A 57,671-nucleotide genomic window follows, 5' to 3' on the forward strand; every position below is an offset into this window, starting at 1 on the left:
CGGTAGTTGGTACGCTTTCGGCAGTAGATCCTGATCAAGGAGACACCGTTACGTTCAGTATTCAAAACACTACGGTGCCATTTACTGTTGACGGAAATCAACTGAAGGCGACAGAAACGTTTGATTTTGAAACGAAATCGACTTACGCTGTACCGATCACCGCAACAGACTCGGCTGGCAATATATTCACCAAGGCGATGACCATCCAGGTGACGGATGTAGATGAACCACCAACGACAGCAACGGTTACCATCAATGGCGGTGCTGCGTTTACGAATTCACCAAATGTGACGCTCACCATGGCCCATGATGATCCTGACGCAGCCAAGCCCGAATATCGTTTGACGAACGTGGAAGGCGGTCCTTGGAGCGAATGGAAGATGTTTGAGACGCCTGTTACCTGGAGCCTCCAAGCAGGAGAAGGGACCAAAACGGTCTTCATGGAGCTGCGTGACGGAACAGGAACTGTCCTGAAAGCGCAGGATAGCATTGTGCTGGATATAACACCACCGACAGGAACCATCGAGATCAATAATGGGAACGTAGCCACTACATCAGAAAAGGTAGAGCTTACCATTCAGGGAAGTGATGCAAACGGCCCGGTAGAAGTGATGTTGTCGAATGATAACAGCTTTACAGGCAGCTGGATACCTGTTCCTGTCAACAACAAGCTGGAATGGAACTTGGCTAGTGGAGACGGACAAAAAACAGTCTACGCGAAGTTCCGTGATGGTGCAGGGAATATGTATTATACATCTGGTACCATCGTGTTGGACAAAACGCCACCTGTTGTGACAGGGGTAGCGAATGGCAGCTTCTACACGGCAGATGTCACACCTGTCTTCGACGACGGCACAGCAACATTGAATGGTACTCCTTTTGTCAGTGGCACAAAGGTGAGTGTGGAGGGCAAGTACACGCTGGTAGTGACGGATACAGCGGGGAATACGACAACGGTAACCTTTACCCTGGATAAAACCGCGCCGACTGGAACACTTGCGATCAATAGCGGAGCCACTCATACGAATAACCAAGATGTCATTTTGCAAATCGATGCCACTGACGTTTCCAGCAAGGTGAAAATGAAGCTGTCCAACGATAACATCAGCTGGAGTGCGCTAGAGGATGTGGCCACCGCCAAGTCTTGGAAGCTAACAAATGGGGATGGACAGAAAACGGTCTATCTACAGTTGATCGATGAAGCTGGCAACACTCATGATTTACAGACAACAATTACACTCGATACGGTTGCGCCTGTAGTCACAGGGGTAGAGAACAACAAGCTGTACAATCAGAGTGTGACGATCAGCTTCAACGAAGGAAAGGGGACCTTGAACGGAAAGACGATAGCTGACGGAGAAATCGTCAATGACGATGGCGCTTATACGCTGATTGTCACGGATGAAGCGGGCAATACAGCAATGCTTGCATTTTCGATTGATCAAACGAAGCCGTCGGGCAGTCTCAAGATCAATGGTGACGCCGATTATACCAATACACTAGCAACCACATTACAAATTGCCGTTACCGATTTCAGCAATGAATTACAGATGCGCTTTTCCCATGATACGAGCGATCCAGCCAATTGGACTTCTTGGGAAACGCTGACCACAACAAAGGCATGGACCTTGCTGACTGGAGACGGAACCAAGTCGGTTTCCATGGAAGTAAAGGACAAAGCGGGGAATATTGCCAGCTTTACCGATGAGATCACACTCGATATGACCAACCCTACGGGGGCTTTTGAGATCAATCAAGGTCAGTCGTATACCAACACGAGCAAGGTTACGTTGAATGTGGAGTCGGCTGATGCTCATGGTGTGGAAATGCGCTTGTCGAATGACAACCTGACGTGGAGCGATTGGAAAACAGCGCCGACAAAAGGCGACGTTCCATGGGAGCTGAGCGGTGGAGATGGAACCAAAACAGTCTATCTGGAGTTAAGAGATCGGGCTGGAAACCGCTTGGCCCTTCAAAAGCAAATCACGCTGGATTCCGCTGGACCAGTTGTCACAGGAGTCACCCAGGATGGTGTCTATGCGAGCGACGTAACGATTACCTTCAATGAGGGAACAGCATTACTAAACGGCAATCCGTTTACGAGCGGTTCTGTCGTCACTGCGGAAGGATCGTATGAGCTGGTCGTCACGGATGATGCGCAAAATCGTACGACGATCCGTTTCACGCTGGATAAAACACCACCGGCAGGAACGCTCAGCATCGATAACGGAGCCGAATTTGCGAAAACAGAAGACGTTACACTGCAACTTACTGCGTCAGGCAATACCAACGACATTGAAATGGCGATCTCTAACGCCGATGACAATTCGGGTACGTGGGAGCGTTTTGCGGAGTCAAAAGCATGGAAGCTGGCTGATGGCAGCACAAACGGTACCAAAACGGTTTATGTCAAGCTGCGGGACAAAGCGGGGAACGTTACAAAGCTAAGTGATACGATTGTACTGGATGTGTTGGCGCCGACTGGATCTATCACGATCAATAACGGAGACAATTCCACCAAGTCTCGTGATGTTACGCTCGCTATCACAGCGAACGACAGTACCAGTGATGTACAAATTCGCTTCGCAAATGGTGACAACGACTGGAGCGATTGGGAGGCAGTAACTGCGACCAAAGCATGGCAGTTGAAGTCCGGTGATGGAACCAAGACTGTCGAGATGCAGATCACAGACCGGGCAGGGCACATTACAACCGTTTCCGATACGATCGAGCTGGATGCAGATGCGCCTGTTGTTACTGGAGTCGAGGACAAAGGCATTTACAAAGATGACGTAACAATCACATTCAACGAAGGAACCGCGACGTTGAACGGTGCTCCGTTTGCAAGTGGCGACCGGGTAACAAGTGAAGGTAAGCATGAACTACGGGTTGTAGATGCTTCCGGTAACGAAATCAAGATCACGTTTACTTTGGATAAAACAGCACCAACAGGAACGTTCGTCATCAACAATGATGATCGTCTAACCAGCTCCACCAGCGTGAGACTGCATGTTACTGCTTCGGACAATTTGGGAGATGTCGAGATGCGTATCTCCAATGACCAAGGCAAGTGGAGCAACTGGGAAAAAGTGACGGGAACAGTAGCGTGGAACTTGCCGTATGGCAATGGAATGAAAAAGGTTCTGATCCAGCTTCGCGACCAGGCAGGAAACACCGTTGAACTGGATGATTCCATTGAGCTATACGTGCCAAATGTGCCGAATCCACCAACAGGAGAGCCGGTGACCGGGGTTGAGCTGGAGGAAGAGCAGTTAACATTGCATGTTGGCGATACAGAAAGCCTTCGAGCCACAGTAAAACCAACGAATGCCACCAACAAACGGGTCAAGTGGGAAAGCAGCGACTCTGAGATCGTCGAGGTAGATGAGGATGGTAAGATCAAGGCAGCAGCTCCTGGAACTGCGACGATTACAGTGACGACCGTAGACGGGAACAAAACCGCTTCGGTGGAAGTAACCGTTAAGGAAATACCCACCTTCCAGTTGGAAACAAACGAACCGTCCTTCTGGATTAAGCCGAGAGTAACCACAACCTTACGAGTTTATAAGGTAGAAGGCAAAAAACGCAAAGACATCACGCGAGACAAAAATGTTGAGTACGACACGGAAAACGGGTTGGTTACCGTCAAGCAGGGTCGCATTACGGCAGGCAAAGAAGAAGGAGAAGACATCGTTATCGTTCGCTATATGGGCGAGGAACTGGAGATTCCGGTGACGGTTTCTACGAAAACGATTCGTTCGTTGACGACCTCCTTCAAGGATTTGGTGCTGGAGATCGATGAGGAGAAGCAGCTAACGCTGACAGCCGTCTTCAATGACAAGAACACCGAAGAGGTGACAGGGAAAGCAACTTGGTCCTCTAGCAATGAAGAGGTCATCGAAGTAACAAAAGAGGGAAAAGTGACAGCGCTGGCTTCCGGGAAGGCTGTCATTACTGCGAAATACGGCGGTAAAAAGGTAACTAATCGTGTGCTCGTCGTAGAGGAAAAGAAAGTGAAAGATTTGCGAGTATCGCGCTCTTCGCTGCGCTTGGAGGCAGACAATACTGGAGAGATCGTCCTGTACGCGGTCTATGAAAATAGATACGAGGAGATCGTTACCAAGGATGCCGAATGGACAGTGGAAGATCCTGAGATTGCGACTGTAGAAAATGGTGTCGTGACCGCACTGGAATCTGGTAAAACAACCATTACAGTGGAATACGGCGGCGAGACTATTACGATTAACATTACGGTCTGGTAAATGAAAAGGGGCTGTTCGATCTACTGTGGAGGGCAGCCTCTTTTCCATTCTGTTTAAAAGGTGAAGAAAAAATATGGAAAATGCACTCCTTGCTTTTGCAACTAGCATCTTGATTGGCGCCATTTTTTTGGGGATCTTATGGTGGGAAGGCTCGTGGTTTAGTCTTCGGTTTACGAAGTGGTACTTTGGTATTTTGTTGGCTGTGTCGTTGGGCGTAGGTGTGTATAACTTTTCCTAGAAATGTCTGAGACATTTTTCCTTTCTTGGCGTTAGGTAAGCTGTGAAACGAACCTAGCACAAGGGAGAAGAAATGTCTTATATTTTTTATGTGCAAAAATTTCCTAATGATAGTTTCCGGTTGAGCAAAGACGACTCAATATGATCCTATTTGACATAAAATTCTGACATGATATAATATCTATAAATGTAAAAAGATTACAATTCATACTTGATATGGTTAATTTTCTGCGATTCTTTCCTAACAACTCCTTTGCATTTCAACAAGCTTCCCTCCTTTCATAGAGTCAGTAGCTAGTTTAGCAACTCTGATTCGAAAGAACCATTTCTCATGATCAAGTGCAGTGTCCTGCATTGGTTTGATTACACATAACAACATCCTCACTCTACACTCCATCTCCCATCATAGCAATCCAATCAACTAGTGTATAAAGCGCTAATCATTCAACTCCCACATGAAATCTAAACTCCAATTCACCTAAAAAGAAGAGTCACCCCGCGGCGAGATTACAGTCGTGGGCTAGAATTGTCGATTCATCAAACTGTCATTCTTGGTATTCTTCCAATTGCATACTCCACAAGCGTGTCAGCACTGACAAAGACCGATTATCAGACGCTGGCCTGATTATTTCATATGCTGTGCGATGAAGCCACTCATTGATTCCTTTGCAGACATTGCTAAGAGGAGGGGAGGTGTCGTGTTGATTAATCAGAACAGGTGAGGATCTTCGCTCGTTTTGGAGATTCCCATCATTACCAAACGCGAAAAGGGAGGATGACCATGTCCATGGAAGAGCAAAAGAACCATTGGCTGTCAGAATTAGCTGGAGAAGCTCCATTGCTACAGCTTCCGCTAGATATCTCCAGGCATCACCATACTGGATATGCGGGCGAGACTCAAACGATTGATCTTTCAGATACGGTGAGCAAGCAAGCCATACAGGTGGGGATACAAGAAAAGGCCGATCTGTTTACTGTACTGTTAGCTGCCTATCACAGTTATCTTTACAGGTATACGGGTCAAAAGGATATTCGGATTGGTGCGGTGAGAGACTCTGCGTTTTGGATAAATCGAGTCCTTGTTGATGGAGCTATGAATTTTAAACAGCTACTAACCGAGGGCAAGGATAAAGCAGAGAAGGGACAGATGTTCGCAAGTCTTTCAGCAGCCACGCCATTATTTCATACCTTATTGAGAGTCGGAAAAGCCGGAAATGTAGTCACGATAGACAAGCTTTCTATCGAGTACGACGAGTCAACTGTAGATTTGCGTGTGGATGTTGAAGAGGCAGACGTCTTGCGCATATCTTTCACCTACAATGCCAGATTGTTTACACAAGAAACCATCCGAAGAATGCTGGAGAACTTTTGTAACTGGATGGAACAGGTTGTAACGAATAGGGAAACACCTGTCGATCAATTGCGATTGATCTCCAAAAGTCAGGAAAGAGAATTGCTAGACGAGTGGTGCAGGAGTGACGAGGCTTTTGAGCTTCCTGATACCATTTTAGCTGCCTTTAATTGCCAAGCTAATCGTCATCCAGATGCCATCGCACTCGTTTTCCGGCAAGAGGAAGTTACCTACAAGGAATTGGATATACGCTCGAATCAATTGGCCCATCATCTTAGAAAGATAGGTGTTACGAGTGAGACGCTCGTTGGCATATGCCTGGAGCGCTCCATTGAAATGATCGTGAGCATCTTGAGCGTGTTGAAAGCAGGAGGCGCTTACGTCCCGATGGACCCTGCTTATCCTGTTCAAAGACTCCGCTATATGATAGAAGATGCAGAATTTCCAATCGTCATCGCGGATGAAGCATCTGCCGCGAGAATACCTGACGGAATAAAAACTATTAATTTATCTGATGATTCTGAAACAATCTCGAGTGAAAGCATGGAAAAGCCTGAAAACCAAGTGAATGGTAACGATCTGGCCTATGTAATCTATACTTCGGGCTCGACTGGCAATCCGAAAGGGGTCATGATCGAACATCGCTCCATCATGAATTTTCTTCAAACACTGGAGAAGCGTAGTGAACTGACGAATACAGACAGAATCTTGCAGAAAACGTCTATTTCTTTTGATGCGTCTGTCTGGGAGCTCTATTGGTGGATGGTGAAAGGTGCGAGCTTGTACATCCTCCCTAACGGCGAAGAGAAAGACCCTGCCCTGCTGGTAAAAGCAGTGGAGAGATATAACATTACCCATCTTGAGTTTGTGCCATCCATGTTAAAAGTAGTCTTGGATTATATCGAGAATGATTGTATGTCCCCTGCCCTATCCTCTCTGAAATATGTCACTGCCGGTGGGGAAGTGCTTCCACCTCAAGTTGCCCAGAAATTTACGCATCTACTGACTATTCCTCATGGGACAATCTTATATAACACCTATGGTCCAACGGAAACTACCGTCGAAGTTGCCAGCTACAAATGTATGCCTGAGGATCATCGCTCTTTGATCCCCATTGGAAAGCCAAACTGTCAGACACAATTGTACGTATTCAATGAGCATTTACAAATCCAACCCGTCGGAGTGGCTGGCGAGCTCTATATTGGTGGAGCAGGTGTAGCAAGGGGGTATTTAAACCGTCCTGAATTAACCGAAGAGCGTTTCATTGCCAATCCTTATCGTCCAGAGGCAGATTCGCGATTGTATCGAACGGGAGATTTGGCTCGGTATGCAGCCGACGGTAATCTGGAGTATCTTGGTCGCAATGACAATCAGGTCAAGGTGAGAGGATACCGGATTGAGCTTGAGGAAATTCAAACGATTTTAAGCACTCATCCATCTATTGAGCAAACCATTATAGTGGCCCAAAAGGATTCCTATGAAAATAACAAGCTTATCGCCTATGTGATAGGGTCTGGAAGCATAACGGAATGGCGTGATTATTTGAAGGCTCAGCTTCCGGAGTATATGGTTCCAGCGTATTTTGTGAAAATGGATGTTTTCCCGCTTATGCCCAGCGGAAAAATTGATATAAAGTCACTGCCAGAGGTAGGAAATAGCAGACCGCATATTTCAGCAGAATTTAAAAAACCGGAAACAGAACTGGAAATGCAGCTCTTGGACATTTGGAAGGATTTGTTTGGATATGAGGAGATTGGTGTAGAGGATAATTTCTTTGAATTAGGCGGACATTCACTGTTAGGGACGCAGGTTATAGCAAGAATCCGCGCAGTCTTCAAAAAAGAACTCCCGTTGTCTACCCTGTTTCAATATCCGACAATCCGAAGCATCATGCCAGTCATCAATGCCGCAGAGGATACATACTCGATGGATGCGTTTCCTGCCATAAGCAGGGCATCACGAGACAGAGATTTGCCGCTTTCTTATTCGCAGGAGAGAGTGTGGTTTTTAGAACAGTTAAGCTCCAATAATTTGGCTTATATCTTTCAGGCAACCATGAAAGTGCGAGGGATGCTAGATATCCCCATTTTGAATCAATGTTTTACCGAGATTGTACGTAGACATGAAATATTTCGAACCGTTTTTCTTGAGAAAAATGGGCGGCCGTATCAGGTCATTTATGAACCATTCGATGTGAAATTGCCCGTTATTGATGTTTCTCATGTACCTGAGAGTGATCGTGCACGTGAAGTGCAGAGATTGATTCGAGCAGAGATCAAGAAGCCGATCGATATTTCGCAGCTGCCGTTGGCTAGATGGCTGGTTTACAAGATCTCTGATAGGGAATCGGTCATTCTGTTTGTAGAGCATCATCTGATTCATGATGGATGGTCGTTCCGAAAATTCCTGAAAGAACTTTTTACGCTGTACAGTGCGTATCTGGAGAATAAACCATCTCCACTCGCGGAATTGCAGATTCAATTCGCAGATTATTGCGTGTGGCAGAACGAGATGTTTAAACGAGGCAAGGAGAATAAGCAGTTAACATACTGGAAGAATCTGTTGAACGGAGCCAACGGGATTCTGGAACTGCCAACCGACAGACCACGCCCGGTCAATCAAACATTTAACGGGAACATGTTCACCCATTTAATACCGGAAGAGTTGTATCTTCAATTGCGTGATTACTGCATGAAAACAAATACGACCTTATTTATGGTCATGATGGCTGCCTTTCAGACATTGCTGCATCGGTATTCGAATCAGGAAGATATTATCGTAGGTTCGGGTATCGCGAATCGGCGCTGGAAAGACACCGAAGACTTGATCGGGATGTTTGTAAACAATATTGTGATTCGGACGCAGTTTACCGATCAGATGACGTTTCAGGATGTTTTGCAAGCAGTCAAAATGTCAGCATTGGAAGCCTATGAGAATCAAGAAATTCCATTCGATCAGGTAGTCGATGCGTTAAAACTGAAGCGCGATCAAAGCCGGAACCCTGTATTCCAGGTCATGTTTAGCTTTCAAGACACGAAAGTTACCCATTTACCTGTATCCGATTTGAATATTCAACTCACCGAAGGCATTAGCAACGGATCGGCAAAATTTGATATTAACGTGGTAGTGACGAACCACTCCGAGCTCTCCGATTCTCTATTAACGAAGGAGGAATACGGGAGTATCAGCTTGGATTGGGAATACAATACGGATTTGTATGACGAATCTACCATGCGCCGCATGATTGAGCACTATATAGAATTGCTGAAAAGTGTTCTTACCCACAGTGACCAGACGCTCCATTCTATGCCAATGTTGACCGTGTCTGAGCAGAATCAAATACTTCAGAAGTGGAATGACACTTCTGTTGCGTTTGCGGATCAGAAAACCATTCATCAAATTTTCGAGGAGCAAGCTGAACGGACACCAGAGCAAATCGCGGTCATATTTGAAAACGAGCAGTGGACTTATCGGCAGATCAACCAGCGTGCCAACTTCCTGGCAATAAGATTGCGAAACTTGGGAGTGAAACCGGATACATTAGTCGGGTTAATGATGGAACGTTCACCTGACATGATGATTGGTATCCTTGGCATTTTAAAAGCTGGTGGCGCTTATATGCCGATGGACACGATGGCACCGAAAGAAAGACTGTCCTATATTCTTCAGGATAGTGATACGAAAGTAGTCGTCATGCAAGAGAAATTCAGGACAGCGATCGATTTCAATGGTCCGGTTCTGTACTTTGGTGAGAATATGCCTGAGCAAGAAGTAGAATGCGACAATCTTGAACCAGTTGCTCACTCGACAAATTTGGCTTACGTCATCTACACCTCAGGCTCGACGGGAGCACCAAAAGGCGTCATGATTGAACATCGCTCTGTCGTCAATCGCATGAACTGGATGGTTCATCGCTATCCTATGGGCGAACACGACACGATCATGCAAAAAACTCCCTATTGTTTTGATGTTTCGGTAACCGAATTAGTTTTATGGTTTTTCACCGGAAGCAAGCTATGTTTTCTCGCTCCTTATGCTGAAAAAGACCCGGAGCTGATTGTAAAAACGGTCGCCAAACACCAGATCACGTATATTCACTTTGTTCCATCAATGCTCAGCATCTTTTTAGACCATCTGGAAAGCAACGATTGTGCGGAAGAAATCAAAAGCTTACAGCGCGTGTACACGACTGGGGAGGCTTTGACTACGGAGCAGGTTCAACGTTTTCATCAATTGATTCAACAGCGGAATCAAACGACTCTCCACAATCTGTATGGTCCGACGGAAACGACCATTGAAGTGACCTACTATGATTGTCACGCGGACAGTACGGTCATTCCCATTGGGAAACCGATTGATAATACGCAGGCTTATATCATGAACAAAGAATGTCACTTGCAGCCCGTTGGCGTCATGGGAGAGTTGGTGATTGGGGGCGTAGGGCTTGCTCGAGGGTATGTAGGAAAGCCCGAGCTGACAGCAGAGCGTTTTATCCCAAATCCATATGGTCGTTTATCGGCAGAAAAAATGTACAGGACAGGAGATTATGCGCGGTGGATGCCAGACGGCAATATTGAGTATATTGGCCGATTGGACAACCAAGTGAAGATTCGCGGGTATCGAATTGAATTGGGAGAGATTGAAGCGCTCATGAGGAAGCAGCCAGGCGCAGGGGAAGTCGCTGTGATAGCCCAAGAATTTGAGCCGGGAGATAAACGGTTAATTGCCTATTACAGTGGTACCACATCGGTCGAAGAGTATAAGCTCCTTCTGCAGAAACAGCTGCCACCTTACATGCTTCCTTCGTATTTTGTACAGGTGGAGAAAATGCCGCTCACATCAAGTGGCAAATTGGATCGCAAAGCTTTGCCACTACCTGACAGCCATACGGTAAGCCATCACTATTCAGCCCCTCGCAACACAACAGAGGAATTACTATCACTCATATGGAGCGACATTTTGCACATCGACCAAATTGGCGTATCTGATTCGTTCTTTGATTTGGGAGGCCATTCTCTATTAGCGACGCAGGTCGCCTCGCGCATACGAGAAGTGTTCGGTCAGCATCTCCCTCTGCGAGATATTTTCGAATGCCCGACCATCGAGAGCCTGGCCAAGCGGATATCCGAATTGCGCTTAGGCGGAAAAGCGGCTCAATTGCCCGCATTGCACCAAGTGGATAGGACGAAACCGATTCCGCTATCCTTTGGGCAGCAGCGGCTATGGTTTTTTGACCAACTGGAGCCTGGGAGCAACGTCTACAACATTCCGTATGTCTGGCGTTTAAGCGGTGCTTGGGACGTTAGCGGATTGGAAAAAGGCTTTAACCGATTGATTGAACGTCATGAAATGCTTCGTACGGTATTCGCAAAACAAAATGATACCGCTGTACAGCTCGTCAAGCCTTATCAACCGATATCGTTGCCTGTCATTGATCTCAGCCATCTCTCTATGGAAGAAGGGGAAAGGAACGTCACTCATCATATTCAACGGAATGCTGAGCGCGTATTTGACTTGAGTCAAGGGCCGCTGATTGAAGCGGAGCTGATTAAAAAGAAAGAGTCTGAGTATGTTCTTTTGTGTGCCGTTCATCACATTGTTTTCGATGGTTGGTCAGAGGATATTTTGCTGGACGAGTGGATGGCTTTCTATGAAGAAGCAGTCAGTGGCACGCCAGCCGATCTACCGCCATTGGCTATTCAATACGGGGATTATGCAGTATGGCTGAGGGATTGGTTAACGGATGAGACAGTAAACGAGCAGCTGGTGTATTGGAAAAATGAGCTGGCGGGTGACCTTCCCGTGTTACAGTTGCCATTCGATCATCCACGGCCAGTCATTCAAAGCTATAGAGGGGATATGCAGCATATACAAGTGGAGCCTGCCTTATTAGCGAAAGTAAAAGCATTCAGCAGACAGGAAGGGACAACCCTGTTCATGACCTTACTGGCAGCTTACCAAGGCTTCCTCTCCCGCTATACCGGACAAACAGACATTTTGGTCGGTAGTCCGGTCGCCAATCGCAATCGCAAAGAAATGGAAGGATTGATCGGGTTCTTTGTAAACACGCTTGTTTACCGGGTGAATGTAGAAGAAGGGCCGAGCTTCAGGCAATTGGTCACCCAAGTCAAGGAAAAAGCATTGCGTGGACAAGAGAATCAGGACGTACCGTTCGAAAAAATAGTAGAAGCCCTTCAACCAGAACGAAATACAAGCTACTCACCTGTTTTTCAAACGATTTTTACAATGAATACTCATCTGCGAAATGTAAAGGAATGGCCGAATCGAAAAGTTGAGCCTGTGACGCTTGCCATCAAAGTTGCCAAATTTGACTTGTCTATTTCAATCGAAGTGATGAATGAGCACTCTGTATTGTTTTCGTTTGGATACAATGTGGATTTGTTTGAGTATGCCACCATAAAACGAATGATCGGGCATTTTGTGAATTGGCTAGAACAAGTGACGACATATCCTGACGAGAGCATAGAAAACTTGCGGCTCATTACCGAGGATGAAGAAAAACAATTGCTAGAACTATGGAGGAGCAATTAGGAGGGGCTGTATGAACAATTCCATCACTGCATTCTTTGAGGAGCAGGTTGAACTTCATCCTGACAACATCGCTTTGCTATGGAAGGATGCCTCACTCACTTATCAAGAGCTGAATAGCAGGGCCAACAAGCTGGCAAATTATTTGAAAAAGTGTGGGGTAGGGACGGAAAGCAAAGTCGGCTTGTATATGGATCGTTCGTTCGAAATGATCATCAGTATGGTAGCGATTTTAAAGGCTGGCGGGGCTTATGTCCCGCTTGATCCTGCCTACCCTGAGCAGCGAATCCATTATATGCTGCAAGACGCAGGCATTACGATAGTACTCGCACAAGAAAGCTTGGTATCGCGGCTGCCAGAAGGCTTGAAGGTCGTATGCCCTGAGTGTGACCAACTAGCGATTAGCATGGAATCAGATGCGAATTTGGAGCAGCATGCCGCTCCAGAAAGCCTTGCGTATTTGATGTATACTTCCGGCTCGACAGGAAATCCGAAAGGGGTACTCATTCCTCATCGCGGCGTGATCCGGCTCGTTAAACATGTATCTTATGTATCGCTTACGGCAGAAGAAACTATGCTGCATATGGCGTCGATTTCATTTGATGCATCCACCTTCGAGGTATGGGGCAGCTTGCTAAATGGAGCGAAGCTCGTTGTTTTTCCATACAAGGAGCTTGATCTTGGCGAGATGGGGCAGGTATTGCGTGATTATCGAGTCAGTACATTATTGTTAACAGCAGGAGTCTTTCATCAACTGATTGATTTCCATCTCGAGGATGTAAAAGGGTTACGTCAATTGCTGGTGGGTGGGGATATTATGTCCCCCAAGCACGCTCAAAAGGTAGTAGACAACTTGTCTGATACGTTATTGATCAATTGCTATGGTCCTACGGAAACCACGACATTTGCCACCTTTTATCCAGTAACAGATAGAAGCGCCATCCAACACTCCGTTTCGATCGGTCGCCCTATCAATGACACAGAAGTGTATATCTTAAACGACAAGCAAAAGCTTGTGCCTGTTGGTCTTGTAGGGGAAATGTACGTGGGGGGCAAGGGACTGGCTCTGGGATATTGGAATCGACCCGAGATTAATCAAGAGAAATTTATTAAACATCCCTTTGATCCAGACCCGGAAGCTATCTTATACAAGACGGGTGACATGGTGAAATATGTGCCTGATCGAGGACTTGAATTTATCGGACGAAAAGACAACCAAGTAAAAATAAGAGGGTACCGTATCGAACTGGGCGAGATTGAGACCGTCTTGAATCAGCCGGAAGACGTCAGGGAAGCCATCGTCATTGCACAGGAATATGGAGCTGACGATAAAAGGCTCATCGCCTATATGGCTGGAGATGGAGAAGTCGAACAGTGGAAAAAGTATGCAAGTACGCAATTGCCTCCTTTCATGGTTCCGTCCTATTTTGTGAAAATGGAAGCATTTCCACTTACCACGCAAGGAAAAGTGGACCGAAAGGCGTTGCCATTGCCAGAAACCGTCATGATGGAGGAGGAATTTGTTGCACCACGTACCGCGACAGAGAGTCGGATAGCATCCATTTGGAGTGAGACTTTAAAAGTGGAACGAGTTAGTATCCACTCCTCCTTTTTTGATTTAGGCGGTCACTCTCTGCTTGCGACACAGCTCATATCCCGCATGGAGGACGCTTTCCAGCTGTCTATACCGTTGCGAATCTTGTTTGAATGTCCGACGATCGCGAGTTTACATACAAGAATAATGGAGCTCAGTCAGAATGGAAAAAGAGAGCGGATACCAACGATTACGAAAGCGCCGCATACAGAAAAGTTCCCATTATCTCATGCACAGCAGCGTTTATGGTTTTTGCATCAATTGGAACCGGATAGTACAGCTTACAACGTTCCTCATATTTGGCGTTTGACTGGACCGTGGAATGCAAGTGCGCTGGAAAAAGGATGGAATGCGCTGCTTTCTCGCCATGAAATATTGCGTACAGTTTTTCCGAATGAAAATGGTCAACCTTTCCAGGCTGTCCAACCATATCAGTTTACACCCTTGCCTGTCATCGATCTGAGAGAACGAACCAAGGCCTCGCAAGAAGACCAACTCAACGACTGTATTGAGCAGGAAGCAAGCATCAGGTTTGATTTGCATCGAGGCCCCTTGATTCAGGCAAAATTGATTGCATTAGGGGAAGAAGAGTCCGTTCTGCTGTGTACCATGCACCATATCATTACGGACGGATGGTCTGAGGAAATTTTATTGAAAGAATGGCTGGCCTTCTATGAGGAGGCACAGGGTGGAAGTCGTGCGGAGTTTGCTGCCCTACCGATTCAATATGCCGATTTCTCTGTATGGCAGCGTGAATGGCTGTCGGACGATGCGATAGATCTACAGCTAGATTATTGGAAAGCGGAACTGTCTGGAGAGCTTCCCGTCTTGCAATTGCCAATTGATCGGCCTAGACCTGCGATTCAAGGTTATGCAGGAAGTATGCATAAAACCGTGCTGCCATCGACGTTGCTTGAGAAATTGAAAACCGTAAGCCGGCAAGAGAATGCGACTTTATTTATGACCCTGTTGGCAGCATATCAAAGCTTTTTGTCCAGATATACCGGACAGTCGGATATTTTGGTGGGGAGCCCTGTAGCGAATCGAAATGTAAAAGAAATTGAGGGATTAATTGGATTCTTCGTAAACACGCTCGTATATCGGGCAAGTTTTCAAGACGGTCCTACCTTCAGACAACTGCTTGCTCGCGTAAAAGAAAAAGCCCTTCTGGCACAGGAAAACCAAGAAGTCCCATTTGAAAAAATCGTAGAGACGCTTCAGCTTGAACGCAATACAAGCTACTCCCCGGTTTTTCAGACCATGTTCACGTGGGCTGAATTGTCATCGAATGTTTACCAATCGTCTGCCGGAGCGTTGGAAATCATGCCCGTTCGTCATAACGTTTCAAAATTTGATATCGAGTTGTCCATGGGTGAGTCTGAAGCTGGTCTGATCATGAACATGATCTATAACACGGATTTATTTGACCAAGCAACCATAGGAAGAATGGCTGTTCATTTCGAAAATTGGCTGCAAGAACTGGTGAATGCACCGGACGCTCCGATTGCATCGCTCGAATTGTTACCCAAGGATGAGCGTCACAAAATCGTAGGGGATTGGAATCGGACAGAAGCAACTGTTCCGGAGAATACATGCTTGCATGATTTGTTCATCGAACAGGCAAAAAAGACTCCGGATCGAATCGCTGCCGAAATGGGCAGTGAAGCGATAACCTATCGGGAACTGGACAGGCGTTCTAACCAGCTGGCGCATTATTTGATTACGCTCGGGGTTCTATCCAATACACCTGTCGGGCTATGCATGAATCGCTCCCTTGAACTTGTCATATCGATTCTCGGCATCGTAAAGGCAGGCGGAGCATTTATTCCCTTAGATACCGAGCTGCCGGAAGCAAGGATGGCTCATTTGCTGGAAAGCTCAAAAACGAATATTTGCATAACAGAACAGGAATTCAGGCATCTGTTCGAGCAAGCGACGCATGTTCAATGCATAGAGCTAGAGGTAGACAAGGAAAAGATAGCAAGCATGCCTGAGGGATTGCCGGAGCAAACCGTAAAACCGACGGATTTGGTTTCAATTTATTACACATCAGGATCGACGGGCATTCCGAAAGGGGTGGAAAACCTCCATGTCGGATGGGTTAATCGAATGCTATGGATGCAGCGCCAACATGGCTTGGAGCAAGGGGAGTCCGTCCTGCAAAAAACAACACTAACATTCGATGATGCAGCTGTTGAGTTTTTCTGGCCGTTGTCTGTAGGCGGTCGGATCTCACTGATGGAGCCGTGGTTGCATCGAGATCCAGAGGCAATTATTCAGGCAGCTATTCAGTATCAGGTGGCATGCATTCAATTTGTGCCGAGCATGCTCAGCATGTTTGTCGATGCCCTTACACCTGATGATGCAGCAAAATTGGGGACATTAAAAAATGTTATCTCCAGTGGAGAAGCGCTATTACCGGAAACAGTAGGCAAGTTCTATCGGAAATTGAACGCCAAGCTCCATAATACTTGGGGGGCAACAGAGGTCTCAATTGACTCTACCATTTATACCTGCTCACCCGAAGACGCGTTTGGGAAGGACTGTGTCAGTGTAGGAAAGCCGATTGACAACAACAGAATATACATTCTGGACAAAAATTTAAACCCGGTTCCGATTGGTGTCATAGGCGACCTTTATATCGGTGGTCTGGGACTAGCAAGAGGTTATTTATACAATCCCGAAAAAACCAAGGAAGCTTTCATAGAGAATCCATTTGTAGTAGGGGAAAGAATGTATCGAACCGGAGACAAAGGATATTACTTGCCTTCCGGAAATATCAAATTTGTTGGCAGACAAGATAATCAAATCAAGATAAGAGGAATCAGGGTTGAACTAGGGGAGATTGAGTCGACATTAAGCAGATTTCCGTCCATTCGTGAAGCAGCCGTAATTTCCGTTCAAAACGACAGGGGTTCTACAGAGCTGGCTGCGTATATCGTGGGCGAAGGGGATATAAACGATTGGCGCACCTTCCTGAAGGGGCAATTACCTGCTTATATGATTCCGACCTATTTCACAAAGCTGGACAGCATCCCGAAAACAACAAGCGGAAAAATTAATCGCAACGCACTGGAATTACCCGTGATGAAACCATCCGACTCCTCCATCGCTGCACCACGTACGATTCCTGAGGAGCTTATCCACTCCATCTGGTGCAATATCTTGCAGATGAATCAGATTAGTATCAAGGACTCCTTCTTTGATATAGGTGGGCATTCCTTATTGGCAACCCAAGTGATATCCCGTATGAGAGCGGTTCTGGGAATGGACATCCCCTTGCGAACCATATTTGAGTTTACGACGATCGAAGCTCTAGCAGCCCGGATAGCTGAGATCAAGCAAGGCAGCGAGTCGAACACCCGTATTCATGAAGTTTCACGAGTAGAGGATCAGCCGGGTCAGTCATTATTTGAAGTATCCCACGGCCAAAGAAGACAATGGTTCCATGCAAAATTCAGTGACCAGGAAGCAGTGGGAGGGGTGTACCTCTTTGAAGTTGAGGGCCCTGTTGATAGTCAGGTTCTGTACAAATCTATGGGTCTCATGTTTGAACGGCACAGAATTATGCGTACGACGATCATAGAAAAGGAAGGGCAATTGTATCAAAAAGTGCATGATGACCTGAAGGCGGATAACGAGTATGCGGACTTGTCTTCCTTATCTGTTACGGAAGGCGAGCAACGTATCAAAATGGATTTGGAATCTGACTTGTACAAGCCATTTGATTTTTCCCGAGAGTCTTTCTTTCGGATGAGGTTATATCGAGTCGCACCAACGAAGCACTTTTTCCTCTTGGGCACTCATCATATTGGATTTGATGGCTGGTCGTTAGATGTGTTTATGAATGATTTGGCGGACGTGTATCAACAAGAAAATAGCGGGGGGCATCGTCCGTTTTCCAAACCGCTGGATTATATTGATTACACCTTGTGGCAGCAGGCGCGGTTACAAAAGGGAGAATTGAATCGGCAGCGGGACTATTGGTTAAAACAACTGCAACAAAATGTCGCTGCACCGCTCATACCGAGAGATGCACATCCATTCACTCACGACAACCAGATTTCAAATGTAACGTCGCTTCCCATTGAACCAACGACAGTGCAGTCGCTATCAGAATTGACTCGAATGGCCGGCGGTACCGTGTATACGACCATGCTTACGGCGTTAAATATTTGGCTTTCGCTCATTACGGACCAAACGATCATTACTGTCGGATCTACTTTATCTGGCCGTACCCAGACGGACCTCGAAGGAATTATTGGTCCTCTTATCAATCCCGTTGCCATGCGCACAGATTTGTCCGGCAACCCAACCGTTTTGGAAATGTTGAAGAGAACGAGAGAAACGGCGTATGCGGCGTATGAGAATCAAGAGTATCCGTACAATATGGTCGTAGAGGATCAACTAGCCGCGAAGGGCCTGAAGAAGAATTTGTATTCCGTTGTTTTTATTGGACAACAAGCCTCGAATAGTTTAATTGAATTAAACGGCATTATCTACAGGTATTGTCCGTTAAATCGTTTCCTGGATGAAACGATGGTCAAATCATATGAAGGAAGCCATTTTATAAAAGATGATCAATTGGATATGATGTTATTTTTGTCCACGAATCATGACCAGCTCACATTTACTGCACAGTATAATGCGGATGTATTTAGCAGGAATGCCATGGATACGTTTATGAGTCAAATCGAGTACATCCTATGCCAAATGACTGAAAATCCAATGCAGCGTTTATCTCAATTGAAATTGGCGGAAGAATACGATTTCAATGAACTGTTCAGCTAACGGCTTGATTGCTTGTTCGGGCATGCTGGTGAAAGCCGCATGCCCAACCATTACGCAGTAAAGTATCGGGGTGATCATGAATGGATCAGAGAACCTTTATCAAAACAATCGCTCTGTCTGAAACACAAAAAGATTACTTTATTCACTATTTGGTACACCCGACAAGTGCTTTTTATCATGAGCAGTTTCTTTTCAGATTCGAGCAGCGACTAGATGTAACGATGACGATACGTACGCTTACCGAGATCGTGAAGCGTCATGAAATCAATCGGTCCATTTTTGTGTTAGAAGACGAGCCCATCCAAAAAGTCTACAGCGAGCCTATATTGGATTTTGAGCATGTGGCTTCTGAGGACTGGGACGACAAGACGATTCGAGCATTTCTGAATCAGGAACTGAGCAAGTCGTTTCAGTTGGACGAGGGGCCGTTATTCAGTTGCAGATTGCTGGATTATAAAGAGATGGGCAGCATTCTAAGCTTTAAGTACCACCACATCTGCTCAGATGGGTGGAGTGTTTCGCTCATGCTCGATGAATTTACGATGATCTATCAACAGTTGATAGCAGATCAAGAGCTTGTGATACAACCGTCCACACATCATTATGCGGATTTTGTTGAGTGGGAACTGAATTATTTAGCTAGCCAAGAAGGAGAGGAAGCGAGAGCTTTTTGGAAAAAGAAGCTGGGCGGACCTCTTAAGAGGCTAGAGTTGCCGATGGATAAAACTCGTCCCAGTACTCCGTCGTTTAAAGGCGGGATTTCTTTCTTTACGTGCAAACACGAGCTTCGCGATGAGATGATAGCTTACCGTAAAAATCATCACTATCAAACGGATGTTATTTATTTGTCTCTCTTCCTTGCTTTTCTTTCTCGTATTTCAGGCCAAGATGACATTACTATCGGTGTACCTAGATTTGGCAGGCCCCAAAAGGAGTTTTATTCCATCATGGGACCATGTCTTGTAATGCTGCCACTCCGAATCAAAATCCCGAAGAATTGTTCATTTAAAGAGTTAGCCCGACTTGTTCAAGAAGAGTTGTCATTATGCTCCCAGTATCAAAACTACCCATTTTCTCTGATAGCAGGAGAGCTGGATTATGATCGCGATAAAAAATATTCGTCATTTTTTTCAACCGCTTTTGTCCATCAAAAAGCGATTAAGCAAGATGGGGCCTATTTTGTGGGCAATGCCCAAAATACGTTTCAAAGCAATGACTTAACAATCAGTTCTTATCCTATTCATAAAAATATATCCCAGTATGATTTATGTTTTGTGGTTGAAAAGGACAACCAACAGGACATATTGGCAGGATTTGAATACAATACGGATATTTTGAATGAAGAAACGGTCGTCCAATGGATTGCCGATTTTGAAGCCACCAGTCTATTTCTTTTGAAAAATGATAGCGAAAATATCCTGATGCTAAAAAGCCAAGCGAAAAAAGACTACTGGACGAAGAACTTTGTCAATTTGCCATCCTTTAAAATATTGCCTGAGGATGGAAGCAGTCTTTCTAGCGATTCCACTGTGTTCGAACGGGAGAAGTTTGAAATAACAGGGTTGCTGTCGACTCAAATATCCCGTCTGGCCCAATCTTGGGACAGCTCATCGTTTGAGATTTTCATGAGTACATTTTTGGTACTTTTGCATGCTGAAAGCGAGAAGGAGGATATAGCCCTAGCATTTCGGGCGGATTGTGATCAGCAACAAGGAATTTCCTTCCTATTGCTACGAACGGATTTATCAGGAAATCCACTTTTTTCTGAGCTAGTTCTGCAAGTACAGCGCCAGGTAAAAGAAGCCTATCAATATAAAGACGGCTTGGAATTGTTGCTACATGGACAACCTGAGCCGCAAATTTTGTTTGAAATGAACGAGGAAGAACCACAATCCACGATTGATTTTCAATTCCGCATCCACGAGTCACAAGGTCAACTGCATGGAACCATTACCTATCATGCAAATGTACTCAAGGGGGAGACCGCACAAAGAATGTTATCCCAATATGAATACGTATTGCAAAGTGTGATAGCCCAGCCGCATCAACGAATCCGTGAACTAGTCAGTCATCTAAACAGCCAATTTCTTTCCAATGATGATTATGAGCAACTATTCCTTTAGTGAAAGAGGTGCACGGGCTTGCAACATTTAACAAAAGAAAATGTAGGGGAAGTAATTGAGCTTTCGAAGGTGCAGAAGCAATTCTTACGCCAAGACATGATAACAACGGTGCGCTATCTGATCAAACAGCCTATCGAAAGGGAAAGAGCTCAAGAAGCGTGGAATGAATTAGTCAGTGAGACGCCGCTAATGCGAACGGTTTTTCGTAAACTAAAAAATAAACATGTACAAGTGGTTTTAAAGCAATTCCCGATTTCTATTGACTGGCACGACCTGCGAGGATTATCTCCTGAACAACAGGAGCAAAGGTATCTTCTTGAGAGGGCGTCCCATCAGGAGCCTATTACCTTTGAGGAAGGTCCATTGATCCGACTATCTGTAATGCAGATGGAGGAAAATCAAACGGTTATCATTTGGACCAATCATACATTGTGTATGGACGATGTCAGTCGCGGGCTTCTTCTGGAGGAATGGCTAAAGAGAGCAAAGGGCAATTATTCATCTAATAAGCATCGAACATCATTCAAAGACTATTTTATCTGGGAGTCAAGTCAAGATGGCTCCAGAACGAAAAGCTATTGGATAGATAAAATCAATCACAATGATAACGAGTCAGTTTTTTATCCAGTACAGGGTCAGGGTGCACAAAAGGAAGCGAATCAGCAGACCAGCTGCCATGCTGTACTTTCCGAACCATTATCCCAAACAATCAAGAGCATGGCATTCAAACAAGGCGTCTCGATTGAAGCTGTCTTTCAGGCTGCTTGGCTGCTGTTATTAAATATGTATAGCGGGGATGAAAAGGTAGCGATTGGTGTTACCGTCTCTGGGAGACCTGAGTCACTGGAAGGGGCAGATACCATTATTGGGCCATTGGCTCACAGTTTGCCAGTCTTCATGACATTACATGCGAATCAAAACGTGTGTGATTTTGTAAAAATCGTTCAGATAAGCTGGGAAGAATTGCAGCAAAATCAGTTCATTACACAAGAGATGATTCGTAACTATGCTGGAGTCCCGGAAGATCATCCTTTAATCGGAACAACAGTGACGGTAGTGAGTGGTGTAGGAGATGATTATGAATCGGTCGTCCTTTATCGAGGTGGCCTTCCCTCGCTCGAAATAATGGTGAAGGTTGGCCAGTCCATACAAATTCAATTCATTCATCCCCATACTTCTGCCAAGCGCGATCTGGAAAGGCTACAGTCCCATTACATCCGTATACTTGAGCAGGTTTGCTCGGATTTCGAAATGAAAATCAGCGATCTAAATGCCATGACGGATGAAGAGCAAAACATGATGACGAACGTGATGGGCAATTTTACGAAGTCACATCGAAACATGGATCAACTGGCTCAGCAAATAATAGAAGAACAGGTTAAGCGCAATCCTGATGCTATCGCTGCTGTCTATATGAACCACTCTATTACCTACAGAGAATTGAATGAGACTTCCAATCGTTTGGCTCATTGGCTCCGCAGAGAAGGATTTGGTAGAAATGATCTGGCTGCCATTTTATTAGAGAGAAGCATCGATATGTTGGTTGGCATTCTGGCCGTTCTAAAAGCAGGGGGATGCTATGTTCCGCTAGATACCGCCCACCCTGATCAACGATTGGTTACGATTCTGGAAAATAGCAAGGCGAAAGTTATACTAACCGAGGCGAGTTATCAGTCACGCAGCATGACATTGGCATCGGAAGTAGCGCAAAAACCTATCGTGTTTTGCTTGAACGAGGGAAACGGCGTAAGTCCGGATAAGACTTCTTTACAAACATCGGATACGAATGATCCTGAGATCATTAATGCCTATGATGATTTGGCAAATGTCTTTTTTACTTCGGGTTCTACCGGTATACCAAAAGGAGCAATGATTGAGCACAGAGGAATGTTGAATCACCTTTTTGCAAAAATCGATGTGCTCGTCCTGAGCCAAGACAGCATTGTTGTACAGAATGCTTCCCATTGCTTCGATATATCGGTGTGGCAATTCCTGGCTCCCCTGATGGTAGGGGGCAAAGTGGTGATTTATGACAACGAGACAGCAACAGACCCGGAATTATTGTTTCATTCCATAAGCCGTGACAAGGTAACGGTGATTCAAATGGTTCCTGCAATGATTGAAGCCGTGCACAACACTGCGCTGGCTCACTCTCAGGAACAACAAGCCTTGCCACACTTGCAATATATGATCTCTACTGGTGAGGGACTACCGGTAACACTGTGTAAAAAGTGGCAGACCTTGTATCCTGAAGGCATTGTAGTGAACACATATGGAGCCACAGAATGCTCGGATGATACGATGCATGAAATCATTGATCGTTCTTATCAGCATGATGATTATCCGTATGTTGCGTTGGGCAATTCCATCGGCCATATGAAGCACTATTTGCTGGACAAATGGATGCGTCCGGTTCCCACTGGTTGTGTGGGAGAAATCTACATTTCCGGGATGGGAGTAGGGCGGGGATACGTAAATGATCCCGAACGTACCGAGCACGCATTTTCAGAGAATCCCTTTTTGAAAGAGAAAAAAGAAAGACTTTATAAAACAGGCGATTTGGGACGTTATTTGCCTAGTGGAAGACTTGTATTCGTGACGCGTGCCGATTTCCAGGTGAAAGTACGCGGACATCGGATTGAGCTTGGCGAGATAGAAAGTGCCCTTTTACGTCATGAGAGCGTTAGACAATGTGTCGCGGTCGTAAGCAAAGATAGGAATGGAGACAATCGAATCGTCTCTTATGTTGTCCTGCATGAAAAACAGGATGATCAGGAGTTCCAGCAATATCTCAAAACGATTCTGCCGGAATATATGATTCCAGAGTGTATCATGATCCTCGATGCGATGCCTCTTAATCGAAACGGAAAAGTAGATAAAAAAGCATTGCCAACAGTGGATACGGTTCAAACCAAGAATGAAGCATATGTCGAACCTCGTAACGATTTGGAGCGAAGGTTAGCAGCGATCTGGAGTACAGTGCTCAGTATAGATGATATGGGGATCGATGATGATTTTTTTCAACTTGGCGGACATTCCATGAAAACCATTCAAGTTCGCTTGCGAATGAAAAAAGAGTTGGGCATTGAAGTTACGATCAAGGATTTGTTCGAGCATCGAACGATTCGAGAGTTATCCTCCTTACTGGCTCACAGGGAAGAGTCAGCAAGTGGTCAGCTCCATACTAGTCAGGAGAGAACGACAATTCACAAGGCAGAGGAGAAGGATTACTACCCGGTTTCACATGCGCAACGGAGATTATTTTTTATTCAGCAGCTGGAGCCTCAAAGTACGGCATATAATATGCCGACGATTTACCATATAACGGGACCCTTGAAGGAGCGTATTTTGCATAAGGCATTTTCGCTCTTGGTTCAAAGGCATGAGGTACTGCGAACGAAATTCCTGGTAAAAGACGGACATCCGGTGCAACAGGTGCTGCGGAATCATGATTTTACCTATTCATTTGTTGACGTTTCCAAGCAGTCAGAAGCCGCGAAGCAAAAAGCCATTCAACTGATCATGCAACAAGAGTCGGAGACGTACTTTGACTTAGAGAGCGATGCACTGTTTCGCGTGAAGTTATGTAAGGTGACCGAAGAAAAATATACATTGTTGCTGAACATGCACCACATGATCAGCGATCAGTGGTCATGGGGGATCTTACTGAAGGATTTCTGTCAGATTTACGAATCCTTGCAGCAAGGGATCGATCCCGTATTACCTGCCCTGCACATTCAGTATAAAGATTATGCAGTCTGGCAAAATCATGCTATCAATCACGGAGAGCTGGCAGAATCAGAAGCGTACTGGTTGAAGACGTTCCAAAAAGAAATTCCTGTATTGGACTTGCCTACAGACTATCAGCGTCAGCCCGTCCAAACATTTTTCTCGGCAGTGGAATCTTATCATCTTCCAGAAAATATCTTCGGTCGTATGCGGGAGATTGCTCAGCAGTATGATGCATCCATGTTTATGGTGACTTTATCCGTTGTCGGCATTTGGCTGTCCAAGCTGACCAATCAACAGGATATTATCATCGGTACTCCGGAAGCGGGAAGAAACAACATGGATATCGAAGAAGTCATCGGATTTTTTGTGAACACCCTTCCTTTAAGGCTTGAAGTGAATATGAAACATACTTTTGTTGAAGCGCTTCAGGCTTGCAGACAACTGGCGCTGGAGTCATACGCGCATAATGAATACCCATTCGATAAAATGGTGGAGAAAATTAACCCTGAACGAGATGTGAGCCGCAACCCTATTTTTTCTTTTATGTTCCAGTATATTGAAAAATTAGAGGAAGACAGAAAAATAAGCGGCTTGGAAATGAAGGCAGTTGAATCCTATAATTCCATGACGAACTTTGACTTGTCGCTTGTATGCCTGGATCAAGAAGATGGGGCGAGTCTTAGCATTGAATATCGGACAGATTTATTTCAGCCAGAAACTGTTCAACGGATGCTTGGATATTTGCATAACATCATCGAACAAGTAGCGAATCAGCCAACTATTTTTCTCAAACAGATAGAGTTATTGTCCGTGGAAGAAAAACAGGCTGCGGTAAGCAGATTTATAGACGTTCATTTTACCAACGGGGATGAAAACAAAACGATCATTGAACTGTTCGAAGAGCAAAGTGCGAGAACGCCAAATCACATTGCTGTCGTTTTTGAAGAGCAAGAGCTGTCCTATTCCGCACTGAATAAACGGGCGAATCAACTGGCGCGAACATTGGTAGCGGAGGGTGTCTGCGCCAATCAATTGGTTGGCATCATGGCTGAGAGATCGATTGAGATGATTGTCGGTGTATTGGCGATTTTAAAAGCAGGTGGAGCCTACATTCCGATTGATCCTGATTATCCGGAAGAACGGATTCGGTATATGCTAGAGCATTCGGGAGCGGAAGTTTTCCTACTGCATCAAGCATTAAGAGAGAAAGTCGATTTTGACAAAAAAATAATTGTACTCGATGACCATGAATCCTATCATCATGAGCATACAAATTTGGGATTATCCATACAGTTCGACCAGCTAGCCTATGTCATTTATACATCAGGTACAACGGGAAAGCCGAAGGGAGTCATGATCGAGCACCAACAGCTTCAAGCGCTTGCACAGGCATGGAAGCAAGAATACAAGCTGGACGAATTCCCGGTCCGATGTTTGCAATGGGCGAGTTTTGCTTTTGATGTTTTTACTGGAGATTATATAAGGAGTCTGTTATACGGCGGAAAGCTGGTCATTTGCCCAGCGGACGCAAGAATTGATTTGGAACGGATTTATCAGCTAATGGAAAAGCACGAAATCAACCTGTTTGAATCCACACCGGTCCTTCTGATCCCTCTCATGAACGATATTTATGAGAAGGGCCTCAACATGGATTTTATGAAAATACTCATCCTTGGATCGGATCAATGTCCGCTACATGTATTCCACACCCTTGTAGACAGGTACGGCCACACTATGCGCATCATTAACAGCTATGGCGTGACGGAGGCAACCATTGATGCTTCCTATTACGAGAAAGAGACTCAGCAAGATTACAAGTTTTTACCGATCGGCAAGCCGTTGCCAGGAGTGAACATGTATATTTTGGATGCGAACGGCAATGTAGTGCCTGTGGGGATTCCTGGCGAACTGTATATCGGTGGACGGGGAGTAGGAAGGGGATATTTCAAGCAACCAGATTTGACGAATGAAAAATTTGTTCAGAGTCCGTTTTGTTCGGGTGAAAAATTGTATAAGACAGGAGATATGGCTCGATGGCTCCCCAGCGGAAATATCGAATTTTTAGGGCGATTCGATAATCAAGTCAAGATACGTGGCAATCGCATCGAATTGGAAGAAATCGAAGCGGAATTGTTAAAAACGAGCGATATTCAAGAAGCTGTCGTTATCCCAAAAGAGGATGAATCAGGTCAAAAGAGGCTGGTTGCTTTTTATGTGGCGGCGCAAGAGGTGGAAGCGAGCATGGTGAGAGAGGCGCTACGAAAAACGTTGCCGGCGTACATGGTACCTTCTTATTTTGTTCAGTTAGATGAAATACCAGTGACCCCAAATGGAAAGATTGATCGAAAAGCGTTAACAGAACTCAACATAACGCTGCGTAGTGATAGGGAATTCGTTGAACCGAAAACAGAGATCGAAAAGATATTGGTATCAGTATGGCAAGACGTTTTGCATGAGAAGCAGATTGGGATTTTGGATAATTTCTTTGAGCTTGGCGGGGACTCTATTAAGTCCATACAAGTTGCTTCTCAATTGTCAGGCTTGGGATACAAGATGGAGATCAGAGATCTGTTTAAATCTCTAACCATTGCAGAACTGGGTACAAGACTGAAACCGATAAAACAAAAAATTGATCAGCGAGATATCGAAGGTGCTGTACAGTTGACCCCGATTCAGCATTGGTTTTTTCAGGAGCACAATCAGCATCCCCATCACTATAACCAATCTTTTATGCTCTATCGAAAAGACCGGTTTGATGAGAGGCTGGTTCGCAAAGGAATTGAAAAGCTCCTGCAACACCATGATGCTCTACGCATGGTATTCCGCGAAACGGAGACGGGCTATCAAGCCTATAACCGAGGGGTCAGCGAAAGCGACGACATGTACAGTCTGGAAGTGTGGGACTACCGAAATATAACCGATGCAAATATACAGCAAGTGATGGATGCACAATGCACCGCTATACAATCCCGTCTTCATATTTTTGATGGTCCACTTATTCGGTTAGGGCTATTCCAATGCGAGAATGGCGATCATCTGCTGATGGCAGTTCACCATTTACTCGTAGATGGGGTATCGTGGCGAATACTAATCGAGGATTTCAATCGAGCGTATCTACAGCTCCTTCAAGACAAGGAGATGACGCTGCCTCTTAAGAGCGATTCTTACCAATTGTGGGCACAAAAGCTGAACGAATATGCCCATAGCGATAGAATCGAGGTCGAACGTGCTTATTGGAATCGTATCGAGGGGATAGAACTTCAATCGTTGCCAACCGATTACGTTGAATGGAAACCTCTTCGGAAGCAAACCAGGACAAAAACAATCGTGATGGATGAGCAACAGACCAGGGAATTGTTGAAACAGGCCAATCGCGCTTATCACACGGAAATTGATGAGTTGTTGTTGTCTGCAATCGGGGTGGCCTTTAAAAAATGGGCGAATATCGATCGATTCGCCATCAATATGGAAGGGCACGGCAGGGAATCGATTCTACCTGATGTGGAGATAAACCGAACAGTGGGATGGTTTACAAGTGAATATCCCGTGATTGTAGACGTTGGCAACGAACAGGATCTGTCTGCTATCATCCATAAAATGAAAAAGGATGTGCGCCAAATTCCTCACAAAGGGATTCACTACGGGATATTGAAATATTTGGCGGCAAATCCCCGAAAGAACAACATAAAGCCTGAGGTCAGCTTTAATTATTTGGGGCAGTTTGATCTGGATCGAAAAGAGGAGGATGGCGACATCCAATTGTCGACATTTTCTGGTGGCGAATCAATGAGTCTGGATCAGTCCCGAGAATGCAAGATCGATATTGAGTGCGTTGTATTACATGGTCGTTTTCATTTTATGGTAGCTTACAGTGAGAATCAGTATAAAAATGAAACCATAGACGAATTAATGGCATGCCTTCAGGAGAGCTTATGTGAAATCATTCAACATTGCTTGACGAAAATACACAACAGTACTGACCGCGGAATCCCCGGGGAATCGGTAGATTTCGAGGGAGTGGTAGACCGATTTTTTGATGCTTCTAGGATGAATGATATTCCTGGTGCCGTCGTAGTTGTCGTCCATCATGGTCAAGTGCAGCTAAAGAAAGCATATGGATATGCGAATCGAAACGAAAGAGTGCGGATGAGTGCGGATGAAACGGTAATGAAGGTAGGCTCGATATCCAAAATTGTCACAGTCGCAGCCATCTTCCAACTCGTGGAGCAGGGACTTATTGGATGGAACGATGATATTCAGCCGTATCTAGATGATATGGAAATACCGAGAAAGGTTGAAGGACCACTGACGGTTGAGCATTTACTCAGCTACACAGCAGGATTTGACGAGCCGTTTACGGGAAATGACCAAAGCTACCATTACGGCGAGCGTGAGTCCGTAACCTTGCAGGAATACATTCAACGCTATATGCCAACAGTTATTTATCAACCTGGGGAACAATACTGCAATGAGAATTTCTCTTTTATGCTGGCAGGGTATTTAGTAGAAAGAGTGACTGGAGTTCCCTTCCATCGCTATGTCAGTGATAAATTATTTAAGCCTCTCGAAATGAGAAGGAGCAGTTTTCTTTTGCAGCCAGAGCTGGAGGCAAAGTTGGCAACAGGCTATGATCTGGAAAATGATCCGATTCAAAGGTACGATTTTAGCCCTGCGGACTCTCCTGATGGCAGTCTGCTCTCAACTGGGGACGATATGGCAAAATGGATGCTGACGCTATTAAACAAAGGCGCTTATGGGACTGAAAGGGTACTAAATGAAGATTCGATTAGCAAAATGTTCGCAAGTAAAGCGGTGCCTCACCCACAAGGGGCTTATACAGGGTATGGCTTCACTGCGAAATTCCATCCTGATTATGTCCATGAAAATATTTTAGCGAAAGCAGGCGAGGTAATCGGGTATAACTCCTTCATGTGGTTGCTGCCAGAAAAGAATCTGGGAGTGTTTATTAGTACGAATAAAAATCAATTTAACAAAATAGAATTTTTTGATTATTTTATGAAGAACTATCAACCTGCAGAAACGATATCCATTTAATTGGGGGGCCTCTATGAGCATGATAAAGACGAGTTCCATTCGTAATTTTCCTCAAACAACAGACGTAGGCATCGGAGCAGCTAACGGTACTTTTGGGGAGCTTCTGCAGGGGATTCTAGGGGAAAATAATCGGGATTTTCTAGTGACTTTGCCTATAAAAAATGCGTCCTATGCTACTTTTTATTCTATTCCATCCTTACAAGAGATCGTCATTGTACCTCGTTCCAAGCAAAAATCGAAAAAACTCGTAGAAAAAATACTCAAGCATTATAGCTTTCCGGCTGGCGGAATTTTGGAGATCAATTCGGAACTCCCAGTAGGAAAAGGCATGGCAAGTTCATCGGCAGATCTGGTGGCTGCCTCCAGAGCAGTAGAAAATTGTTTTCATATAAAAATGGAGCCTGCTTTACTGGAGTTGTTTTTATCGACAATAGAGCCGACTGACGGAGTGATGTATGAAGGAGCTGTTGCTTACTACCATAAGGAGGTCAAGCTCCGAGAATATCTTGGGGAGCTCCCCCCCTTGTGTATTGTAAGCATTGATGAAGGGGGAACAATTGATACGGTAGAGTTTAACAAGCAATCAAAACCGTTTACCAATGAGGAAAAGATGGAATACAGTCTCTTGCTGCAAAAAATCACGAAAGCGATCAGAGAAAGAGATGTCCACACGATAGGCGCCGTGTCGTCCAGAAGTGCGATCTTGAATCAAAAAATTCTGCCTAAGAAGCTATTGCCTGAAGTCATGGAGATCAACGAAAAAATTGGAGGGTTAGGAACGGTTGTGGCACACAGCGGGACCAGCCTCGGTATTTTATTGTTGAAAGAAGAACCTGACTTCTATCAAAAGCTCGAACTGGGGTATAGATGGTTAAGCGAATTGAATAAAGAAGTGCATGTGTACCACACGTAGCGTTCGTATTGGGAGTGGATGATCGAGATGGAACAGCCAGTAAGCGTTAATGAAAAGGTATCTTTTCGGGCGTTGCTGAGCTTGAAAAGTTATCGCTATTTAATCTTTTCGCAATTTGTCTCGAATATGGGAGATGGAGTGTATCGATTAGCGCTTATTTGGCTAATGAAGGTTTTGACGGAAAGTCCTTTGTTAATGTCGATTTTATTGGCAGCGGAGACCATTCCATTGATCATATTCGGATTGTTTGCGGGCGTTATTGTTGACCGAGGAAATAAAAAGAGGATCATGGTCGTTTCGCATTTATTGAGAGCAGCGCTCATTTTGTGCATCGTTCTGTTGTTTTTGTTTAATAGGCTACATCCTGCTGCACTGATCATCATTGCCGTTTTGCTGACCACAGTCAGTGCCTTCTTTCGGCCAGCACTCACGGTAGCGATTCGGACACTGGTTCCCGAACAACATATGACGCAAGCCCAAAGTTTATCGCAGATGATTCAAACGATTGTCAGTCTGGCGGCTCCGGCAATGGCAGCGGGGTTGATCGCGTTTGGAATGGAATACGCTTTTATTTTGAATGTCGTCACCTATTTGTTAGGTGCACTGATTATTTTATGGATTAACGTGAAAGAGCTTGTCATTTCTACTGTCAGTGAGTTTACAGCCAAGATGATCATGACGGATTTGAAGGATGGAATCCATGCGATTACGAAGCATGATTTTTTGCGAAATTGCATGATTTATTTTACCATCCTCAATTTTTTGACGGCTCCAGAAGCGATTTTGCTGCCACTGGTCGTTACCAATGTTACCGAATTGGCCATGCTCGAGATCAGCTTTTTTATCGGGATTTTGCTTGGGTCCCTCTGTATTAATTATTTGAATCGATACGATGCGATTATTTACATTTGCTGCGGCATTAGTCTGTTCAGCATCGGAATCGGGATGTTTGCGTTTGGCATTCCGCTTGTTTGGCAAGTCATTTGTGTATTTGTGAATGGAATAGGCTCCGCATTTGTGAATATCAAAATGGGTACGCTGATCACCTTGATGGTGCCGAAAGAAGTCTTGGGAAGAGCATCGAGCTTAATTAGTGTAATGGTTCTGTGCGCTATGCCTGTTTCGGTCTTCCTGGTAGGTTTGACTACTGGTCTTGTTTCCATATTTACCATCTTTGGAATCATTGGCGGAGCGGGACTTCTCATTGTGGTTCTCATGCTGATGAATCCACACTTGAGAATGAAAAAAGAACAAAGCTACGAGTATGTGGAACAAAAATCAGGAGGTATCCCTCTTTAGGGCAACTCCTGATTAGATCGTTACTCAGTCGGAAGCGAGGTGTACTTTTGCATGAGTGTAAAATTAACGGGCCGTATAGCTTCGACACCAAGCCGCCTCTTGCATGATGAAGTATTGGAGCCACAGTTCAAATATGAAGTCGATCATTTGCTGCCTGGGTATATTCAGATTGAATTCGCCATGCTGTTGGAATATGTCAGGATGGGCTTGATTACACGACAAGACGCTTTGTCTATCGCACAGGCACTTCAGACCGCTACACCAGAAACAATCGCTCCTGACCCCGGACGGAACATGTCTGATATCTCTTTTGCCCTCGAGCGCTATATCGAAGGTTTGCTCCCGAGACCGGTACCATGCTGGCATATGGATCGCAGCCGCAATGATGTCCAAGCGTGCGCCCAGGTGATGTTTGGTCGTAGGCAATGGCTGGAGACGATAGAAGAATTGGGACAGCTGATTCAATCGATGCATACACTGGCTGTTCAATATCGTTCGGTTCCCATGCCGGGATATACACACTACCAATCCGCACAATTAATTACCCCCGGATTCTATCTTTCCTCTATGAACAGTGAATTTTTGCAAGCCATGAATCGATGGATACAAATTTATGACGAAATAAATCAGTGCCCGCTTGGGGCAGGGGCCATGGCAGGAGTGGAACTGCCGTGGGACCGTCAACGATTGTCCAAGCTGCTAGGGTTTCGACAGCCTCGGATGAGTGCGTTGTCGGCGGTTGCGTCTCGGGAGTGGGTCTTGAGGATGGCAGGAGAGCTGTCGACCTTCTCCGTATTGATCTCCCGGTTTACAACAGATTTGATTCAATGGGGCAGCAGCGAAATGAACTTCCTCCAATTGCCGGATGAGCTATCCGGAATCTCTTCTGCCATGCCACAGAAAAGAAATTTCCCGATCCTGGAGCGTATCCGGGGGAAGAGTGCGCATCTAACGGGATTTTATATGGATATGGTGCTCGGTCAGCGCAATACAGCTTTCACGAATCTGGTAGAGACGTCCAAAGAGGCGGGTACTCATCTTCTGAGGTTGTTTCAACAAACCAAAACGCTCTTGCGCCTGTTAAAGGCGGTGATCGATCATTTGCAATTCAATGAGGATCGTTTGCTCCATATATGTAAACGGGACTTCTTTGGAGGATTTACTCTTGCGAATTTGCTGACGCTGGAGCATGGGATTCCGTATCGCACAGCACAGGTAATCGCAGGCAGATACATCGTGGGCGCGCTGGAACACGGTGTATCGCCGGAGCCGGGAGATCCACGGCTACTCGATGAAGCTTGCGCGGAAGCAGGCTTTCAAATACCAGATACGGCCGCACTCCTCGCTGCTTCCTTCGATGTGCAGGGCGGCTTGTATGCGAAGAAATCAGCGGGCTCCACGAACCCGGAGGAAGTACAGCAGATGCTGACAGCACAGAGGGAGCATGCGGAGGAGCTGCAACGGGAATGGCAAGATCGACAAGGGCAATTGCAGGCGATCGAAGAAAGGCCGGGAGAGGGTAATGAAGAGGCTTCTTTCTGGCAAGCAAGGGAAGGATGTGAGCGTAGATGCGGTATGAACAGTTGGCAGATACGATCGGGGATACCCCTCTGGTCAAGTTGAGACTTGATGAAAGAGCAGTGGGCTCCGTATTTGCAAAGCTCGAATTAATGAATCCGTTCGGTATGAAGGATCGTGTAGCCAAGCAGTCGATCCTGGCAGCGATACAGTCGGGAGAACTTCAGGAGGGCATGCCGATTATCGAGAGCTCGTCAGGAACGCTGGCTTGCGGCTTGGCCTTGGTTGGGCGTCAGTTGGGGCATGACGTACACATCGTGACTGATCCGAGAATTGACCCGATTACCTATGCCAAGTTGACCTCGCTTGGCTGCCACGTTCACGTAGTTTCGCAGATGGGAAAACAAGGGTGGCAAAGCGCCAGACTGGAGCGGCTCCAAGAATTAATGAGCGAGCATCCAGGAGCGTTCTGGCCTCGACAGTATGATAATCCGGAAAATCCGCGTGCCTATGCTGCGCTGGCATCCGAGTTGATGCAAGACCTCGATCGAATTGACGTGCTTGTTGGTGCAGTCGGCAGCGGAGGTTCCTTGTCCGGGACCGCAAGAGAATTGAAGCGGCATTTTAAGGAGCTGCGCGTCGTGGCGGTCGATGCAGCAGGGAGTGTGATATTCGGACAGCCCGATCAGCCGACGCGTCTACAAGGTGGCTTGGGAAACAGCTTGATCGCCGAGAATGTAGATTTTTCCATGATCGATGAAGTGCATTGGTTGAACGATGCTGAGGCATTTGCGGCTACGTTGCAGTTGGCGCGTAATGAGCATATTTTTGCTGGCAACAGCTCAGGTTCCGTGTATGCCGTAGCCAACTGGTTAGCGAGCCAGGTCGGGAGTGAGTGTAATATCGTCGCCATATTGCCGGATCGAGGGGATCGGTATGTCGATACGATCTATAGCCACTCTTACCGGGAGAGCAAGGGTCTAATGCAGACGAACCTGCGAGACACGCCGCAATGTGTGGAACCAAAGACAGTCGTGACTAGCTGGTCCTATTCTAAATTGATGGGGATGTATCCGAATGAACAAACACTTTCTGTTCGTTGAAGCGAATACGACGGGGACAGGTATGCTTGCTATGAAAAAGGCGCGCGAATTGGGGTTTACACCCGTATTTTTCACAGAGAAGCCTGAACGTTACCACGGTTTGAATGAGTTGGAATGTCACATAGTCGTGACAGACACAAATTCCCAAGCAGAGCTGACTGACAGTGTAGCACAGGTGAGTAAGGAAGGCAGGGAGATAGCCGGAATCATGTCGACAAGCGACTATTACCTCGAATCGGTTGCCAAGCTGGCCCGGAAATTCGGTTGGACAAGCAATTCGTTGGAGGCAATTGAGGTCTGCCGCAATAAAGCAATATTTCGCGAGAAGCTTCAGAGGCATCAAGTGTCTCAGCCTACATTTTTGGCAATAAGCTCTATGGAGGAATTGCTGGAAGCGCGGTCTTCCATTTCTCTGCCCTGCGTGGTGAAGCCCGCTGACGATAGCGGGTCCAATAACGTGCGGCTGTGCTTTAGCTGGGATGAAGTGGAGCATATGGCAGCGGAAATCCTTGCCATCAAGTACAATGCGCGCGGTCAGGAAACAGCTCGGACAGTTCTTCTCGAGCAGTATGTCGAGGGCCCTGAATTTAGCGTGGAGACGTTTTCATGGCAAGGGCAATGCTTTATTATCGGCATTACCCAGAAACGGTTAACGGGATATCCATTTTTCGTGGAAGCAGGGCATATTTTCCCTGCACCGTTGTCCGTAGAAGAGAAGCAGGAGATCGAGCGAACAGTGGAAAGGGCATTAGCGGCGGTGAAGTACCAGTTCGGTGCTGCCCATACGGAAGTGAAGTGGACATCAGCAGGTTGTGTTGTCATCGAAGTCAACGCAAGGCTTGCCGGTGGGATGATTCCAGAGCTGGTTCGCCGCTCCACGGGGATTGATCTGCTTTTGCAACAGATTCGGTGTGCGGCTGGACTTGCGCCTGAATTGTCTCAAACCATCGAAGAGCAACGCTATGCAGGCATTCATTTTCTCGTTGCTGAGAGTCAGGGAACCTTTAGCGGGATACATGGAATGGATACTGTTTGTAACCTGCCGGGGATTGCTGAGGTAGCGATTCATGCAAAAATCGGACAAAACGTCCAGCCTCCGCAAAATTTTTCGCATCGTCTCGGCTATGTCATCGTGGAAGGCAAGCAATACAGCGAGACGGCTGAGCTGATCCAGCAGGTAAAAGACGGCCTGAGAGTACAAGTAGGTCAGCGATTGGAGAGTGGGGTATGAAACCGTTGATAGAATTGAGAAGCGATACATTCACTTTGCCGACAAGTCAGATGATGGATGCCATTCAAGAGGCGGTACTCGGTGACGATGTGTATGGGGAAGATCCTACGGTTCGCCAATTGGAGCAAGAAGCGGCACGGAAGCTGGGCAAAGAGGCAGCCATTCTCATGCCGAGTGGAACGATGGCCAATCTGGCGTCCTTACTGGCGCATTGTCCGCGCGGTTCCAAAGTCATTGTAGGCAATGAGACGGACATTTACATCTATGAAGCGGGTGGTGCGGCTGTGTGTGGTGGCATTATGTACGAGCCGATTCCGACGCAGCCAGATGGAAGGTTGGACATCGCTGATATGGAAAGGGTATTTCCGTTGGAGCCAGAAGATCCACAATTCGCACTGCCTTCCCTGATCTGCCTGGAAAACCCACATAACCGGATGGGGGGACGTGTCCTGCCGCTGTCTTATTTGGAAGAGGTTCGCGCATTTGCAAACGAAAAGTCGGTGCCTGTTCATATGGACGGTGCACGCTTGTTCAATGCGGCTGTTGCTCTTGACGTGGATGCAGCTGAGATTGCTCGTTATGCGGATTCCGTGCAAATATGTCTGTCGAAAGGGTTGTCAGCACCGATTGGTTCCCTTGTCGTCGGAACAGAAGACTTTATTCAGAAAGTGTATCGTCTGCGCAAAATGCTGGGTGGCGGCATGCGTCAGGCAGGGATTATTGCAGCGCCAGGCCTGGTTGCCTTGCAGCAAATGACGGATCGATTGGCAGTCGATCACGCTAACGCCCTACGCTTGGCACGTGGTCTGGCAGAGATTCCAGGAATCGTGACTCATGTGGAAGATGTAGAGACCAATATTGTGTTCTTCCAGATTGAACACCCAGTCCATACGTGGCAGACCTTCATAGAAGCAGCGCAAGCACATGGGCTGCGCGTAGCGGAGCTCGGTCACGGCAGAATTCGAGCGGTGACTCATTCTGGTATTGAGACAGCGGATATCGACAAGGCGCTAGTCATTGTACGTGAACTGTTGCAGTTCCAAACGGTGTAGAGCAGATAGGTTCGCTCCCCCTCTATTTGAAGGGGGATTTATTATTAAGGTTTATAAAAGAATATAAAATCATCTGATTTTTTCAAATCTTTTAAAGGGAAAATATTTTCAAATAACAGAAAATTATTTAATATTAAAAAGACAGGCCTTGGGATGTATTACCCGTTATGGAAAAGGCTTGAAAACATGTGAAAGAGGGGGAAATGATTTGAAAAAAGGGAGAGGTTGGTTAAAGCCGTTGGCGTTGCTCTCTTTAACCGGCGCGCTATTGGTCGGTTGCTCAAGCGGGAACAATGCTTCGCCAGGAACTACAACACCAGCACCAACAAAAAAACCGGTGGAGCAGGTGGCTCCTCAGGCGACCAGTACGGATGATGAGAAACCAATAGACGGTGGAACGTTTACGCATTCTACAACGTCTGACATCGTCACGCTCAATCCGATTTTCGGGAATGATACAGCATCCGGCGACGTTATGGAGTACACTCAGGCGTATTTGTACAATCGGAACCCGTCTTTTGATTTAGCAGTTTACCCTTGGTCCCTTGCAGCCGAGTTGCCGAAAATAAGCGAGGATGGCCTCACCTATACCATCAAGATGAAGAATAATGCGAAATGGTCTGATGGAACGCCAATCACGGCTGACGACTTGATTTTTACCATTAATGCCATCAAAACTCCTGAGACTGGATCACCAGAAATTACGAAATACGACAAAGTTAATGAGATGAAAAAGCTGGATGATTACACCGTAGAAATCAAATTGAAACAATTGTACGCTCCATTTGCTTTTGGATTAATGCAAAAGTTGGCACCAGCCCATGTGTTGAAAGACGTACCGTTTAAAGATTTGCAAGCACATTCTTACGGAAAAGATCCAGCCAAGACACCTACTTCCGGACCGTACAAATGGTCCGAGTGGAAACAAAAGGAATTCCATGTGCTAGATGCTAACCCAAATTACTGGGGTGAAAAGAAGCCGCATATTCAAAAGGTTGTGTACAAAATCTATGCGGATCAAAACACACAAGTACAGGCTCTGATGAAAGGCGACGTTGACTTGGTAGATTCCATTCCTGTCACGCAGCTCGAAGCGGTGAAGGCGAAAGGAACGATCAACATTTCGACGGAGCCAGGTCCTAGCTATGAATATTTTGCCTTCAACTTTGACAAGAAGAACTTCCCGAACAACTACGGGTTGTTTGAAGGTCAAAAAACGCGTCAGGCCATTGCCCACGCAATCAATCGTCAAGGTATTATCGACAATATCTTGAAAGGAACCGGAAAAATTATGGATGCACCGTTCCTGCCAGGTACATGGGCAGACCCGGGCGATGCAGCAGTCCATTACGAATATAGTGCAGAGAAAGCAAAACAATTGCTGAAAGAAGACGGATGGGTAGCCGGGGCAGATGGAATTCTTGCCAAAGACGGCAATCGCTTCTCCTTTGAATTCATTTTCAACTCGGGGAACAGTCGCCGTGAACAGGCAGCAGTCGTTATTCAGCAAAACCTGAAAGAGATCGGAATTGAAGCGAAGCCAAAAGCATTAGACTTCTCGGCTCTTGTCGATCAGTATGCCAACCCTGGTAAATTCCAGGTTCTGTTACTCGGCTGGCAATTGTCTGATCCAGATCCGGATGGTATTTCTACTTTCGGGAAAAAGGCATTCCCGCCTGGCAACAACGCTGGCTGGTACGACAATCCGAAGCTGGATGCGCTCTGGGAAAAGGCTGTATCTACTGTAAAACAAGAGGAACGCGCTGCAATCTATAAAGAAGTCGGAAAAGAAATCTCGACGAACCTGCCATACGTATTCATGTATCAGTACGGAACGCCACGAGGCATGACTTCTCGCGTCAAATATAAGGATGAGTTTAAACCAGTATCCATGATTCCGTATGGGGAGACCTTTGGCTTCCTGAACTGGTGGATCGACGATACCAAAAAATAAGCTCGGCTTGTAGCGGTTAGCAATAGGAAAAGGGGGAAGGGCAGCCTTATTGCCCCTTCCCCTTTCAAACGAAAGGAGGATGCTGATTGACTGAATATTTAGTACGTCGCGTACTACAAGCCGTGCTTGTTTTATTTTTGATCACAGTAGTTTCGTTCGGACTCATGCATGCAGCACCCGGAGGGCCGCTAAAAGTCATGCTCTCACCGGGAATGTCTCCTGAAGCACAGCTTATTCAGATGAAAAATATGGGGTTGGATCAGCCTGTCTATATTCAATACATGAAATGGGTCGGTAATTTGCTGCAAGGAGATTTGGGCCATACCTTTAAAAATAACGTTCCTGTTGGTGATATTTTGTGGCCGACGGTTTGGAATACGTTTGTGCTCATGTCTGTAGCGTGGGGACTTTCCATGCTGATCGCCATTCCTTGGGGCATCTACAACAGTACAAAGCAATACGGTCTATCTGACCAGATCGCTTCCATCGTTGCCTATCTCGGATTTGCGATGCCGACCTTCTGGTTTGGGATAATGCTCCAACAGTATTTCGCGATGCAGTTGAACCTGCTCCCACTATCTGACATGTACACGATGGGAAAAGAGGGACAAATAAGCGACCTCATTTTGCACTTGATTCTACCTGTTACGGTGTTAACACTGGTGAACATCGCAGCCTATGTCAAATATACGCGCGCCAGTATGCTGGAGGTTTTGGAGCAAGACTATATTCGGACGGCACGTGCCAAAGGGATGAAGGAAAGACGCGTGATTTTCCGCCATGCTCTGCGGAACGCATTGATCCCTGTCGTGACGATCATCGGATTGGATTTGCCGACGCTGGTAGCAGGTGCAGCATTGACAGAAAGTGTATTTAACTGGCCAGGCATGGGCCGTCTGTTTGTAGAAATGGCTGTAGCGCGTGAGTATTCTGTGTTGATGTCGATCACGTTGCTGATTTCACTGATGGTGATTATCGGAAACCTGTTAGCCGATTTAATCTACGCACTGGTTGATCCACGAGTGCAGCTTGGACGTAAAGGAGGCAGGGCAGCATGAGTCAATTGCAGCTTCAAGATGACACTGTTGTTGAACCGAATCGGCCAGGTGGACAGCTTCCGACAAATTCTGTTGGGGAAAAGCCTCCTGGGCTATGGAAAACCGCGGGCAAAAAATTTATGCGTAATCCGTATGCGGTTGGTGGCTTGATCGTGCTCCTGTTTTTTGTTGGGATCGCCGCGGGTGCCGATTGGGTTGCACCGCATGATCCGGCAAAGGTTGATTTTATGATTACCAATCTGCCTCCTGGAACAGAAGGGCATGTGCTCGGAACCGACGAGCTCGGTCGTGATATCTTGTCCCGCCTCATTCATAGCAGTCGGGTGTCTATGCTGGTCGGCTTCAGCGTTGCTTTTGCTGCGGTCGTCATCGGGACGCTGATTGGAGCGATTTCTGGTTACTTTGGCGGCTGGATTGATACCTGCTTCATGCGTCTCGTGGACGTGATGAACTCCATTCCGAGTCTGTTTTTTAACATTCTGGTTTTGGCGCTTTTCGGAGCGGAATTTGTCTACATGATCCTGATTTTGTCGCTGACGAGCTGGACAAGTGTGGCACGTCTGGTGCGCGGGCAGTTTTTGCAGCTACGGGAAATGCAGTATGTGGAAGCGGCGAGAGCGATCGGCGTTTCACACTGGGGCATTATTACGCGTCACCTGATACGCAATGCGATGGCTCCCATCATTGTGTACGCGACTCTCATGGTGGGTTCGGCCATTCTGTCAGAGTCAGGTCTCTCCTATTTAGGCTTGGGGATTCAACCACCTGAAACAAGCTGGGGATTAATGCTGAGCAAGGCACAGGAATTCATGCTGGTCGATCCTTTGCAAGCACTTTATCCTGGTCTTTGTATTTTACTCGTGGTTCTAGCGGTGAACTTCGTCGGAGACGGCATCCGCGATGCATTCGACCCACGGAAGAAAAAGAAAAACCCGAAAAGGAGGCTGAACAAGTGGAACGCAACATCCTCGAAATAAAAAATTTGACCACTTGCTTCTTTACGGATGACGGCACGGTCAAGGCCACGGATCGAGTGAGCATCAACGTTGGCAAAGGACAGACGGTGTGCTTGGTAGGGGAATCCGGTAGCGGGAAGAGTGTGACGTCACTTGCAGTCATGCGACTGATTGATTATGCGGGTGGATTTATTCAGAGTGGGAACGTCATGTTTCACGGTCAGGATCTGGCGGCAAAGGACTTGGATGAAATGATGCACGTTCGCGGAAACAAAATCGCGATGATCTTCCAAGACCCGATGTCGGCTCTCAATCCGGTGTTTACGGTAGGAGACCAAATTGCGGAGAGCTTGATGCTGCATCAAAATATGAGCCAGCAGGATGCGTTCAAAAAAGCGATCGATATGCTTCGTTTGGTTGGGATCCCGGCGCCGGAAGTACGAGTGAAACAGTACCCGCACGAAATGTCTGGAGGGATGTGCCAACGTGTTGTCATCGCGATGGCCCTGGCTTGCAACCCAGAAATGCTGATAGCAGACGAGCCGACAACAGCTCTTGATGTAACGGTTCAGGCGCAAATTTTGGATTTGCTCAGACGGCTGCAAAAGGAATTGGGCATGTCGATTTTGCTGATCACCCATGACATGGGGGTAGCAGCAGAGATGGCGGATCGAATCGCGGTGATGTATGCAGGAACGATTGTGGAGGAGGGAACGGTCGAACGGATATTTGACGAGCCCCGGCATCCTTACACGATTGGCTTGCTGCAGTCTATTCCCGGATTTGAAGGAGAGCGCGGCGGAGAATTGTACACCATCCAAGGCACCATCCCGAGCATCACTCAATTGCCGACGGGCTGCCGTTTTCATCCGCGTTGTCCGTATGCGATCGACAAATGCCGAAAAGAGGAGCCCATTTTGCGCGAGGTTGTTACGGGACAACAAGTGGCTTGCTGGTTGAACGAAGATGTCAGCAACCAATTCAGAATAAATCAGCGTGCCGATTCAGTCGCTGGAAGCAAAGCAGAGGTGAACCGCCAATGAACCGGGATTATTTGATCGAAGCCAACCATATCAAAAAGTATTTTCCGATTAAGGCCGGCTTGTTGAGCCGTGTCATCGGTCATGTAAAAGCCGTAGATGATGTATCTTTTGGAATTCGACCAGGGGAGACATTTGGGCTCGTGGGGGAATCCGGCTGCGGGAAGTCGACACTGGGGCGTGTCGTACTGAATTTACAAAGGGCGACAAGCGGAGAAGTGCTGTTTGACGGAACCAATATCCATCAGGTGAATAGACAAGAGAATTTGAAGCTGAGACGGGATATGCAGATTATTTTTCAAGACCCGTTTGGTTCGTTGAATCCACGATTTTTGGTAAGTGATATTATTGGAGAGCCTTTGCGGGTTCATCTGCGGGCTTCTGCAAAGGAAATGGATGAGCGAGTAGTCGAGTTGATGAGTCTGGTGGGACTCGATCCTTCGAGACGAAATCGGTATCCGCATGAGTTTTCCGGCGGACAGCGGCAACGGATCGGTATTGCGCGGTCAATCGCACTCTCACCACGGTTTATTGTGGCGGATGAAGCTGTTTCTGCGCTGGATGTGTCCGTACAGTCACAGGTTTTGAACCTGATGATGAAATTACAAAAAGAGATGGGGCTGACCTATCTATTTATCGCGCATGGTCTGAATGTGGTACGCCATATTTCTGATCGGGTAGGCGTGATGTACTTGGGGAAAATGGTGGAGATTGCACGAACGGATGACTTGTTTGCACAGCCACTGCATCCGTATACGGCGGCATTGTTGTCGGCGATTCCGAAGCCCACTCCGCATCGTAGACAAGAGCGGATCGTCCTGCAAGGGGATGTACCATCTCCGGCCAATCCGCCGTCAGGTTGTCGTTTTCATCCTCGTTGTCCGATGGCGCAGGAGAGATGCAGCAAGGAGATTCCCGAGCTCATAGAGGTTGGGCAGGATCGGCAGGTCGCGTGTCATTTCCCTTTAGCATAGAGAGAAAAAGAGCCACCTATGATGGGTGGCTTCTCTGTTTTTCCAAATTATTCAAATTGAGATAGACAAAGTAAATTTGGTTTGGTACATATAAATCAGTGTCGACGGATGTAAATAAATGAAGGAAATATCCGCTGTGTTTTACTTTATTAGGCCATGAAGGGGAGAGATGCATGGTGCAACATAAAGGGAATTGGATGATCACCATTGCGATGGCAGTATGTCTGATTGTGGTTCTTGGCTTTGGCAATCAACAAACAATGGCGACTGCGCCAACAAAAAAAACAGTGATAAACGTTTTTGGCAGCGATCCTGTCAATATCAATTCACACCGAAGCTTTGTCGCCGTTCAAGGAGAGTGGATTTTTTATAACAACGATGGCTTATACAAAATCAAACAGGATGGAAGCTCTCTTCAAAAGTTGAGCAGTGATTGGGCCCATAATCTGAATGTGGTAGGGGACTGGATTTACTATACGCGCAATAAGCCTAGGAAAGAAATCTATCAGCTTGAGATGCCCCATTTCGATATCAATGATACGTATGAAGATGTGACGGAGCTCATGAAAATCAAGACAGACGGCAGTTCGAAAACAGTCATCAAAAGTGGAAGCCTTGCGGAAGGGGATCGCAATAACGTATATAGCTTGTACGTAGTGGGAGATATCATCTATTACGCAGATGGTTATGGTCCTTTGTACAGTATGGACACGAACGGAAAAAATCAAAAGAAGTTGCTTGATCAGTTTGAGAAAGTTTATTTCTATCAAGATTGGATTTTTTACACCAATGAGAGTCGTCAACTATACAAAATGAAGCGGAATGGAACGCAGAAAAAGCTCGTAAGCAAAGACAAAGAGCTGACCCTTATCGGTTTGTCTGGTGATTTCATTTACTACACAAAATGGGTAAACGATAAAGGCGTCGTCGATGTTTATAAAATCGGACTGAAGGATGGGAAAATCTCTCTCGTCAAGAAAGGGTTGCCTCCAGCAGAAAATCCGATTATTGTTGCTGGGAAGCATCTATACTACATCTCAGAAATAAAGGACGCACATACGGTAGGCCGAATGAATATGACGGACGGCAAGACAACCCCACTGTATCCATTGGCCAGCAATTCCAGCCAAACAATAAACATCGGGGGAGATTTCATCTTTTTTTACGACTATCAAGCTTCCGATCATGACAAAAAAGATATATTCAAAGTGAAGATAGGCGAAAACAAAGTGGAAAAGGTGACTCCAAAGGCAAAGTAAGGATAAGAGCCACCCCAAGGCGGGTGGCTTTATTGTTATGGGCTAATTCCTCGGGGCATGCAGCTGGGACACGCATGCCGACGATGCGTAACAAAACAAGTATTAAAATCAAATCTAGCGGCGTGACAATTACCTACGAATTAATGGCAGTCACAATCAAGAACACGAGCATATACTGATACGGTATCTTCACTTTCTTCTCCAGGCCGCCATTCAGTTTGAAGGCGAGAACGTCAAGCATAAAAAAACATTCAACTGGATTTGGGACCAGAGGTAATAAGCCAGTGGCAAGGGGTGGTTCAAGGTAGGGCAAGTCTACTTGATCTATCGAAAATCCGCGCGATGGCAATGATATAGGAAAGTGGTTTCATTCTTCGCTATTATGGAATTCATTCTGACTAACTCCTTTTCGCTTGGATTATCCTTAATTAAGGCAAGGATTGAGGATGTCAATGGTGTCAATGGGAGCGACATTGTCTGTAACAAAACCGTCACGAACAGTGGAAAAGCAGCACCCAGAAGAGGGGTCTAAACAAAATCAGAACGGCATAAGGTAAGGGGTATTACCAAGACGGAAGAAGGTCATGATGAGCATTTCGTGTTTGATAGCGGTGAAAAATGGGCAGACCAATAAGGGAGCATTACGTTACGAATTACACCTAGTATACCGATAGGGGGAACGTGCAATTGTTGAGTTCATTTAAACCACTGAAGAGAATTGAAGAGAACAGCAAGATTATACAGCAGACGATCCAGTACATAGGTAATCAAAAAGTTAGTACGATAACGATAGAAACGCCTAAAAAACTACCTAAATGTAGGTAGTTTTTTCCTATTTGTAGAATCTGAATAAAATGTTAAAATAATGTAAAACTTTACCAGAAGGAGAGGTTTACAGGTGCTAAAGAATCTCGTGCAGAGCCATGTAAAGATTGTTTTTTCTGTTCTTGGCATCTTGTTCGTTCTGGTCTCATGGCTCGTATTTGAATTGTTAAAAGGTTTGCTGCCAGATTTGATAGCAGTCATACATAAGTGGATGTTTCAACCGATTGAATGGCTGTTTATCCTGGCACCGCCACATGAGGAAAACAAGCTAGCTTCATTAGGCTCTGTTCTAGGCTTGTCTATCTTGTATTCCGCTATTTTGGCAGGAATGGTATTCATCGTTTTGTTCATCTGCAACAAGATTAGAGGGAACGAGATCGAGTTCCAGATGGAAGTGAAATATTGTGAGAAAGAATTGGCCAATGCGATTTACAGCTTGGATGGGAGCGGTCAATCAACAGCTATTATTAATGCGAATGCGATCACGTTTATGAAGGCATTTGAAATGGAAGTAAAGACGATTTATGGTTTGAAACCGGACGAGCTATGCTGCTATTGGATCGTACCTACGAATAATGACAAGCAGTTTGAAGTGTTTTACTTAACTGAGTTGAAAGATTTTGATACAGTACGTACGCTACTACTGTCTTCTATGCTTCAAGAGGATTGCAGAATTGCCGATAAACAAGTAAAGGGACGAATTCAAAACACGGACATCGAACAATTTGCAATTGTGAAAAATTTCGGCAAGTTCCGACTTGGATTTGCGGTCGCTGTTTACAAGAATGACACATTTACTCCCGAAAATATGCAGGAGTTCGAGCGGTTGACAACGTATATGTTACTATTAGGGTTTGTTACCAAGTTTGTGAATAAGGTCAAAACTTTAAAGAGAGCTAGTTAGGAGTGGGATACGATGAAATTAGCTGAGTTCTTCGCGAAAAGAGGTAACGAAACTGCTGTTTACTCGAAAAATCTCTCTTCCAAGAAGAAGATTCCCAACAGCAAATTTACTCCTGGCTTCGCTAGCTTAAAACAGATTATAGATGAGCATAGTCCGAGTGAAGGACATGATAATAAAGTGGTCGGAGGAAAATGACACTGCCTGTGAGCAGTGTTATTTTTTTTTGGATACCTTTGGATAGAGAAAAAGCCACCTGATGAGGGTGGCTTTAGTTTTGGGAGATCTCTACACGGTGTTTGCTTTTTCTGTGGGACCATATCAGGACAGGGACTAGCAACAGCGATAATGCGCCTCCGGCAAGCGAAAGTGTTGCGTAGCTGGCATTGGCGACGACCATACCAGACAGGGCTCCACCGGATGCACCAGCCAAGGCAATCAAGACATCAACCGTTCCCTGCGTTTTCGCGCGAGTGGCGGGTTGCGTTGCATCCACGATGAGCGCTGTACCGCTAATTAATCCAAAATTCCAGCCCAGTCCGAGCAGCACAAGAGCGGTGATGAGTAGCGGCATCGAATCGGCTGGGGCAAAAGCAGCAGTCAGGCTGGCTGCAAGCAGTATGACACCTGAAGCATAGGCCATTGTGGAGCGACCGATCTTGTCAACGAGTACACCCGTCAAGAGCGAGGGAAGGTACATCGCACCGATATGAAAACCGATGACGATGCCTACCTCGGAGAGACCATGTCCGTGGTGTTTCATATGTACAGGCGTCATCGTCATAATGGCGACCATGACGATCTGCGTCAAAATCATGACGGTGGCTCCCACGATGATTCCCCGGTTGTTGCTTGCAAGCTCATTCCCATTCAGACAGGCCGACGAGCTCTGATTCACCTGTTGTGCTTCGGCGATTGCTTTCGAAACGATGAACGGGTCCGGGCGAAGCAGTACCCAAAATACGAGACCTGCGAGGATGAAGGCTGCGGCCCCCAGGATGAAAGGGCCAGCCAATGCGGGGACACCGATGGATGTAGCGAATCGTCCCATGACTTCCACCAGGTTTGGTCCTGCAACGGCCCCGAATGTAGTGGAGACCATGGCAATACTTACGGCAGTCGCTCGCTGTTTAGGCTTTGCTAAGTCTGTGCCTGCATAGCGGGCTTGCAGGTTAGTAGCGGTGCCAGCCCCATACAAAATTAAGGAAGCAAATAGAAGGACAATACTGTTTTCGACGGCTGCGAGCACCACCCCAATTGCCCCAATCCCTCCGGCTAAAAAGCCGCTAGCGAGCCCTAAACGGCGTCCAAAGCGTTGAGAGAGTCGACCCACTAGCAATGCAGCAACAGCAGAGCCAAGCGTGAGCAATGCGGCAGGGATGCCCGCGAGACTCTCCGAACCGAGCATATCCTGAGCGAGGAGAGCTCCTACGGTGACACCTGCCGCAAGTCCTGCACCGCCGAAAATTTGTGAGATGACGACAATCCAGAGCGTTCGTTTGTATAGTCTTTGCTGCTTGTCTGGGGAGTCGATGTAGCTTTGTAAATCTTCAGGTTTGAGTGACATCTGATCCACCTTTCTATGGAGCGAAAGCTTTCGTAAGTTATGAAATTTCAGTCATTGCTTCGTGTGGAAATGAATGGGTAATTTGCATTCAGTATAGTATTGGCGACGGGTAAACACAAGGAGAATCCAGTTTAGGAAACACTTTGCAAAAGCGAAAACACCGGACATTTTCTATCCGGTTAGAGTGCAGAAAAAGTCCCCTTCTGTAAAAAGGGGACTTTTCATACGGTTTTAGACGAGATCATCTGTATACCGTGGCACATCGGTGTTCAATACCTTCAGATCCAGATGACTGATGCGCTCAGGATCGGAGATTAAGTCGACTTCGGTAATCTTTCCGTAATTCATTGTAAACTTGAGTACGTAAAGCAATTTTCCTTGAGGAGCCACAATGATTCCTACTGATCCGTTAACGAGGGCTAATTGTGCTGCTTTCTGTGCGCGTCCCGAAACTTGTTTCGCTAGAGCAACCGCTCCTCGCGTTACTCTTGAAGAGCCTGTTTGACGATCGTCACGAAGAATAACGTGCGGATCGAGCGCAGCTACCAGAGTATCGAAATCGCCTACATGTGCTGCAGCAAGAAAAGCTTGAACGACGTCGCGTTGGAGAGCAAGGTCTACTTCCTGCATTGCTTTCGCCCCGCGAATTCGGTGGCGTGCCCTGCTTGCAAGTTGTCTAGTAGCGACCACCGACTTACCTAAAATAGGCGCAATCTCATTGTAGGGCATGGCGAAAACATCGTGCAGCACAAACGTGATGCGTTCGGCAGGGTTCAAATTACCAAGAACGATTAGAAGTGCAATACCGACAGAATCAGCCAATATGGTTTCTTGTTCGGGGTCAACAATATTCTCTTGGCTTGTGAAAGCATCGGGCAATTGAGTTTCTATCGATTCTTCGCGCCTAGATTTTCGCGAGCGTAACATGTCGAGGCAAACCCGTGAAACAACGGTGGTCAACCATCCTCCCATGTTCTCAATGCCGCTTGCATCCACACGACTAAGACGTAACCAGGACTCCTGTACCGCATCCTCCGCTTCGTTCAATGATCCAAGCATTCGATACGCGACTGCCTGAAGGTGCTTTCGGTGTGATTCGAATATATTTGCCAACCAAACCTGTTCGCTCATCCTTTAAACTCCCTCGCGCAAAAATAAAAAAGCCAATATAAATTCTGACGGATGAAATCTTAACAATGTGACAAATACCGGTTATTTAATTTTGTCACAAGTCCCGGGGGGCGATTCGTCAACATAGTAAGGAGCCTAAATCGGTTCTAAGCAAAATGGGAGGAGTGCTTCACATGCAATCCTAACGTTTCTACCAGACAGATCGTAACCGTTTCTGCGAGCAAATAATAGTTGAAAGTGGGTACTACATTATGGCAACAGTATTACATATTACGGCAAATCCACACGATCATGAAAAGTCATACAGCATGTTAGTAGGTAAAGAGTTTGTACAGACTTATCGATCTGCAAATCCAAATGATGAAGTTATTCATCTTGATCTGTATAAAATGGATATACCGCAACTTGATCTCGATGTTTTTAGTGGTTGGGGCAAACTGAAAGCTGGTATTGCATTTGATCAATTGACCGAAGCGGAGATAAGGAAACTCAGCCGTATGGATGAGTTGGTAGACCAATTTGTTGCCGCAGATAAATATATATTTGTTACTCCGATTTGGAATTATTCGTATCCACCGGTTATGAAATCATACATTGACTCCATTTGCATAGCGGGTAAGACTTTCAAATATTTACCGGATGTCGGCCGAGTTGGCTTGTTGAGTGATAAAAAAGCCGTTCACATTCAAGCTAGCGGAAGCTTCTTGTCACCAGGCTCAGAGGATGCAGACTTAGAAATGGGTCACCGTCACCTGAAGCTCATTATGGAATTCGTTGGACTTCCTACTCTTGAGGCGATATTTGTGGAGGGCATGGCTGCGAAACCCGAGCAAGAGCCTGCGATAAAAGAAAAGGCGATGCAACAAGCGCGCGAGATTGCCATGAAATTCTGACGACTGCCCCTTTTGGGGGATTGAAAAAAGAGGATAGCCTGCACCTAAATTGCTTTTGCTAGGTGTAGTGCTATCCTTTTTTATTCATTTTCCTACGATAATCAATAGTTCACGGAGGTTTTGTATGAGAATTTGATTTTCTTCCAGTGTACCTACACTAATTCGAATATGCTCCGGTAGCCCCCAGGTCTCTCCGTACCGCAAAATGATTCCTCTTTCCAGTAGCTCTTGATAAATCCTACTCGCATTTGACCCGAATTTTGCCAAGATAAAATTAGACATGCTCACGGTATAAGGGATATTCATTTCATCGAACGCATCATAGAGCTGCTTGCGGCCTTTGGTGTTTTCCACGAGGGATTTTTCAAAATGCTCCACGTCTCCAAGGGCGGTAATGGCGACTGTTTGTGCCAAGGAATTGACGTTAAACGGTTCTTTTACTTTCAAGATTTTTTGGATCACCGATGGGTGAGCGACGCCAAATCCCACGCGAATTCCAGCAAGCGCGTAAATTTTTGAGAAGGTTTGCAAAACGAGAACAGGGTATCCTTGGCGGACAAATTCAATACCTGTTGTGTAATCGTCAGCCGTTACATAGTGACTGTAAGCAGCGTCGAGTACCACAAGCACCCCATCTGGCAATTGGTCTAGTAATGCCGACAAGTCCTGACGAGACAAATAGGTGCCTGTCGGGTTGTTCGGGGAACAAAGGTAGACAAGCTTTGTTCGATCCGTGATAGCCGCCAAAATTGCAGAAACATTGAATGCATAATCGGCCTCAAGCGGAACCGTTTTGATGACAGCCCCCATGAGATGTGCACCGAATTCGTACTCAGGAAAGGTCGGTGGAGGCATAACGATTTCGTCCTCGGCTTCCAAGAAGGTTTCGGAAATGAGCTTGATCAGTTCGTCACCGCCATTCGTGACGATTAAATGCTCCGGAGTTACCTCAAGAAGATCAGCTACATGCTCTTTCAGCGTCGTTGTATGGGCATCCGGGTAACGATGCAGCTCCGGGAGTGCACCGAGAATGGCGCGGATGATCTTGGGGGATGGGCCGAGTGGATTTTCATTTGAAGCTAATTTAATGATAGAAGAGAGTCCGTACATTTTTTTAATTTCCCAAATCGGCATTCCAGGTTGATAGGATTGTATCTTTTCAAGTGTTTTTCGCGATTGTGTAGTGGGCAGTTGGTTCATCTATATGGCCTCCAAAATTTCATAGTAGCAACACTGTAAGTGAATTCCTCAGCACTGTAACCAGCCAATTTACGAAAGATGAAACAGACCAATTACGAGGAAGGACACAAATTGGATGGTTCATAAAAGTCAAGATTGGATCATGAAGGAAGAGGCCGCTTCCTTTATAATCAGCCCAGAAACATCACTCATGCAAACAACACGGAAGGATAGTGAGGTGGGAAAAATGTTGATTCAAGGGCAAACGCCGCTCTTTAACGGGTTGAGAAAGCATGCCCAGAAGAATCCAATCCAATTCCATATACCAGGTCATAAGAAAGGGAAAGGGATGGATCCTGAATTTCGATGGTTCATGGGAAAAAATGCACTTTCCATCGATTTGATTAACATTGAACCATTAGATGATCTGCATCAACCAAAAGGAATTATCAAACAAGCGCAGGAATTGGCAGCTGAAGCCTTTGGCGCTGATCACACCATATTTTCTGTTCAAGGCACGAGCGGAGTCATCATGACGATGATTATGGCAGTATGTAATCCTGGCGATAAGGTCATCGTGCCACGGAATGTACACAAATCTATCATGAGCGGCATTGTTTTATCTGGTGCGACTCCTATCTTTTTACATCCAGAAATAGACCCTGTCTTCGGGATCTCACATGGAATCACACCACAGGCTGTGGAAAAAGCATTGGAACAGCATCCAGATGCAAAAGCAGTCCTCGTCATCAACCCAACCTATTTCGGAATTGCCGGTGACTTGAAGAGTATCGTTCAAATTGCGCATGCCAGAGGAGTGCCTGTACTCGTAGATGAAGCGCATGGCTCACATGTTCACTTCCATCCCAAGCTTCCCCTATCGGCGATGCAGGCTGGTGCAGATATGGCAGCAAGCAGTATGCATAAATTAGGAGGCTCTCTGACGCAGAGTTCGTTGTTGAACATGCAGGGAAATCTCGTCTCGATTCAGCGTGTACAAGCAATCTACAGCATGCTCACGACGACATCTACCTCCTATTTACTGCTCGCGTCGCTCGATGTGGCGAGAAAGCGGTTGGTTACATCCGGGAAAATGCTATTGGATCAAACGATTCAGCTGGCAAACGAAGCACGGGCACAAATCAATAAAATAAATGATTTGTATTGTATTGGGAGAGAAATTATCGGGACAAATGGAGCGTTTGCCCATGATCCGACCAAGCTGGTTATCTCGGTAAAAGACCTCGGCATTACAGGACATGAAGCTGAAAAATGGCTCCGTGATCGCTTTAACATTGAGGTAGAGCTATCTGACCTGTACAACATCGTTTGTATTATCACACCAAGCGATACGAGAGAAGATTTGCAAATCCTTGTCTATGCCTTGGAGGAGCTAGCTGCCGGGTCCGAGGATCAAGGAAACAGAAAAGCCCGTCCGAAAATGCAGCTGCCGAAAATACCAGTACTGGCTGTCACCCCGCGCGATGCATTTTACGCACCGACAGAGATGATTCCCGTCGAACAAGCTGTGGGAAGAATTATCGCGGAGTTTGTCATGGTATATCCACCAGGTATCCCGATCTTTATCCCGGGTGAGATCATTTCGGAAGAGAACCTCATCTATACGAAGAGAAACATGGAGGCAGGTTTACCAGTACAGGGCTTTGAAGACCCGACGCTACAAACTATACGTGTCATCAAGGAATAACGAAACAATAGGAGGAAAGGCCGCCATGGGGTGGCCTTTTTCTTTTTATGTCTAAAAAGTGACCAAAATGCAGCGGATTCTTGAACATGGCTGGTTGATCCACTTTGTCATTGGCTGGTGACACTCTATCGGTCCGGCTTTAGAGTAAGACTTGTTTCAAAAGTACCCTGTGCATGGTGATAGGAGATGAGGACAAGGACATGAAGACGTCCAAGACAGTACGCTGTATGTCATTTTTGTTCATGTTCATCCTGGTGTTCTTGACGACCGGTTGCGCTGATAACTATATCGTGCTCGATCCGAAAGGACCCATTGGTGAACAGCAAAAGGACTTAATGATTTTATCCACGCTTTTAACGTTAATTGTGATTGTTCCTGTGTTAATTCTAACTTTTGTCATTGTATGGAGATACCGTGACAGAAAAGGAAGAAAGGCGAAGTACACGCCTAATTGGGAGCACAGTACGAAACTGGAAATCATTTGGTGGGGCATTCCCATCATCATTATTACGTTAATTGGGATCGTGACAGTTCGGTACACGTATTCGTTGGAGCCATCCAAGCCGTTGGAATCCGAGAAGAAACCGATCACGATTCAAGTGACGAGTTTGGATTGGAAGTGGCTATTCCAATATCCTGAACAAGGCATTGCCACTGTGAACTATGTGCAGTTCCCAGAGGATGTGCCGGTACGCTTCGAAGTGACATCTGACGCCCCGATGAATTCATTCTGGATTCCACAGCTTGGCGGTCAGATTTATGCCATGTCCGGAATGTCGATGACTCTCTACCTGCAAGCAGATGAGCAGGGTGAGTACATGGGATCAGGTGCGAACTTTACCGGAAAAGAATTTGCGAAGATGTTCTTTACAGCGAATGCGACTTCCCAAGAAAACTTTGATCAATGGGTGAATCAGGTGAAACATACTTCCCCTGAGCTGACACTGGATGGTTACAAAGAGTTGACCAAACAAGGAACATCAGATGTGCGCTATTTCTCTGCTTTCCCTGAAGGTTTGTACGAAATGACGGTGACCAAGTATGCTGCTTCACACAATCACGGCTTATCTACGAGAGTGCAACCGCCAGCGCGGGTGAAAGAATAGTCGGTTGAAATAGAAACAGGGAGGAGAGAGACAACGATGTGGGAGAGTGTGAAAGAATTCGCCTCTGAATTTTTCGTAACAGGCGATCCACTTATTTATGGTGCGGACGTCAGCATTGTGCTCAGTATCATCGCAGTTGTATCGGTGCTGACTTACTTTAAAAAATGGGGATGGCTCTGGCGCGAATGGCTGACGACTGTCGATCACAAGAAGATCGGTATCATGTACATTCTTGCTTCCGTTCTCATGTTGTTTCGAGGAGGAGTAGATGCTCTCCTAATGCGGGCGCAGCTCGCCATGCCTGAGATGCAGTTTTTGAGTGGGGATCACTACAACCAGATTTTTACGACGCATGGCGTCATTATGATTCTGTTTATGGCAATGCCGCTTATGTTTGGTTTATTCAATGTCATCGTGCCGCTGCAACTCGGTGCACGTGACGTAGCCTTTCCGTTTCTGAATGCGCTCAGCTTCTGGTTGTTTTTCTCAGGGGCGATGCTGTTTAACCTGTCCTTCGTCATTGGGGGCTCCCCGGATGCAGGATGGCTGGCTTACCCGCCGTATTCGGAGCTAGCCTTTAACCCGGGGCCAGGTCAGGATTTCTACATTTGGGGGATTCAGATCTCAGGTATCGGTAGTTTGATGACCGGGATTAACTTTATTGTGACGATCTTAAAAGTGCGTGCTCCAGGTATGACTTTGATGAAAATGCCGATGTTTTCCTGGTCGGTTTTGTCGAGTTGTATCGCGATCGTTTTTGCATTCCCAATCTTGACGGTTACCTTGGCACTGCTGTTTATCGACCGCTATTTGGGTGGGCACTTCTTCACCTTGGATGGCGGCGGTAATCCGATGATGTACATCAACCTGATTTGGATGTGGGGTCATCCGGAAGTTTACATTATCGTTTTGCCAGCGTTCGGGATTTTCTCGGAGATCGTTGCAACGTTTTCACGGAAAAAGCTGTTTGGTTACAAATCCATGGTATTCGCCATGATCATCATTAGCGTTCTCTCGTTCCTCGTATGGGCGCATCATTTCTTCACGATGGGCTCCGGTGCTGACGTCAATGCGTTCTTCGCCGTCACGACCATGTTGATTGCGATTCCGACGGGTGTGAAAGTGTTTAACTGGCTGTTTACGATGTTCCGAGGAAAAATTACGTTCGAAACGCCGATGCTGTGGATGGTCGGGATTATCCCGAACTTCGTCATCGGTGGGATGACGGGTGTCCTTCTGTCCGTGGCACCTGCTGACTTCCAGTATCACAATAGCTACTTCCTCGTTGCACACTTCCACCAAGTGATCATTGCGGGTGTCGTATTTGGATTCTTCGCGGGTTTGTACTACTGGTGGCCGAAAATTTTTGGCTTCAAGCTGAATGAGCGTATTGGCCGTTGGGCTTTTTGGCTGTGGAACATCGGGTTCTACCTGTGCTTCATGCCGCAATACGCATTGGGCTTGATGGGGATGACACGTCGACTTTACACGTACGGCTGGGACAAAGGCTGGTTCGAAATGAACCTGGTATCGACGATTGGTGCCGTAATCATGGGTGCTGCATTCCTTGTCCAAATTTGGGACATTGCACACAGCATCAAGCACATGAAGAGAGATACAACAGGCGATCCATGGAATGCTCGTACGTTGGAGTGGTCGATTCCTTCTCCAGCTCCGTTCTATAACTTTGCCGTCATGCCGCAGGTAACGTCTCAAGATGACTGGCATGAAAGAAAGCTGCGCATCGAGCAAGGCTTGGAAAAGCCAGCGAAAGTAGAGCTGGAACCGATTCATATGCCGAAAAACTCCGGTATTCCGATTGTGATGTCCATGTTCTGGTTCTTTGTCGGATTCGGTTTGATTTTTGACTGGCTGTGGATGGCTGTACCAGGGTTTATCGGTGTGATTGCATGTATGGTTGTTCACTCGTTTAACTACGACACGGACTACTATGTCACGGTGGAAGAGATTAAACGTACAGAGGCGGAAGCAGGGAGGGTGATTACGTAATGGCTAATGTGAATGCTGGACATCATGATCATCATCCAGACCAAGAGGAATTGCGCACGTTTGCCTTTTGGATCTACCTCATGACGGATGTTATCTTGTTTGCTACCTTGTTTGCGACTTATATCGTACTGCAAGGCAGCACGGATGGTGGTCCAGGTCCAAAAGATCTGTTTCAGATGAGTGGGATTTACGCGAGTACGTTTATTTTGCTGACCAGTAGCTTTACGAGCGGTCTTGCGATTCTCGCGATGAATAAGGGGAATCGTCTTGCCTTGATGAACTGGCTGGGAGTTACCGTATTTTTGGGGGCATCCTTCTTGTTCCTGGAAGTCAACGAGTTTATCCATATGGTAAGTGAAGGGGCAACGATTGGAACGAGTGCATTCCTGACTGCCTTTTACACATTGGTAGGGACGCATGGCTTGCACGTGACGCTCGGTATGGGGTGGATGATCATCGTCATCATGCAAATCGCCAAGCACGGTATTACACCCGTAACGAAACGAAAAGTAAACATCACCAGCTTGTTCTGGCATTTCCTTGATGTTGTTTGGATTTTCGTCTTCACCATCGTGTATGTGATGGGGGTGAATTAATTGAGCAAGCAATCTGTGCATGGCACGACAGAACAACACGGCGGTCATGGTTCCCTGAAATCGTATGTGATCGGTTTCGTCTTGTCGCTTGTTTTCACGATCATTCCTATTCTAGCGCTAGAGAACGGCTGGTTGGATAGTGATAAGCGACTCATCATCTATTTAGGAGCGGCTCTGTTCCAGTTTATTGTCCAGTTATTCTTCTTCATGCACCTGAAAGAAGAGGATAAACCACGCTACAACTTGATGTCGCTTTTACTCGGGTTGTTTATCGTCTTCCTCATTGTGATCGGCTCTATCTGGATTATGATGTACAACATGGTCGCACTATAATGACATAAAATTCAATCGGGGGCGTACTGCTGTACGCCCTGATTCTCGGTTGCAGACCGTCCCTTTTTGGAAGGTAACCTTATTCCCGGCGGAAAGGTAGGGGGTTTCTGTGAAAGCCATCAAGTATCTCCGGATTGGTTCCCTGTTCCTGGTTGCAACTGCATGCAGTAATGGTGCGATGGAAGGGCAAACAGAAGTTGCAGATGCTGAGAAAACTGCGATGCAGCTATACAAAAATAATTGCATGAGCTGCCACGGTAATGATTTATCCGGTAGGGTGGGTCCAGGCTTGCAGCAAGTTGGTTCGAAAATGACGGAGGAAAAACTCATTGAAATAATTACGGTCGGCGCAAATGGCATGCCTGGTTATGAAAAAGTGCTAAGCACGGAAGAAATCGGCCAGTTAGCGAAGTGGCTCTCAGAGAAAAAGGAATAGGAGAGGGGCGGTACAATGAAAAAAACAGCTTGGTTGATCATGCTCAGTATCCTGATGGTTTTGGTAACTGCGTGTGGTCCAGCAAGATTTGATTACAACTATCCGGTTAATGAATTTGCTTATACGGACCAGGAAGGGAAGCCTTTTTCATCAAGTGATCTGGAAAATAAGGTCTGGGTTGCTAACTTTGTCTTTACGTATTGTGGAACCGTTTGTCCTACGATGACAGCAAACATGGCTGAATTGCAGAAAAAAGCAAAAGAAGCTGGCGTAGTTGTGGAGTTTGTTTCGTTCTCGGTTGATCCAGAAAGAGATACGCCAGAGGCATTGAAGTCCTATCTGGGTAAATTCAATGCTGACTTCTCCAACTGGCATGCACTGACTGGCTACGGATTTGATGAGATCAAAACGTTTATTCTCAAGTCATTCAAGACGCCAATAGAAAAGGACCCTAATTCCGATCAAATCATCCACGACACGTTTTTATATTTGGTCGATCAAAAGGGAACGGTGGTTAACCGTTATGAAGGAATGACGGACGTGCCCTACAATCAAATTATCGAGGATATGAAAGCGTTGCAGGAGTAGGGGAGCCAGTCGGGTACGCCGAATAATAGGAAAGCAAGACAGATGCTCCATTTGGGAGGGGATGTAACATGTCAATTCAGCAACAAAACGTACGAGTAGCAGTTGTTCAAGCTGCTTCGGTCATAATGGATCGTGAGGGAAGTACGGAAAAGGCGGTTTCACTGACATTGGAAGCAGGCGAAAAAGGAGCGAAAATCGTTGTTTTTCCCGAAGCTTTTATCCCTGCGTATCCGAGAGGACTTACTTTTGGAGCAAAAGTAGGCAGTCGCTCCCCGGAAGGGCGCAAAGACTGGTTTCGTTATTGGGACAATTCGATTGTCGTCCCGAGTGAAGAGACAGATAAGCTT

Annotated in this window: 31 protein-coding genes and 2 pseudogenes (2 of these 33 cut by a window edge); 29 read left to right on the forward strand and 4 right to left on the reverse strand. The window is 46.2% G+C overall.

Translation table 11 applies throughout. The features are described from left to right. The 18 genes and pseudogenes from HP401_RS04010 to HP401_RS04095 all read left to right on the forward strand — a co-directional run. Positions 1-4,262: the 3' portion of an Ig-like domain-containing protein gene (locus HP401_RS04010; protein ID WP_173604152.1), read on the forward strand. Its footprint begins 703 nt before the window's first position; only the last 4,262 of its 4,965 coding nucleotides appear in the window; the start codon falls outside the window, past its left edge; it ends in the stop codon at positions 4,260-4,262. Positions 4,263-4,335: 73 nt separating this feature from the next. Then, the gene (locus HP401_RS04015) at positions 4,336-4,500 is read left to right on the forward strand and encodes a hypothetical protein (protein WP_173604153.1); all 165 of its coding nucleotides are present in this window, start codon (positions 4,336-4,338) and stop codon (positions 4,498-4,500) included. 780 nt (positions 4,501-5,280) lie between these two features. After that, positions 5,281-12,402 carry an amino acid adenylation domain-containing protein gene (locus HP401_RS04020; protein WP_173604154.1) on the forward strand — a complete coding sequence of 2,374 codons (7,122 nt, stop codon included), beginning with the start codon at positions 5,281-5,283 and terminating at the stop codon, positions 12,400-12,402. 10 nt (positions 12,403-12,412) lie between these two features. Then, positions 12,413-18,784 carry a non-ribosomal peptide synthetase gene (locus HP401_RS04025; RefSeq protein WP_173604155.1) on the forward strand — a complete coding sequence of 2,124 codons (6,372 nt, stop codon included), beginning with the start codon at positions 12,413-12,415 and terminating at the stop codon, positions 18,782-18,784. A gap of 80 nt (positions 18,785-18,864) precedes the next feature. After that, positions 18,865-20,907, forward strand: a complete 2,043-nt coding sequence (locus HP401_RS04030; protein ID WP_173604156.1) for a condensation domain-containing protein — start codon at positions 18,865-18,867, stop codon at positions 20,905-20,907. An 18-nt stretch (positions 20,908-20,925) separates the two neighbouring features. Next, complete coding sequence (locus HP401_RS04035) at positions 20,926-29,694, forward strand: non-ribosomal peptide synthetase (RefSeq protein WP_173604157.1); 8,769 nt, start codon at positions 20,926-20,928, stop codon at positions 29,692-29,694. 13 nt (positions 29,695-29,707) lie between these two features. Beyond that, entirely contained in the window at positions 29,708-30,607 is a 900-nt protein-coding gene (locus tag HP401_RS04040) for a GHMP family kinase ATP-binding protein (protein WP_173604158.1), read from the forward strand. Between the two features lie 27 nt (positions 30,608-30,634). After that, positions 30,635-31,906, forward strand: coding sequence for an MFS transporter (locus tag HP401_RS04045; protein ID WP_173604159.1), 1,272 nt, complete (start codon positions 30,635-30,637; stop codon positions 31,904-31,906). Between the two features lie 51 nt (positions 31,907-31,957). Continuing rightward, a pseudogene (locus HP401_RS04050) lies at positions 31,958-33,485 on the forward strand (lyase family protein). After that, entirely contained in the window at positions 33,475-34,527 is a 1,053-nt protein-coding gene (locus HP401_RS04055; RefSeq protein ID WP_173604160.1) for a PLP-dependent cysteine synthase family protein, read from the forward strand. The pseudogene HP401_RS04050 and the gene HP401_RS04055 overlap by 11 nt, the downstream one beginning before the upstream one ends. Further along, positions 34,502-35,758 (forward strand): ATP-grasp domain-containing protein, encoded by a 1,257-nt coding sequence (locus HP401_RS04060; protein WP_173604161.1) that lies wholly within the window; start codon positions 34,502-34,504, stop codon positions 35,756-35,758. The genes HP401_RS04055 and HP401_RS04060 overlap by 26 nt, the downstream gene beginning before the upstream one ends. After that, positions 35,755-36,810, forward strand: coding sequence for a low-specificity L-threonine aldolase (gene ltaE, locus HP401_RS04065; protein WP_173604162.1), 1,056 nt, complete (start codon positions 35,755-35,757; stop codon positions 36,808-36,810). The genes HP401_RS04060 and ltaE overlap by 4 nt, the downstream gene beginning before the upstream one ends. 208 nt (positions 36,811-37,018) lie before the next feature. Further along, positions 37,019-38,764, forward strand: coding sequence for a peptide-binding protein (locus HP401_RS04070; protein ID WP_173604163.1), 1,746 nt, complete (start codon positions 37,019-37,021; stop codon positions 38,762-38,764). An 86-nt stretch (positions 38,765-38,850) separates the two neighbouring features. Beyond that, positions 38,851-39,822 carry an ABC transporter permease gene (locus HP401_RS04075; protein WP_064202008.1) on the forward strand — a complete coding sequence of 324 codons (972 nt, stop codon included), beginning with the start codon at positions 38,851-38,853 and terminating at the stop codon, positions 39,820-39,822. Beyond that, positions 39,819-40,799, forward strand: a complete 981-nt coding sequence (locus tag HP401_RS04080; RefSeq protein ID WP_173604164.1) for an ABC transporter permease — start codon at positions 39,819-39,821, stop codon at positions 40,797-40,799. The genes HP401_RS04075 and HP401_RS04080 overlap by 4 nt, the downstream gene beginning before the upstream one ends. Then, on the forward strand, positions 40,775-41,821 hold the full coding sequence (locus HP401_RS04085) for an ABC transporter ATP-binding protein (protein ID WP_173604165.1): 1,047 nt from the start codon (positions 40,775-40,777) through the stop codon (positions 41,819-41,821). The genes HP401_RS04080 and HP401_RS04085 overlap by 25 nt, the downstream gene beginning before the upstream one ends. Beyond that, the gene (locus HP401_RS04090; RefSeq protein ID WP_173604166.1) at positions 41,818-42,792 is read left to right on the forward strand and encodes an ABC transporter ATP-binding protein; all 975 of its coding nucleotides are present in this window, start codon (positions 41,818-41,820) and stop codon (positions 42,790-42,792) included. The genes HP401_RS04085 and HP401_RS04090 overlap by 4 nt, the downstream gene beginning before the upstream one ends. A gap of 173 nt (positions 42,793-42,965) precedes the next feature. Then, the gene (locus HP401_RS04095; protein ID WP_173604167.1) at positions 42,966-44,051 is read left to right on the forward strand and encodes a DUF5050 domain-containing protein; all 1,086 of its coding nucleotides are present in this window, start codon (positions 42,966-42,968) and stop codon (positions 44,049-44,051) included. 58 nt (positions 44,052-44,109) lie between these two features. Here HP401_RS04095 and HP401_RS29810 read toward each other — a convergent pair. After that, positions 44,110-44,388, reverse strand: a pseudogene (locus HP401_RS29810) (hypothetical protein); the annotation flags it as partial. A gap of 561 nt (positions 44,389-44,949) precedes the next feature. Between HP401_RS29810 and HP401_RS04100 the strand changes: the two are divergent. Together HP401_RS04100 and HP401_RS04105 are read left to right on the forward strand one after the other, a co-directional pair. Further along, the gene (locus HP401_RS04100) at positions 44,950-45,780 is read left to right on the forward strand and encodes a hypothetical protein (RefSeq protein ID WP_015893411.1); all 831 of its coding nucleotides are present in this window, start codon (positions 44,950-44,952) and stop codon (positions 45,778-45,780) included. Positions 45,781-45,792: 12 nt separating this feature from the next. Continuing rightward, on the forward strand, positions 45,793-45,975 hold the full coding sequence (locus HP401_RS04105; RefSeq protein ID WP_015893410.1) for a hypothetical protein: 183 nt from the start codon (positions 45,793-45,795) through the stop codon (positions 45,973-45,975). Positions 45,976-46,048: 73 nt separating this feature from the next. On the opposite strand, the gene HP401_RS04110 is transcribed toward HP401_RS04105, so the two are convergent. Both HP401_RS04110 and HP401_RS04115 read right to left on the reverse strand, forming a co-directional pair. Beyond that, a complete protein-coding gene (locus HP401_RS04110) occupies positions 46,049-47,344 on the reverse strand; it encodes an MFS transporter (protein ID WP_173604168.1) in 1,296 nt (431 codons plus the stop codon). A 231-nt stretch (positions 47,345-47,575) separates the two neighbouring features. Further along, positions 47,576-48,475: a sigma-70 family RNA polymerase sigma factor gene (locus tag HP401_RS04115; RefSeq protein WP_173604169.1), complete on the reverse strand. Its 900-nt coding sequence runs from the start codon at positions 48,473-48,475 to the stop codon at positions 47,576-47,578. A gap of 251 nt (positions 48,476-48,726) precedes the next feature. Here HP401_RS04115 and HP401_RS04120 point away from each other — a divergent pair, with 251 nt between their 5' ends. Then, positions 48,727-49,368: an NAD(P)H-dependent oxidoreductase gene (locus HP401_RS04120; RefSeq protein WP_173604170.1), complete on the forward strand. Its 642-nt coding sequence runs from the start codon at positions 48,727-48,729 to the stop codon at positions 49,366-49,368. A gap of 84 nt (positions 49,369-49,452) precedes the next feature. Here HP401_RS04120 and hisC read toward each other — a convergent pair whose 3' ends face one another. Then, positions 49,453-50,568, reverse strand: coding sequence for a histidinol-phosphate transaminase (gene hisC / locus HP401_RS04125; protein ID WP_173604171.1), 1,116 nt, complete (start codon positions 50,566-50,568; stop codon positions 49,453-49,455). Between the two features lie 229 nt (positions 50,569-50,797). On the opposite strand from hisC, the gene HP401_RS04130 reads away from it, so the two are divergent. From HP401_RS04130 to HP401_RS04165, 8 genes are all read left to right on the forward strand, one after another. After that, positions 50,798-52,255 carry an aminotransferase class I/II-fold pyridoxal phosphate-dependent enzyme gene (locus HP401_RS04130; RefSeq protein ID WP_173604269.1) on the forward strand — a complete coding sequence of 486 codons (1,458 nt, stop codon included), beginning with the start codon at positions 50,798-50,800 and terminating at the stop codon, positions 52,253-52,255. A 200-nt stretch (positions 52,256-52,455) separates the two neighbouring features. Next, positions 52,456-53,361, forward strand: coding sequence for a ubiquinol oxidase subunit II (gene cyoA / locus HP401_RS04135; protein WP_173604172.1), 906 nt, complete (start codon positions 52,456-52,458; stop codon positions 53,359-53,361). Positions 53,362-53,397: 36 nt separating this feature from the next. After that, entirely contained in the window at positions 53,398-55,371 is a 1,974-nt protein-coding gene (locus HP401_RS04140; RefSeq protein ID WP_041749660.1) for a cbb3-type cytochrome c oxidase subunit I, read from the forward strand. After that, entirely contained in the window at positions 55,371-55,967 is a 597-nt protein-coding gene (gene cyoC / locus HP401_RS04145; RefSeq protein WP_173604173.1) for a cytochrome o ubiquinol oxidase subunit III, read from the forward strand. Before HP401_RS04140 ends, cyoC begins: the two co-directional genes overlap by 1 nt. Then, on the forward strand, positions 55,968-56,300 hold the full coding sequence (gene cyoD, locus HP401_RS04150) for a cytochrome o ubiquinol oxidase subunit IV (RefSeq protein WP_142498141.1): 333 nt from the start codon (positions 55,968-55,970) through the stop codon (positions 56,298-56,300). It abuts the gene before it with no gap. A gap of 109 nt (positions 56,301-56,409) precedes the next feature. Further along, on the forward strand, positions 56,410-56,736 hold the full coding sequence (locus tag HP401_RS04155) for a c-type cytochrome (protein ID WP_173604174.1): 327 nt from the start codon (positions 56,410-56,412) through the stop codon (positions 56,734-56,736). Between the two features lie 15 nt (positions 56,737-56,751). Continuing rightward, entirely contained in the window at positions 56,752-57,324 is a 573-nt protein-coding gene (locus HP401_RS04160) for an SCO family protein (RefSeq protein WP_173604175.1), read from the forward strand. 68 nt (positions 57,325-57,392) lie between these two features. Continuing rightward, positions 57,393-57,671 carry the beginning of a carbon-nitrogen hydrolase family protein gene (locus HP401_RS04165; protein ID WP_173604176.1) on the forward strand. 678 nt of this gene lie beyond the right edge of the window, so the window shows 279 of its 957 coding nt (coding positions 1-279); the start codon lies at positions 57,393-57,395; its stop codon lies off the right edge, out of view.

It is taken from the genome of Brevibacillus sp. HB2.2 (genome assembly GCF_013284275.1).
In the GTDB taxonomy this organism is placed as follows: Bacteria; Bacillota; Bacilli; order Brevibacillales; family Brevibacillaceae; genus Brevibacillus; species Brevibacillus brevis_D.

What these genes read in the sequence shown, in the direction of transcription:
- HP401_RS04105 (WP_015893410.1), top strand. Translation starts at nt 45,793, where the DNA reads ATGAAATTAGCTGAGTTCTTCGCGAAAAGAGGTAACGAAACTGCTGTT.
- HP401_RS04160 (WP_173604175.1), top strand. Translation starts at nt 56,752, where the DNA reads ATGAAAAAAACAGCTTGGTTGATCATGCTCAGTATCCTGATGGTTTTG.
- HP401_RS04020 (WP_173604154.1), top strand. Translation starts at nt 5,281, where the DNA reads ATGTCCATGGAAGAGCAAAAGAACCATTGGCTGTCAGAATTAGCTGGA.
- cyoC (WP_173604173.1), top strand. Translation starts at nt 55,371, where the DNA reads ATGGCTAATGTGAATGCTGGACATCATGATCATCATCCAGACCAAGAG.
- cyoA (WP_173604172.1), top strand. Translation starts at nt 52,456, where the DNA reads ATGAAGACGTCCAAGACAGTACGCTGTATGTCATTTTTGTTCATGTTC.
- HP401_RS04060 (WP_173604161.1), top strand. Translation starts at nt 34,502, where the DNA reads ATGAACAAACACTTTCTGTTCGTTGAAGCGAATACGACGGGGACAGGT.
- hisC (WP_173604171.1), bottom strand. Translation starts at nt 50,568, where the DNA reads ATGAACCAACTGCCCACTACACAATCGCGAAAAACACTTGAAAAGATA.
- HP401_RS04110 (WP_173604168.1), bottom strand. Translation starts at nt 47,344, where the DNA reads ATGTCACTCAAACCTGAAGATTTACAAAGCTACATCGACTCCCCAGAC.
- HP401_RS04055 (WP_173604160.1), top strand. Translation starts at nt 33,475, where the DNA reads ATGCGGTATGAACAGTTGGCAGATACGATCGGGGATACCCCTCTGGTC.
- HP401_RS04045 (WP_173604159.1), top strand. Translation starts at nt 30,635, where the DNA reads ATGGAACAGCCAGTAAGCGTTAATGAAAAGGTATCTTTTCGGGCGTTG.
- HP401_RS04025 (WP_173604155.1), top strand. Translation starts at nt 12,413, where the DNA reads ATGAACAATTCCATCACTGCATTCTTTGAGGAGCAGGTTGAACTTCAT.
- HP401_RS04090 (WP_173604166.1), top strand. Translation starts at nt 41,818, where the DNA reads ATGAACCGGGATTATTTGATCGAAGCCAACCATATCAAAAAGTATTTT.
- HP401_RS04095 (WP_173604167.1), top strand. Translation starts at nt 42,966, where the DNA reads ATGGTGCAACATAAAGGGAATTGGATGATCACCATTGCGATGGCAGTA.
- HP401_RS04120 (WP_173604170.1), top strand. Translation starts at nt 48,727, where the DNA reads ATGGCAACAGTATTACATATTACGGCAAATCCACACGATCATGAAAAG.
- HP401_RS04140 (WP_041749660.1), top strand. Translation starts at nt 53,398, where the DNA reads ATGTGGGAGAGTGTGAAAGAATTCGCCTCTGAATTTTTCGTAACAGGC.
- HP401_RS04040 (WP_173604158.1), top strand. Translation starts at nt 29,708, where the DNA reads ATGAGCATGATAAAGACGAGTTCCATTCGTAATTTTCCTCAAACAACA.
- HP401_RS04015 (WP_173604153.1), top strand. Translation starts at nt 4,336, where the DNA reads ATGGAAAATGCACTCCTTGCTTTTGCAACTAGCATCTTGATTGGCGCC.
- HP401_RS04080 (WP_173604164.1), top strand. Translation starts at nt 39,819, where the DNA reads ATGAGTCAATTGCAGCTTCAAGATGACACTGTTGTTGAACCGAATCGG.
- ltaE (WP_173604162.1), top strand. Translation starts at nt 35,755, where the DNA reads ATGAAACCGTTGATAGAATTGAGAAGCGATACATTCACTTTGCCGACA.
- HP401_RS04115 (WP_173604169.1), bottom strand. Translation starts at nt 48,475, where the DNA reads ATGAGCGAACAGGTTTGGTTGGCAAATATATTCGAATCACACCGAAAG.
- HP401_RS04030 (WP_173604156.1), top strand. Translation starts at nt 18,865, where the DNA reads ATGGATCAGAGAACCTTTATCAAAACAATCGCTCTGTCTGAAACACAA.